Annotated in this window: 58 protein-coding genes and 1 riboswitch (1 of these 59 running past the window's edge); of the genes, 32 read left to right on the plus strand and 26 right to left on the minus strand. The window is 46.5% G+C overall.

What is annotated here, in order from left to right; translation table 11 throughout:
• The coding region (locus M988_RS23290) for an S-type pyocin domain-containing protein (protein WP_346211149.1) at window positions 1-222 on the plus strand (222 nt) is incomplete at its 5' end.
• A gap of 165 nt (window positions 223-387) precedes the next feature.
• Window positions 388-855: a DUF6392 family protein gene (locus M988_RS08820; protein WP_064573730.1), complete on the plus strand. Its 468-nt coding sequence runs from the start codon at window positions 388-390 to the stop codon at window positions 853-855.
• 227 nt (window positions 856-1,082) lie between these two features.
• On the opposite strand, the gene M988_RS08825 is transcribed toward M988_RS08820, so the two are convergent.
• On the minus strand, window positions 1,083-1,385 hold the full coding sequence (locus M988_RS08825) for a hypothetical protein (RefSeq protein WP_008813651.1): 303 nt from the start codon (window positions 1,383-1,385) through the stop codon (window positions 1,083-1,085).
• Between the two features lie 399 nt (window positions 1,386-1,784).
• Between M988_RS08825 and cho the strand changes: the two genes are divergently transcribed.
• Both cho and M988_RS22680 read left to right on the plus strand, forming a co-directional pair.
• Complete coding sequence (cho, locus tag M988_RS08830) at window positions 1,785-2,615, plus strand: excinuclease Cho (protein WP_102961612.1); 831 nt, start codon at window positions 1,785-1,787, stop codon at window positions 2,613-2,615.
• Between the two features lie 276 nt (window positions 2,616-2,891).
• Complete coding sequence (locus M988_RS22680; RefSeq protein WP_020303725.1) at window positions 2,892-3,323, plus strand: hypothetical protein; 432 nt, start codon at window positions 2,892-2,894, stop codon at window positions 3,321-3,323.
• A gap of 59 nt (window positions 3,324-3,382) precedes the next feature.
• Here the strand turns inward: M988_RS22680 and M988_RS08840 are convergent, their stop codons facing one another.
• A complete protein-coding gene (locus tag M988_RS08840) occupies window positions 3,383-6,637 on the minus strand; it encodes an autotransporter outer membrane beta-barrel domain-containing protein (RefSeq protein ID WP_064573817.1) in 3,255 nt (1,084 codons plus the stop codon).
• 379 nt (window positions 6,638-7,016) lie between these two features.
• On the opposite strand from M988_RS08840, the gene M988_RS22815 reads away from it, so the two are divergent.
• From M988_RS22815 to M988_RS08855, 4 genes are all read left to right on the plus strand, one after another.
• On the plus strand, window positions 7,017-7,160 hold the full coding sequence (locus tag M988_RS22815; RefSeq protein ID WP_156518165.1) for a hypothetical protein: 144 nt from the start codon (window positions 7,017-7,019) through the stop codon (window positions 7,158-7,160).
• 160 nt (window positions 7,161-7,320) lie between these two features.
• A complete protein-coding gene (gene rluB, locus M988_RS08845; protein WP_008813648.1) occupies window positions 7,321-8,274 on the plus strand; it encodes a 23S rRNA pseudouridine(2605) synthase RluB in 954 nt (317 codons plus the stop codon).
• 160 nt (window positions 8,275-8,434) lie between these two features.
• Window positions 8,435-9,172, plus strand: a complete 738-nt coding sequence (gene cobS / locus M988_RS08850; RefSeq protein WP_061059996.1) for an adenosylcobinamide-GDP ribazoletransferase — start codon at window positions 8,435-8,437, stop codon at window positions 9,170-9,172.
• A gap of 36 nt (window positions 9,173-9,208) precedes the next feature.
• On the plus strand, window positions 9,209-9,811 hold the full coding sequence (locus M988_RS08855; protein WP_039186537.1) for an adenosylcobalamin/alpha-ribazole phosphatase: 603 nt from the start codon (window positions 9,209-9,211) through the stop codon (window positions 9,809-9,811).
• Between the two features lie 53 nt (window positions 9,812-9,864).
• On the opposite strand, the gene cobO is transcribed toward M988_RS08855, so the two are convergent.
• Window positions 9,865-10,455, minus strand: coding sequence for a cob(I)yrinic acid a,c-diamide adenosyltransferase (gene cobO, locus M988_RS08860; RefSeq protein WP_064573734.1), 591 nt, complete (start codon window positions 10,453-10,455; stop codon window positions 9,865-9,867).
• A 69-nt stretch (window positions 10,456-10,524) separates the two neighbouring features.
• Window positions 10,525-11,286, minus strand: a complete 762-nt coding sequence (locus M988_RS08865) for a YciK family oxidoreductase (RefSeq protein WP_064573736.1) — start codon at window positions 11,284-11,286, stop codon at window positions 10,525-10,527.
• A gap of 287 nt (window positions 11,287-11,573) precedes the next feature.
• Here M988_RS08865 and sohB point away from each other — a divergent pair, with 287 nt between their 5' ends.
• Window positions 11,574-12,620, plus strand: a complete 1,047-nt coding sequence (sohB, locus tag M988_RS08870) for a protease SohB (RefSeq protein WP_064573738.1) — start codon at window positions 11,574-11,576, stop codon at window positions 12,618-12,620.
• Window positions 12,621-12,699: 79 nt separating this feature from the next.
• Here the strand turns inward: sohB and M988_RS08875 are convergent, their stop codons facing one another.
• Window positions 12,700-12,951 carry a YciN family protein gene (locus M988_RS08875; protein WP_004094879.1) on the minus strand — a complete coding sequence of 84 codons (252 nt, stop codon included), beginning with the start codon at window positions 12,949-12,951 and terminating at the stop codon, window positions 12,700-12,702.
• 435 nt (window positions 12,952-13,386) lie between these two features.
• Here M988_RS08875 and topA point away from each other — a divergent pair, with 435 nt between their 5' ends.
• On the plus strand, window positions 13,387-15,984 hold the full coding sequence (gene topA / locus M988_RS08880; RefSeq protein ID WP_008813642.1) for a type I DNA topoisomerase: 2,598 nt from the start codon (window positions 13,387-13,389) through the stop codon (window positions 15,982-15,984).
• Window positions 15,985-16,415: 431 nt separating this feature from the next.
• Complete coding sequence (gene cysB / locus M988_RS08885) at window positions 16,416-17,390, plus strand: HTH-type transcriptional regulator CysB (protein WP_004094881.1); 975 nt, start codon at window positions 16,416-16,418, stop codon at window positions 17,388-17,390.
• A gap of 70 nt (window positions 17,391-17,460) precedes the next feature.
• On the opposite strand, the gene pagP is transcribed toward cysB, so the two are convergent.
• Window positions 17,461-18,066: a lipid IV(A) palmitoyltransferase PagP gene (gene pagP, locus M988_RS08890; protein ID WP_008813641.1), complete on the minus strand. Its 606-nt coding sequence runs from the start codon at window positions 18,064-18,066 to the stop codon at window positions 17,461-17,463.
• Between the two features lie 753 nt (window positions 18,067-18,819).
• On the opposite strand from pagP, the gene M988_RS22365 reads away from it, so the two are divergent.
• Both M988_RS22365 and cspE (M988_RS08895) read left to right on the plus strand, forming a co-directional pair.
• Window positions 18,820-18,936, plus strand: a complete 117-nt coding sequence (locus tag M988_RS22365) for a DUF2627 domain-containing protein (RefSeq protein ID WP_071603098.1) — start codon at window positions 18,820-18,822, stop codon at window positions 18,934-18,936.
• A gap of 41 nt (window positions 18,937-18,977) precedes the next feature.
• Window positions 18,978-19,187: a transcription antiterminator/RNA stability regulator CspE gene (gene cspE / locus M988_RS08895; RefSeq protein ID WP_004094893.1), complete on the plus strand. Its 210-nt coding sequence runs from the start codon at window positions 18,978-18,980 to the stop codon at window positions 19,185-19,187.
• A 68-nt stretch (window positions 19,188-19,255) separates the two neighbouring features.
• Here cspE (M988_RS08895) and M988_RS08900 read toward each other — a convergent pair whose 3' ends face one another.
• Window positions 19,256-19,963, minus strand: a complete 708-nt coding sequence (locus M988_RS08900; RefSeq protein WP_064573743.1) for a purine nucleoside phosphorylase YfiH/LACC1 family protein — start codon at window positions 19,961-19,963, stop codon at window positions 19,256-19,258.
• A 170-nt stretch (window positions 19,964-20,133) separates the two neighbouring features.
• On the opposite strand from M988_RS08900, the gene rlmA reads away from it, so the two are divergent.
• Window positions 20,134-20,946 (plus strand): 23S rRNA (guanine(745)-N(1))-methyltransferase, encoded by an 813-nt coding sequence (gene rlmA, locus M988_RS08905; RefSeq protein WP_064573745.1) that lies wholly within the window; start codon window positions 20,134-20,136, stop codon window positions 20,944-20,946.
• Between the two features lie 51 nt (window positions 20,947-20,997).
• Here rlmA and mntP read toward each other — a convergent pair whose 3' ends face one another.
• From mntP to manX, 5 genes are all read right to left on the minus strand, one after another.
• Window positions 20,998-21,570, minus strand: a complete 573-nt coding sequence (gene mntP / locus M988_RS08910) for a manganese efflux pump MntP (protein WP_008813638.1) — start codon at window positions 21,568-21,570, stop codon at window positions 20,998-21,000.
• 7 nt (window positions 21,571-21,577) lie between these two features.
• A riboswitch (yybP-ykoY riboswitch) is annotated at window positions 21,578-21,788 on the minus strand.
• A 180-nt stretch (window positions 21,789-21,968) separates the two neighbouring features.
• The gene (locus M988_RS08915; protein ID WP_008813637.1) at window positions 21,969-22,427 is read right to left on the minus strand and encodes a DUF986 family protein; all 459 of its coding nucleotides are present in this window, start codon (window positions 22,425-22,427) and stop codon (window positions 21,969-21,971) included.
• Window positions 22,428-22,490: 63 nt separating this feature from the next.
• Window positions 22,491-23,354, minus strand: a complete 864-nt coding sequence (locus tag M988_RS08920) for a PTS mannose transporter subunit IID (protein ID WP_004094906.1) — start codon at window positions 23,352-23,354, stop codon at window positions 22,491-22,493.
• A 15-nt stretch (window positions 23,355-23,369) separates the two neighbouring features.
• Complete coding sequence (locus M988_RS08925) at window positions 23,370-24,167, minus strand: PTS mannose/fructose/sorbose transporter subunit IIC (protein ID WP_008813635.1); 798 nt, start codon at window positions 24,165-24,167, stop codon at window positions 23,370-23,372.
• A 65-nt stretch (window positions 24,168-24,232) separates the two neighbouring features.
• Window positions 24,233-25,192 (minus strand): PTS mannose transporter subunit IIAB, encoded by a 960-nt coding sequence (gene manX, locus M988_RS08930; RefSeq protein WP_008813634.1) that lies wholly within the window; start codon window positions 25,190-25,192, stop codon window positions 24,233-24,235.
• Between the two features lie 689 nt (window positions 25,193-25,881).
• On the opposite strand from manX, the gene M988_RS08935 reads away from it, so the two are divergent.
• Window positions 25,882-27,441 (plus strand): TerC family protein, encoded by a 1,560-nt coding sequence (locus M988_RS08935; protein WP_061059999.1) that lies wholly within the window; start codon window positions 25,882-25,884, stop codon window positions 27,439-27,441.
• Window positions 27,442-27,501: 60 nt separating this feature from the next.
• Here the strand turns inward: M988_RS08935 and M988_RS08940 are convergent, their stop codons facing one another.
• The 6 genes from M988_RS08940 to celB all read right to left on the minus strand — a co-directional run bounded on the left by M988_RS08940 (window position 27,502) and on the right by celB (window position 33,781).
• Window positions 27,502-29,073 carry an EAL domain-containing protein gene (locus M988_RS08940; RefSeq protein WP_039186563.1) on the minus strand — a complete coding sequence of 524 codons (1,572 nt, stop codon included), beginning with the start codon at window positions 29,071-29,073 and terminating at the stop codon, window positions 27,502-27,504.
• A gap of 332 nt (window positions 29,074-29,405) precedes the next feature.
• The gene (locus tag M988_RS08945) at window positions 29,406-29,717 is read right to left on the minus strand and encodes a PTS lactose/cellobiose transporter subunit IIA (protein WP_039186566.1); all 312 of its coding nucleotides are present in this window, start codon (window positions 29,715-29,717) and stop codon (window positions 29,406-29,408) included.
• Between the two features lies 1 nt (window position 29,718).
• Window positions 29,719-30,030 (minus strand): PTS sugar transporter subunit IIB, encoded by a 312-nt coding sequence (locus tag M988_RS08950; RefSeq protein ID WP_008813630.1) that lies wholly within the window; start codon window positions 30,028-30,030, stop codon window positions 29,719-29,721.
• A gap of 1 nt (window position 30,031) precedes the next feature.
• Window positions 30,032-31,507: a M17 family metallopeptidase gene (locus tag M988_RS08955; protein ID WP_064573752.1), complete on the minus strand. Its 1,476-nt coding sequence runs from the start codon at window positions 31,505-31,507 to the stop codon at window positions 30,032-30,034.
• Window positions 31,500-32,465, minus strand: a complete 966-nt coding sequence (locus M988_RS08960) for a glycosylasparaginase (RefSeq protein WP_064573754.1) — start codon at window positions 32,463-32,465, stop codon at window positions 31,500-31,502. The genes M988_RS08955 and M988_RS08960 overlap by 8 nt, the downstream gene beginning before the upstream one ends.
• Before the next feature lie 35 nt (window positions 32,466-32,500).
• Window positions 32,501-33,781, minus strand: coding sequence for a PTS cellobiose transporter subunit IIC (gene celB, locus M988_RS08965; RefSeq protein ID WP_039186573.1), 1,281 nt, complete (start codon window positions 33,779-33,781; stop codon window positions 32,501-32,503).
• 177 nt (window positions 33,782-33,958) lie between these two features.
• Between celB and M988_RS08970 the strand changes: the two genes are divergently transcribed.
• Window positions 33,959-34,840, plus strand: coding sequence for a hypothetical protein (locus M988_RS08970; RefSeq protein ID WP_064573756.1), 882 nt, complete (start codon window positions 33,959-33,961; stop codon window positions 34,838-34,840).
• Window positions 34,841-34,931: 91 nt separating this feature from the next.
• On the opposite strand, the gene sdaA is transcribed toward M988_RS08970, so the two are convergent.
• The 3 genes from sdaA to pabB form a co-directional block, all read right to left on the minus strand.
• A complete protein-coding gene (sdaA, locus tag M988_RS08975) occupies window positions 34,932-36,296 on the minus strand; it encodes an L-serine ammonia-lyase (RefSeq protein ID WP_008813625.1) in 1,365 nt (454 codons plus the stop codon).
• 689 nt (window positions 36,297-36,985) lie between these two features.
• The gene (locus M988_RS08980) at window positions 36,986-37,558 is read right to left on the minus strand and encodes a CoA pyrophosphatase (protein WP_064573758.1); all 573 of its coding nucleotides are present in this window, start codon (window positions 37,556-37,558) and stop codon (window positions 36,986-36,988) included.
• The gene (gene pabB / locus M988_RS08985) at window positions 37,555-38,946 is read right to left on the minus strand and encodes an aminodeoxychorismate synthase component 1 (RefSeq protein ID WP_064573762.1); all 1,392 of its coding nucleotides are present in this window, start codon (window positions 38,944-38,946) and stop codon (window positions 37,555-37,557) included. Before pabB ends, M988_RS08980 begins: the two co-directional genes overlap by 4 nt.
• 185 nt (window positions 38,947-39,131) lie before the next feature.
• Between pabB and M988_RS08990 the strand changes: the two genes are divergently transcribed.
• Complete coding sequence (locus tag M988_RS08990) at window positions 39,132-39,314, plus strand: YoaH family protein (protein WP_008813622.1); 183 nt, start codon at window positions 39,132-39,134, stop codon at window positions 39,312-39,314.
• 43 nt (window positions 39,315-39,357) lie between these two features.
• Here the strand turns inward: M988_RS08990 and purT are convergent, their stop codons facing one another.
• Window positions 39,358-40,536 carry a formate-dependent phosphoribosylglycinamide formyltransferase gene (purT, locus tag M988_RS08995; RefSeq protein WP_064573765.1) on the minus strand — a complete coding sequence of 393 codons (1,179 nt, stop codon included), beginning with the start codon at window positions 40,534-40,536 and terminating at the stop codon, window positions 39,358-39,360.
• Between the two features lie 427 nt (window positions 40,537-40,963).
• Between purT and cfa the strand changes: the two genes are divergently transcribed.
• From cfa to M988_RS09040, 9 genes are all read left to right on the plus strand, one after another.
• Window positions 40,964-42,115 (plus strand): cyclopropane fatty acyl phospholipid synthase, encoded by a 1,152-nt coding sequence (gene cfa, locus M988_RS09000; RefSeq protein WP_008813620.1) that lies wholly within the window; start codon window positions 40,964-40,966, stop codon window positions 42,113-42,115.
• A 689-nt stretch (window positions 42,116-42,804) separates the two neighbouring features.
• Window positions 42,805-43,014, plus strand: coding sequence for a transcription antiterminator/RNA stability regulator CspE (gene cspE, locus M988_RS09005; protein ID WP_004094959.1), 210 nt, complete (start codon window positions 42,805-42,807; stop codon window positions 43,012-43,014).
• A gap of 78 nt (window positions 43,015-43,092) precedes the next feature.
• Window positions 43,093-43,602, plus strand: coding sequence for a GNAT family N-acetyltransferase (locus tag M988_RS09010; RefSeq protein ID WP_039186583.1), 510 nt, complete (start codon window positions 43,093-43,095; stop codon window positions 43,600-43,602).
• Window positions 43,603-43,699: 97 nt separating this feature from the next.
• Entirely contained in the window at window positions 43,700-44,005 is a 306-nt protein-coding gene (locus M988_RS09015; protein WP_039186585.1) for a YebG family protein, read from the plus strand.
• Window positions 44,006-44,044: 39 nt separating this feature from the next.
• The gene (gene yqfB, locus M988_RS09020; RefSeq protein WP_008813617.1) at window positions 44,045-44,353 is read left to right on the plus strand and encodes a N(4)-acetylcytidine aminohydrolase; all 309 of its coding nucleotides are present in this window, start codon (window positions 44,045-44,047) and stop codon (window positions 44,351-44,353) included.
• 101 nt (window positions 44,354-44,454) lie between these two features.
• Window positions 44,455-44,814, plus strand: a complete 360-nt coding sequence (gene yebF, locus M988_RS09025) for a protein YebF (protein ID WP_004094971.1) — start codon at window positions 44,455-44,457, stop codon at window positions 44,812-44,814.
• A 661-nt stretch (window positions 44,815-45,475) separates the two neighbouring features.
• Window positions 45,476-46,333 carry an EAL domain-containing protein gene (locus M988_RS09030; RefSeq protein ID WP_224451662.1) on the plus strand — a complete coding sequence of 286 codons (858 nt, stop codon included), beginning with the start codon at window positions 45,476-45,478 and terminating at the stop codon, window positions 46,331-46,333.
• 138 nt (window positions 46,334-46,471) lie between these two features.
• Window positions 46,472-48,520 carry a S9 family peptidase gene (locus tag M988_RS09035; protein ID WP_064573767.1) on the plus strand — a complete coding sequence of 683 codons (2,049 nt, stop codon included), beginning with the start codon at window positions 46,472-46,474 and terminating at the stop codon, window positions 48,518-48,520.
• A gap of 88 nt (window positions 48,521-48,608) precedes the next feature.
• Window positions 48,609-49,412, plus strand: a complete 804-nt coding sequence (locus tag M988_RS09040) for an alpha/beta fold hydrolase (protein WP_064573774.1) — start codon at window positions 48,609-48,611, stop codon at window positions 49,410-49,412.
• 118 nt (window positions 49,413-49,530) lie between these two features.
• Here M988_RS09040 and ompC read toward each other — a convergent pair whose 3' ends face one another.
• Window positions 49,531-50,643: a porin OmpC gene (ompC, locus tag M988_RS09045; protein ID WP_004094994.1), complete on the minus strand. Its 1,113-nt coding sequence runs from the start codon at window positions 50,641-50,643 to the stop codon at window positions 49,531-49,533.
• Window positions 50,644-52,156: 1,513 nt separating this feature from the next.
• On the opposite strand from ompC, the gene copC reads away from it, so the two are divergent.
• From copC to M988_RS09060, 3 genes are read left to right on the plus strand one after another with little or no spacing between them, the layout of a single operon-like run.
• Window positions 52,157-52,534 (plus strand): copper homeostasis periplasmic binding protein CopC, encoded by a 378-nt coding sequence (gene copC, locus M988_RS09050; RefSeq protein WP_008813613.1) that lies wholly within the window; start codon window positions 52,157-52,159, stop codon window positions 52,532-52,534.
• Window positions 52,535-52,542: 8 nt separating this feature from the next.
• Entirely contained in the window at window positions 52,543-53,427 is an 885-nt protein-coding gene (gene copD / locus M988_RS09055; RefSeq protein WP_064573778.1) for a copper homeostasis membrane protein CopD, read from the plus strand.
• Window positions 53,428-53,472: 45 nt separating this feature from the next.
• Window positions 53,473-53,826: a YebY family protein gene (locus M988_RS09060; RefSeq protein ID WP_008813611.1), complete on the plus strand. Its 354-nt coding sequence runs from the start codon at window positions 53,473-53,475 to the stop codon at window positions 53,824-53,826.
• Window positions 53,827-53,935: 109 nt separating this feature from the next.
• On the opposite strand, the gene M988_RS09065 is transcribed toward M988_RS09060, so the two are convergent.
• Window positions 53,936-54,178, minus strand: coding sequence for a DUF4060 family protein (locus M988_RS09065; RefSeq protein ID WP_008813610.1), 243 nt, complete (start codon window positions 54,176-54,178; stop codon window positions 53,936-53,938).
• 306 nt (window positions 54,179-54,484) lie between these two features.
• Here M988_RS09065 and pfkB point away from each other — a divergent pair, with 306 nt between their 5' ends.
• The gene (pfkB, locus tag M988_RS09070) at window positions 54,485-55,441 is read left to right on the plus strand and encodes a 6-phosphofructokinase II (RefSeq protein WP_008813609.1); all 957 of its coding nucleotides are present in this window, start codon (window positions 54,485-54,487) and stop codon (window positions 55,439-55,441) included.
• Window positions 55,442-55,736: 295 nt separating this feature from the next.
• Here the strand turns inward: pfkB and M988_RS09075 are convergent, their stop codons facing one another.
• Window positions 55,737-55,961, minus strand: coding sequence for a YobH family protein (locus M988_RS09075; protein WP_039186601.1), 225 nt, complete (start codon window positions 55,959-55,961; stop codon window positions 55,737-55,739).
• A 339-nt stretch (window positions 55,962-56,300) separates the two neighbouring features.
• On the opposite strand from M988_RS09075, the gene M988_RS09080 reads away from it, so the two are divergent.
• Window positions 56,301-56,603: a type 1 fimbrial protein gene (locus M988_RS09080; RefSeq protein ID WP_008813607.1), complete on the plus strand. Its 303-nt coding sequence runs from the start codon at window positions 56,301-56,303 to the stop codon at window positions 56,601-56,603.
• Between the two features lie 186 nt (window positions 56,604-56,789).
• Entirely contained in the window at window positions 56,790-57,134 is a 345-nt protein-coding gene (locus M988_RS09085; RefSeq protein ID WP_020303730.1) for a hypothetical protein, read from the plus strand.
• 271 nt (window positions 57,135-57,405) lie between these two features.
• Here the strand turns inward: M988_RS09085 and M988_RS09090 are convergent, their stop codons facing one another.
• Window positions 57,406-57,671, minus strand: partial view of a YidB family protein gene (locus M988_RS09090; protein WP_064573779.1) — the 3' portion only. 130 nt of this gene lie beyond the right edge of the window; 266 of the gene's 396 nt are visible here — the last part of the coding sequence; its start codon lies off the right edge, out of view — the gene reads right to left on this strand; its stop codon occupies window positions 57,406-57,408.

Below are 57,671 nucleotides of genomic sequence, written 5' to 3' on the forward strand. Positions count from 1 at the left end.
TCGTCCATAACGGTACAGCCGATCCCTGAGAAGGTCGGAAGCGATATCGAGAGTTATCCCGCGCCGACTGAGGGGGATTTTGAGGATTACATTCTTGTTTTCCTCGGGACGGATATGCCTCCGATTTATATCTACCTGAGTACGCCACCGGTAGAGTTTTTGGAGGTAGAGCTATACAAAAGAAGTTCACCAGAAACTCAGCGAAACCTATGGCGGGCGTAATAAACCGGCACAAATCGACCTTGATTCACGTAACCTACGGGCGGCAGTGGATCGCAATCTTGACGCTATTAAACCGGCGTTAAAAGAGAATGACGCAACGTAGAGCCAGATAGAGGCGGCCAGAGTGAAAATGCACAAGCTGAACAGTGAAATGGGGCTGTATAAATGACTGTAAATATTGATGCTCTGATAAATAGTCTGGGGAAGTCTTATCAAGATATGCTTGAGAATGAGTTAATCCCTTATAAATCACCGCCAAAGGGATCTTCTGGTACGCCAACTATTAGCCTTGATATGGCTCAGGAAGGGGTGTTTCTTTCTTTCTGGCGAAAAGGGCGAATTCTAAAATCTATAACGCTCAGAATGCAGCATGAAACGGCAGTTTATTGGACGTTTCCTAATGATCTACCAACTCCGTTGCAAAAAAGCATGTCGCGGCAATGGGTGCATGAAAATATAGGCGAGCCATTAAGAAGCTCACCTCCTTATGTCGTCATGAAAAGATCGTTTGGCTGGACAGACCTTTATGAAGCTAAGGGCCGCGCTATTCCCACCAGTATGCAAGTCAATTATGACGTAATGGATAGAGTGAGGTCGGTAACGTTTATGCCAACATCAGAATTACGCTGGTAGGTTTACTTTGGTGCTCCAGTGGAGCGATAAAGCGATAAGGCTTGAGCACCAGCTAAAAATTTTTGTACTGGCAATCAGCGGTCGCGATAGCAACGCGAGTTCGCATGCTCGTTCTCTGTATCCACATAATAAACATCGAAAAAAGCGACTATGAATTATCAAAGTCGCAAATTTCAAACGGTTAACACTGATATATAACTTCAGGCTACATGAAGTATGTTACTCAGTTACATAACCCTAGGGCTTTGCTGGGTGAAAGTGCGGTGACCTGGGCGTTGGCGGGGGCGAAAAAGTGATGTTAACGCACCCACTAAGGAAACGCTCAGCACCACGAGGTTGAATAAGACAAATCCCGCCATCAGCAGGGCGACCATCATCACGGCGGAGATAATCAACGTCATCTGACGCATTCTGCCGGAGAGTCCCATCTGGCGTGATTTCAATGCTAGATACATTTTCCAGTATTGCATCTGCCCTTGTAAGGCGCTGCGCATACGCTGGGTGCGAGTTTGTGAATGATTGTTTGACATAGATATTGACTCCTAATGACTCGCTAACGGGGTTACCCTGTACATCGACCCGCTGGGTGTTTCATGAAATTGAGACTAAAGAGAATTCTTTCAAAACCCCAGCACATTTAGCCTACTTTACGCGGCTGACAAATCCTGACAGCAGAAAAACGTTCACCAAATCAGCACCAGAACAGGCTTTTCTGATATCATACCTGTTTTAATACACAGTATTTATGGTATGGGCTTCTATTAATCTGCATCGATAAGTTAAGTATGAGTTTTACCACTAAATTATTATGTATTTCTTAACGCTGCTGAGAAACTTAGCTGCCGGTTGGCTATCATCCTACGTTTAATGAGCTATCTATTGGAATGGCTCACTCATTATCGCCTGACAAGAGGAAGCAACCCGTGTCGATGCTGGATGAGGATATGTATCAGTACCCAGAACATCTGAAGCTAGAGCTAGCCGCACTGCCAGCAAAACCAGGTGTGTATATTTTTCACGGGACAAGCAAGACGATGCCTCTTTATATTGGTAAAAGCGTCAATATTCGCTCTCGAGTCATGTCGCATTTTAGAAATAAGAATGAGGCGAAATTGCTTCATTTAACCACCCATATTAAGCATATAGAAATGGCTGGTGAGCTTGGAGCGTTGCTCACCGAGGCTAGGTTGATAAAAGAGCAAAAGCCACTGTTCAATAAAAGACTAAGACACGCTAAACAACTCTGCTCGTTATCACTGCAGCCCAGAGGTGTTGAGATCGTTTATGCTGGAGATACTCACTTCAGCCACAAAGCGCAGCTATTTGGTTTATTTTCCAATAAATCATCAGCATTAGAGACATTGAGAGCCGTAGCCGATCAACAACGTCTATGCTACGGAGTCTTAGGGTTGGAGCGTTTGGCTCAAGGTCGCTCTTGTTTTCGTTATAGCCTCAAACGGTGTGCTGGAGCTTGTTGTGGAAAGGAATCGCTAGAAGAACATCAGTTGCGGTTGGAACAAGCGATGGAAAGCATTCGAGTCCAGTGCTGGCCCTATGACGGGAAAATTGCTGTGGAGGAGAGCTGTGATGGGTTTACTCAGTATCACATCATTAATAATTGGTTTTATCTAGGTTCAGTTGAAAACTTGCAAGAGGCTAAGTCAATGCATAGTACAGCTGCCTGCTTCGATCGAGACGGGTACAAGATATTATGTAAACCTTTACTCAGTGGTGCATTTAAGGTTATAGCATTGGATTGAGATACGTTTAAATGAGATCCGATAGCCTAATTAGGCGATAATATATGTGCATCGGGATTTCAAAATCGATGAAATCCTCAAGCACGTCATTACAAAAGGTAGGGGTAAAGAACCTTGTTATGCTCTAGACGAAACAGCCAAGCCGAGCTACTTTCTCAGCGTTTACCGATCAGCACGTTTGCGGCGTTGTGGGTTCAGCTCAGTGGGATATGCCTAGACAACTATAATCAGAAATCAGCCATTACACTCTTTGTATTTCAGAAGGAGAGGGCGTAAATGAGCAAAAATGGGCGTTTTTACCTAAAAGAAAAGTCTAGAAAATTAAATGAAAGTCTCAAGCCAGAGCCTCATCCTCTTATAGTTTTTGTAAAAAGCTGGGATTTTATCGGCAAGCTTTCGCTTAGCTCTATTTCATTAGGTTATATAATTTATAGCCTGTGTGATAATGCAGAGTTGCATCGAACTGCGATTGTCATTATGGGTATAACAATAGCATTATATCCATTTGCAAAAAAAATGACGGACGACGGGTTGCGGCATTCCGTTTCAAAAAAAAGTTTCGAAATTATTCATGGTACAGGGTCGAGGAACTTCGGCTTAATATATGCTTTTCTCGTTATGGTCGCAGCTATCCCATTAGGATGTGTCTACTTGCTTTATCATTTGATTAAGTATCGAAAATCGCTCAGCGTGGGGAAGCCATCGTAATGATAAGTGCAATACCACAGCCCCCTGAACGATAACAGGAGGCTGCGCGAAGTGATTTTTTACTTAAAGTTATATTTTATACCGACCATGAAAAGGCTATCATTATAGCCTTGGTCACCGACTTGAGCTGCGATATTCCCCCACAGATTAAGTGAGGTTTTTATCTGGCTCTCAACACCCACTTTTATTTCACCAATATTTTTCGTTCCTGTTTGTTCAATCTTTGTATCGCCCATTTTAGTGCCGAAACTTTTGGTATTGTGTAGCCAGTTGACCTCAATGAATGGTTCAAACTCATTTCCTTTGTTATCATCCATTTTATGATGACCTTTCATAAATGAGCGAATACCAAGGCGAGTTAGAAGGTTGCCATCCCCATAACTTGAGACAGGTGTTCCGTTAGACTCTGTGTGAGAGTCGGCGGTGACCCCCATCCAAACAATTTGAGCTTGTGGTTGAATAAACCAAGAATTAAGTGAACCGTGGCTACCTGTAAATTCGTTGAGTTTATAGGTGTATCCTGTCTCAACAGATGCCGTCCATCCTTTGGATTGGTAAGATTCTCCAGAGAGATCTTGGCCTTTTACCTTATTATTAAACCAGTTGTATAAAACCCAAGTATCGACATAAGCGCCTGTATTCTCTCCCTCATCCTGCTGCCAAGTACCATAGGCACCGAGAGAATAACCGCTGATAGAGCTATCAGCTCGATAGTTGGTAACCGACGAGCGAGTATTATTATGGCTATTTCCATATCCAGCCATAAGCCCCAGATGCCAGCGGTCACTTTCGTCTCTGCTCCATTGCGCAATATCGCCACCTAATTGCATAACATAGCGATTGGCTTGTGTTTGCAATTGGCCGCTTGAATCTCTCGATTGAGTATGTCCTGCGGCATGACGCATCCACATGCTTGTGACTTTCTGTTCGCCGGTGAAAACGTCGGTATAGTAGGTCTCGCCTAGGCGATCATGCAGCCGGAGAATAAATAGGGAATTGGCTGCGGCGATATTATGAGCGTACCCGCCAGCTTCTGGCCTAACAGTTGGTTTAGGCCTAGGCTGAGGGTTTGGCTCAGGCTCTGGGGTAGGCTTAGGATCTGGAACGGGTTCTGGATCTGGAATAGGTTCGGGATCTGGTTTTGGCTCAGGGATAGGGGCGGGTTTGAAATTAGTGAGATACCAGCTTTTCTCATCAGTACCATTACCGTGATTACCTCTTTGTAAGAAGTAATCATAACTGCCAGCAACAATTCGACTTCCTTGAACAAAATTACCATTTGATTCGCCAAGGACATTAATGAGCTCAATGCCTTTTTGTGTATAGTCGCCATTTCCCCCAACGTTTTTCACATAAACCGTTGTATTGCCATTGGTGTCACCAGCGATAGATAAGTGATCTGTCTGCGAGTTATCGTCACCGAGAACCGTGTTGAAATACAGTGAACCACCACCGTGATAATCACCATTCACTATTAACCTATTGCCAACCATTGACTGACGATTATTATCTAAACCGCCGATGAAGACATTGCCTGTGTTCTTGATTGAACCGTCTATCGTAAGTGCAGATATTTTAGGGGAATTTCCCTGATACAGACTGCCGACTATCAGATTTGCTCCTGAAAGAACGTCAGTGGCTCCCAACAGCCCTGTAGCAGAGAGTAGAGCATCTTTTTTGACGATGATATGCCCGCCTAAAGCCTTCGTTGAGTCTAAGTTCCCTGCAGATACAGTCGTAATGCCCGAAAATTTGCTGCTGTCTCCGCTAAGGGCTAGCTGCGCATTTCCTATTTTTTCAATGGTTCCCGAGCCGGTAAACTCTCCAGCAAAATAGCTATTATTATTCTGATTAATAATTAAGCTGGCATCCGTTACATTGGCGATGCCTCCAGCACCGGAAAGTGAAGACATGACGAGGTCATGTGAGTTTTGGTTGAGCATGCCGCCGTTTATGATATATGCCGTATTATTAACAAAGGCATCATCATTTTCTGAGCGCAGTTCTCCAGCTTCAACACGTGTCCCACCAAGGTAATTATTTTTACCGGACAAGATGACAGTACCCGTACCATTTTTTACAATGCCACCAGCACCAATTAAATTACCTTTTAATGACATAGACTTGTTTTCATCAGCCTCCAAAAATGAGACTGATAAAACGTTCATATCAACAGAGGTCGTTAGCTGATTGTCGCAATATTTGCAGCTATTTACCCGTAGGGTTCCGCCGTTGAGGTTGAAAGCATATTTTCCAAGCCCAGCTATGATCCCATCCTCTTCTGATGAAAGCACGCTGTTAGATATCGATATTGTCCCGCCGTGGTTTAAATTAACCGTCGCGTCAGATTTTTGATCGCTAGCGAGAAATAACCCTGACGTCGCAACTTCATAGCCGTCATCAGCTATATATGATTTTCCTTCGAAGTTGACTTCTCCGCCATCTTCAACGGTAAGAGTTGCCTTACCGACGCCCTGCAGAGAATCAGAAAAGTCGATATCATAAATTCGGCCTCCGACATTTGATGCTAAAGCCATCAGGCTCTGAACCACAATCTTACTATTCTTGCCATTAACCGTGATGTCTGTTGTGGAGAGTTTTGCCAGGTTATCGGCAATGTCGCTTTTCCGTAAGAAAGACGCAACAATTCTGCCCGCGGTGAAAGTACCACCGTTAGTTACATTTACTACAGCATGACCTAAGTAGCCTAAATAGGCATCGCCATTAACCATGGAATCATCGTAATAAGATGACTCTTCAATTTTCTTATTAATTAAAGATAGGCTACTACCTTCACCTGATATATTAAGTATACCCGTGTTAGCTGCATTTCCGCTGCCGATCCACATGACGTTATTTGATGCATCCCATGATGATTGAGATGTTGCACCAATATTGACGGTTGCACCGTCTAATATGTTGACCGCCCCAGTAACACTCTTATCACGTACAGTATATCTATCATAAACGGATGTATCGCCGATGCGTAGACCCAGAAAATTAATGTTTCCAGTGCTCGGGCCTACTATGTTTAATGTACCATCGGTGTTAGAAGAGAGCTCGGATGCTGTCGCACTGCCTACTTTAAATAAATTAATGTTTCCTGTGCTTTTTGATGACTCGTTAATAGTTAAAGTGCCTATTGCACCATCAAAGCCGACGGCTGAGATATCGCTATATTCTGAAGTACCTGATAGGTTTAAGTGTCCACTATTGCCATCGCCGCCGCCAATAATGTTACCATTATTTTTACCGCTCCACGTACCTGAAGATAGGGTGCTTGAATCATTGTAGTAGACTGCGTTCGCAGCCATTGAAGTTTTACTCGTAGCAGAGAAGAGTATGACGGCGGAGCCAATATAGAATAAGCATTTGTTATACATTATCGTAGCACAGTCCTTTGTGAATGGTTGTATCTCGCATCAAGTCTAATTTAAATAATGAGCAAAGAATACGGAATGTTCCTAAGGATCATCCTAAATTATTTGAACGTCGATAGATAATGAGTTTAATAACTCTATAGAGTTATTAAACGAGAGTATGCTTATTGAGAGTGGTATTTGTTATCAGCAATAAAAATAGATTTTATTTGGTTAACGATCCTAGAGATGATTAGCACACGAGCTGTAAACAATAATTTGAAAGTTATCTAAGAGCATTTTTTAGTGATACATTTTTTAATGATTAAGTACTGTGGTATTAATTCCGCTGTCAGCGAGTTTTCGGGATGCATTGGGGGAGTTGGCCGATGAGGCGTTGGAGGACCCGCCAGACTGCTTGCCAAAGGAAGCGCAATGCCAAGGCATTGGAGGAAAACGTTTAGCGCTGGAAAAATAGGCTCATTTATTCCGTTTTCGGCAGGATAAAAAAGTATAGAGCTCGGACATTCTGAGGTTTTCGTGTATAATGCCGCGTTAAAATTCAATTAACTTTTTGAATTTCAGATACATCCACAATACCCCACGACGCCTGTGAAGGCGACATTAGAGGTTGCTCAATGAGCGAAAAGTTACAGAAAGTTCTTGCTAATGCGGGTCATGGTTCACGCCGCGAAATCGAAGCCATGATCAAAGAAGGCCGTGTCAGCGTTGATGGTAAATTAGCAACGCTTGGTGACCGTGTTGAGGTTACTCCGGCGATGAAAATTCGTGTCGACGGACGCGTTGTTTCTATCCGTGAATCCACCGAATCTGTTTGCCGCGTTTTGGCTTATTACAAGCCAGAAGGCGAATTGTGTACCCGTCGCGATCCAGAAGGTCGTCCAACGGTGTTTGATCGTCTGCCGAAGCTGCGCGGTTCTCGCTGGATCGCGGTAGGCCGTTTGGATATCAATACGTCAGGTTTATTGCTGTTCACCACCGATGGTGAATTGGCAAACCGTTTGATGCACCCAAGCCGTGAAGTTGAACGCGAATATGCGGTTCGTGTTTTTGGTCAGGTTGACGATGAGAAAATTCGCCAACTGAGCCGTGGCGTACAGTTGGAAGACGGTCCCGCGTCATTTAAAACCATCAGTTTCCAAGGTGGAGAAGGGATTAACCAATGGTACAACGTGACGTTGACAGAAGGGCGTAACCGTGAAGTTCGTCGTCTGTGGGAAGCCGTTGGCGTTCAGGTTAGCCGTTTGATCCGCGTACGTTATGGTGATTTACCTCTGCCTAAAGGTTTGCCGCGTGGCGGCTGGGCTGAATTGCCACTAAACGATATCAACTATCTGCGTGAATTGGTTGAATTGGATGCCGAGACGGTGAGTAAATTGCCGGTCGAGCGTGAGCGTCGCCGTATGAAAGCAAACCAGATCCGTCGTGCAGTCAAGCGCCATGGTCAAGGCGGGAGCGCAGCAGCGGCTGCACCTAACCGCCGTTCTGGTTCTGCTAATAAAGGAACTTCTTCAACCCGAGGTTCTGCTGCCAATAAAGGCACGTCAAACAGGGGCGCTAAGCGCGGCTAACTATATCGTTTAGTCATTTGATGTCATCGAAACCGCAGCGTTGATTCGCTGCGGTTTTTTTATATCTGGCATCTGTCTAGAGACTGGTATTAATATAGATGACAATCAGAGAGTTAATACTCACGGTTTTGCTTTCGACTACATGGACTGACTTGCAACAATGAAACTATTTCTCGCCACATTGCAGTTTATGACCCGCATCCCCGTCCCCGCTCGCTGGACAGATAATCTAGACATGAATGACTACGCCAAGGGCGTGGTGTATTTCCCATTTGTGGGGCTGATCGTAGGGCTGCTGAGTGCGCTGGCCTTTGCTGTGATTTTACCGGTCTATGGCCCTTTACTGGCGGCGGTAGCGGCGGTGTTGGCGACGACGCTGGTGACTGGTGCCTTTCATCTCGACGGTTTAGCGGATACCTGCGACGGAATTTTCTCTGCGCGCCCACGTGAACGCATCCTTGAGATCATGCGCGATAGCCGCATTGGTTCAAATGGCGCGTTGGCGCTAATCTTTGTCATTGTGGCTCGTATATTGATTATCTATCAGCTCACGCAAACGGGGCATAACGTCTATACCTTGCTGGTGGCTGCTCCGGCGCTGAGCCGCGCCTTATTGCCGGTGTTAATGTATCAGCAGAAGTATGCGCGCGAAAATGGTATGGGAAATCTGTATATCGGTAAAATTGGTGGGCAACACTATGTTATTGCGTTGGCTATTGGTTTACTGATGACGCTCGGGTTTGCCAACTGGCACGGCGGACTAGCGGCGATCATCACCTATTTGTTTGCCTTACTCTATCGTGGCTTTATCAATAAGCGCATTGGTGGACAAACGGGTGATACTCTCGGTGCAGGCAATGAGCTATTTGGCTTAGTATTCTTGTTCGCCGTTATCTGAATATTGCTGGGGTTAAACTGGGTCTAAGGAGCAGGGATGGAGCTATATCTGGTACGTCATGGTCAGACTCAGGCTAATCTTGATGGAGTTTACTGCGGTAGTAGCGATCTTGCTCTAACCTCGTTGGGCGAACAACAGGCTAAAGCCGTTGAGGCTCAGCTGGCTTCACTGTCATTTGATGCCGTCTATACCAGTCGTTTACGACGTACTCAGCAAACTGCGCGCCATATCCTCGGCGCCGAGGCTGAGTTCGTACCGCATGCCGGTCTTGACGAGATGGCATTTGGTGAGTGGGAACTGCGCCACCATCGAGAGTTGCAGGAAAAAGACGCAGAAAACTATGCAGCATGGTGTGCCGACTGGCAACGAACCGTTCCACCGGGAGGTGAGGGGTTTCGCGATTTCTCGGCGCGCGTACGCCATGCGCTGGCGGAAATTCAGCAACGACATGCAAAACAGCGGGTGCTGATCGTCGCGCATCAAGGCGTGTTGTCGCTGATCTGTACTCAGTTGCTGCAACTTGAAGCGCGCGCAATGTGGCATTTTCGTATTGAACAGGGATGCCATAGTCGTATTGACTACCGCGATGGTTTTAGCGTGATTTATTGTTTAAACAATAGTGGAAAGGCGTCGAGTTAAATAGCCAATAGATACAAAAAGGAGGCCGCACATGACGACCTCTTTCAACCGGTTTACCAGTCGATTCCTTTCTGTGCTTTTATTCCAGACTCAAACGCGTGTTTTACCGGACGGACTTCGCTGACCGTATCGGCAAGCGCTTCCAGCTCGCGGTGGCAGCCTCTGCCGGTAATAATCACGGATTGATGCGCAGGACGCTGCTGCAACGCTGTCAGCACCTCTTCTAGCTCGATATAACCGTAGCTGACCATATAGGTCAGTTCATCCATGACTACCAAATCTAGTGTTTCATCCTTGAGCATTCGCTTCCCATGCTCCCATACAGCCACAGCAGCCGCGGTATCAGTTTCTTTGTTTTGCGTTTCCCAAGTAAAACCGGTAGCCATCACTTGAAACTCAACGCCGTGAGGTTCCAGTAAATTACGTTCGCCGTTTTCCCATGTGCCTTTAATAAACTGAATAACGCCAGCGCGATGTCCGTGTCCTACCGCACGTGCCACGGTGCCAAACGCCGCCGTGCTTTTGCCTTTGCCGTTGCCGGTGAAAATAATCACGATACCGCGAGTTTCTTGTGCGGCGGCAATGCGGGCATCCACTTTTTCTTTAATACGCTGTTGTCGCTGCTGGTGACGATCTTCAGACATGTTATCTCCTAACCCACTAATGTATGGCAATGCTGCGGTTTTGTAGTCAAAAAGGGTGCGGCGAATAGGTTATTCGGCAGGCCCCGGTTTTCGCCCCGGCTGGGCATCAAAACTCATACCGGTTTTGCGGCGGCTATCATCGCCCATGAGATAGAGATAGAGCGGCATAATATCTGCAGGCGTTTTTAACTTTTGTGGTTCTTCATCTGGGAACGCCGAAGCGCGCATACTGGTTCGCGTACCGCCTGGATTAATGCAGTTTACCCGTAGATGGGTATTTTTATATTCGTCGGCCAAAACCTGCATCATGCCTTCGGTAGCAAATTTTGAAATAGCATAAGCCCCCCATCCCGCGCGTCCGGTTCTGCCAACGCTTGAGCTAGTGAAAATCAGTGAGGCTGACGGCGATTTCAACAGCAGAGGCAACACGGCCTGAGTTAGCAGGAGTGAGGCATTAACATTGACCTGCATCACATCGCAGAACTCTTGGTAATCTTGTTCTGCCAGCGGGTTGATGGTGCCTAGCAGACCGGCGTTATTGAGTACGCCATCTAGGTGCGGATAAGCCGCAGCGAGCTCATCAGCAAGTTTTTGATAATCTGCGGGCGCGGCCGTTAATAGATCAAACTCCACGGTGGCGGCAGGCGCTAAACCGAGCTGGTGGATCTCCTGCTTAACTGCCTGCAGCTTACTTAACGTCCTGCCTAATAAGATGAGTTGAGCCCCATGACGGGCATAGGTGAGCGCCGCCTCTCGGCCAATCCCATCACCTGCGCCGGTAACGAGAATAATACGATTATGTAAGAGTTTAGGCTGGGGCTGATAGTGCATATTGTAATTCCTCACTCCGCGCCATATTGGGGTATAAATTGTTTATATACTGTAACGAATCTGCGACGATCTTGGACTATTGCAAGGCGTATGGTCAATGGTATTGTTCCTAGAGCAAGCATTACGTGCTGAATTTACAGGGTGTTTACGTTTAAGGTACTTGAAAATGGCGTACCTGCCAGTATGTTACATACTGAAAAAGCGTATTGCGGCTTAAGAGAATTTATCTCTCATCACGGTCGGCAGTGCGGATGGTTTAGTTTTAGTACTCAAACAAGGCGGTGAATGTGGAATGGTTATCCTTGTATGGCCTATTTTTGGCGAAGGTGATGACCTTTGTGATCGCAATCGGTGCGCTGATAGTGTTGTTTGTCAGCCTGCGACATAAAAAGGGAGCGAGCCGCGGTGAGTTGCAGCTAACAGACTTGGGTGAGCAGTATCGCGATATGCAGCGTAGCATGCAGGAGGCGCGGATGGACGATAGCTCGCTGAAAGCATGGTACAAGTTGCAGAAAAAGCAGGATAAAGAAAAAGCCAAACAGCGTAAGGCAGAAGCTAAGCAGGGGATTGCGGCTAAAGAAAAGCCTTGCCTTTATGTGCTCGATTTCAAAGGCAGCATGGATGCTCATGAAGTGAGTGCTTTGCGCGAAGAGATTAGCGCAGTCCTTGCGGTGGCTAAACAGGGCGATGAAGTATTATTGCGTCTTGAAAGCCCCGGCGGTGTCGTGCATGGCTATGGTTTAGCGGCATCCCAACTACAGCGTCTGCGTCAAGCTGGAGTTAGACTGACCGTTGCCGTAGACAAAGTCGCGGCCAGCGGTGGCTATATGATGGCGTGCGTTGCCGATCGCATCGTGGCTGCGCCTTTTGCCATCATTGGATCAATTGGCGTTGTGGCACAAATCCCAAACTTCAATCGCTGGCTGAAGAAAAATGATATCGATGTAGAACTGCATACCGCTGGCGAATTTAAGCGAACGCTCACGCTCTTAGGCGAAAATACCGAGCAGGGTCGGGAGAAATTCCGCGAAGAGTTGAATGAAACACACGCGTTATTTAAATCATTTGTTAGCCAACAGCGTCCTTCTCTGGATATTGATTCGGTAGCTACCGGCGAGCACTGGTATGGCATCCAAGCCAAAGATAAAGGTTTGGTGGATTCCGTTGGTACCAGTGATGATTTGCTGATTGCTGAGATGGAAAACCATGATGTGATCGGGGTGCGTTATACCCGTCGCAAACGGATGATGGAGCGCTTTACCAATAGCGCAGCAGAGAGTGCCGACCGCCTTATGCTCCGCTGGTGGCAGCGTAGTCAACGCCACGATATTTGATTTTCAATGCGATAAATCAAGAAATGAAAATGCCCCTTTATATGGGGCATTTTTTTGGAAAAATATCCTGAATGATTAATTAATCTTCTAAATGATATTTTTCTGATAATACGTGCGCGAGATGTTTAAACATATTAAACACGGCCGTTGTTTTGCGAGTTGGAATTCCATCCTCATCTAAGAAAAACTCACCGCGGAATACTAACACGTCGCCTTTTTGCTCGACTTCGGTCGCTTCCATACCCTGCATATAATCTTCGTGCTCTTTAATGATTTGGTTTGCTTCAGCCAGTAGAGCTTCACGTTTGATTGGGGTTGTTTCACCGAACATTTTTCGTTCTCCAACAAATGACGTTGTCTATTAATAAACCTGCCTAATATAGTACTGCGGACATGAGGGGTATCGCAAACTATCACCGCATTTTGATCTCTGTTTTGGCTGATAATTGGTAAAAAGCTCCATTCCGTGCTAATTAAGTTGCGTGATGTTCTCAATCGGGTAGAGTGAGGGCTTTTCTAGCCTTTGGCGGAGCGAATTATCGTTATGTTGAATAAAAGTTCCGCATGTCAGAGGGTTGCGAAATTGCTCATCCTACTTTAAGGGATGCAAATTGCAGCGGTGTTGAGCAGTTAAGCGCGATTTTTGAAAAAATGGCTTGATCTCAGCGCGGTCTGCCGCAATATAAAAAAGAATTTTATCAATCGCTACGGTAACGGCGAACAAAGGCTTCTGGAGACAGAAGGATTCATTCAGGTAAAGGTAATTATGGGTAAAGCTCTCGTAATAGTTGAGTCCCCGGCAAAAGCCAAAACGATAAATAAGTATCTGGGTAACGACTACGTGGTTAAATCCAGCGTTGGTCATATCCGCGATTTGCCGACTAGTGGTTCAGCCAGTAAAAAGGGCGCAGCCTCCGCCGAAAATAAAGCGAAGCCTAAAGTTAAAAAAAATGAGCGCGAAGCGCTGGTTAATCGTATGGGCGTTGATCCTTATCACGGATGGAAAGCGCACTACGAAATACTTCCAGGTAAAGAAAAGGTTGTTGCTGAGTTAAAAACATTGGCGGAAAAAGCCGACCATATCTATCTCGCAACCGACCTTGACCGCGAAGGGGAAGCTATCGCGTGGCATTTGCGTGAGGTGATTGGCGGTGACGAAAGTCGCTATAGCCGCGTGGTATTTAACGAAATCACTAAGAACGCGATCCAACAGGCATTTAATAAGCCGGGCGAGCTGAATATCGACCGCGTTAATGCACAGCAGGCGCGTCGCTTTATGGACCGTGTTGTTGGCTACATGGTTTCTCCACTGCTGTGGAAGAAAATCGCACGTGGCTTGTCTGCAGGGCGAGTGCAGTCTGTCGCGGTTCGTTTAGTGGTCGATCGTGAACGTGAAATCAAAGCGTTTGTTCCTGAAGAGTATTGGGAACTGCGTGCTGACTTGAACGATAAGAATGCAGTTGCCTTGCAGATGCAGGTGACTCATCACAACGATAAGCCATTCAAACCGGTCAACGGTGAGCAGACTCAAACAGCAGTCAAGGCACTGGAAAAAGCGCGTTATACGGTATTGGATCGTGAAGATAAACCGACCAGCAGCAAGCCTTCTGCACCGTTTATCACTTCTACGTTGCAGCAGGCTGCCAGTACGCGTCTGGGCTTCGGTGTGAAGAAAACCATGATGATGGCTCAGCGTCTGTATGAAGCGGGTCATATCACCTATATGCGTACCGACTCGACAAATCTGAGTCAGGATGCAGTGAACATGGTTCGCGAGTATATCGGGGAAAATTTCGGCGAGAAGTATATGCCGAAAGAGCCGAATACCTACGCAAGCAAAGACAACTCTCAGGAAGCGCATGAAGCCATTCGTCCGTCGGATGTGAACGTGCTGTCTGAGCAGTTAAAAGATATGGAAGCTGATGCGCAGAAGTTGTATCAGCTGATTTGGCGCCAGTTTGTTTCTTGCCAGATGACGCCTGCAAAATATGATTCCACCACGATTTCAGTGAAAGCGGGTGATTATACGCTGAAGGCAAAAGGGCGTACTTTGCGCTTTGATGGTTGGACTAAAGTTCTTCCGCAGTTGCGTAAAGGTGATGAAGATCGCACGCTGCCGTTCGTGGAAGTTGGCAGTGATTTAACGCTGCAACAACTGCTGCCAAGCCAACATTTTACCAAGCCGCCAGCGCGTTTTAGCGAAGCGTCTTTGGTTAAAGAGTTGGAGAAGCGTGGCATTGGACGTCCATCAACCTATGCGGCGATTATTTCAACCATTCAGGATCGTGGCTACGTGCGTGTTGATAACCGTCGTTTCTATGCTGAAAAAATGGGGGAGATCGTCACCGATCGTTTGGAAGAGAACTTCCGCGAGTTGATGAACTACGATTTCACCGCTCATATGGAAGATGGACTGGATCAGGTCGCGAATGCGAAAGAAGATTGGAAAAACGTGCTAGACGGTTTCTTCCAAGATTTTAGCAAGCAGCTTTCCGTGGCTGAAAAAGATCCCGAAGACGGCGGTATGCGCCCGAATCAAATGGTTCTGACCAGTATTGCTTGTCCGACCTGTGGACGCCAGATGGGGATTCGCACGGCAAGTACCGGTGTGTTCCTCGGCTGTTCCGGCTATGCGCTGCCGCCGAAAGAGCGCTGCAAGACCACCATTAATCTCGTTCCTGAGGCTGAAGTACTGAACGTGTTGGAAGGCGATGATGCCGAGACCAACGCACTACGTGCTAAGCGTCGCTGTGCGAAGTGCGGCACGGCGATGGATAGCTACCTCATTGACAACCAGCGTAAGCTGCATGTCTGTGGTAACAATCCGGCCTGCGACGGCTACGAGATTGAAGAGGGCGAGTTCCGCATCAAGGGCTATGACGGTCCGATCGTGGAGTGTGAAAAATGTGGTTCTGAGATGCACCTGAAGATGGGGCGTTTTGGTAAGTACATGGCTTGTACCAATGACGAGTGCAAGAACACCCGTAAAATCTTGCGTAACGGCGACGTTGCACCACCGAAGGAAGATCCGGTTCCTTTACCTGAACTTCCGTGTGAAAAGTCTGACGCTTACTTTGTTTTGCGAGATGGGGCTGCTGGCGTGTTCTTAGCGGCGAATACTTTCCCTAAATCACGTGAAACTCGTGCGCCATTGGTGGAAGAATTGGCCCGTTTTAAAGATCGCTTGCCTGAAAAGTTAAGCTATCTTGCAGATGCACCGCAAAAAGATCCTGAAGGTAATAAGACAATGGTGCGTTTCAGTCGTAAGACAAAACAGCAATATGTCTCTTCAGAGAAAGATGGAAAGGCGACGGGCTGGACTGCATTTTTTGTTGACGGAAAATGGGTCGAAACTAAGAAATAAGCTGTCGATTTTTTTCATTGAAATCACATCAAAACCGGTCAGAATGCTGACCGGTTTTTTTATGCAAAAATACTCAAAATGGCGCAAAATAGATCGCTAATAAATGAATAAGTATTCACTTTTTGATCGCATGCCTGTTGCTCTATCCTGCGAATGGGGAGGGAGCTGAATGTAAGTCGATTTTAATAGATTCCATAAATAATTCGTTATGATCTTGTTACCAGACCTATACAGATCGACGCAAAATGATATAGTGGTTATATAAAAGCAATTTAAATGATTGTTGAGTTATTAACCTTGCGGTCAATGTAGGGTAAAACGGGTTTAAATCGGCACAGAAAGCCCTTGGCTGAAGTGTTGGCCTATTTGCCAAGGGTGCCCCTATCCAGACTGCCATCGCGTCAAGTTTTAACCTAGGATGGTAATTAACCATGAAATTGCAGCAGCTTCGTTACATTGTGGAAGTTGTGAACCACAATCTGAATGTGTCTTCGACAGCAGAAGGGCTATACACCTCCCAGCCAGGCATCAGTAAGCAAGTCCGTATGTTGGAAGATGAACTGGGCATCCAGATTTTTTCTCGTAGCGGAAAGCATCTGACTCAGGTTACTCCTGCGGGGCAGGAGATTATCCGTATTGCTCGTGAAGTACTGTCCAAAGTGGATGCAATTAAAGCTGTAGCGGGTGAACATACCTACCCTGATAAAGGTTCACTGTATGTGGCGACGACGCACACACAGGCACGCTATGCATTACCGCCGGTGATTAAAGGATTCATAGAGCGTTATCCGCGCGTTTCTCTGCATATGCATCAAGGCTCGCCAACGCAGATTGCTGAAGCGGTTTCCAAGGGGAATGCCGATTTCGCTATCGCGACAGAAGCGCTGCATCTTTATGATGATTTGATCATGCTGCCTTGCTATCACTGGAATCGTGCGGTCGTTGTGAAGCCCGATCATCCGTTAGCAGGGAAAACCTCGATTACTATCGAAGAGCTGGCAGAATACCCGATAGTTACTTATACATTTGGTTTTACAGGTCGTTCTGAATTGGATACCGCATTTAATCGTGCGGGTTTGACGCCTAAGATTGTTTTCACTGCTACCGATGCGGATGTGATTAAAACCTACGTGCGCTTAGGTTTAGGTGTTGGGGTCATTGCGAATATGGCTGTCGATCCTGTGCAGGATCCCGATTTAGTGACCGTTGATACCAGCGATATCTTTACCTATAGCACGACGAAGATTGGATTCCGCCGTAGTACTTTCTTGCGCAGCTATATGTATGATTTCATTCAGCGCTTTGCGCCACATCTCACTCGAGATGTTGTAGATACAGCAGTAGCGCTGCGCTCTAATGAAGAGATTGAAGCGATGTTTAAAGATATCAAGCTGCCGATAAAGTAAGTGTTTTCTGATGAGAGAAGGAGCCAAAGGCTCCTTTTTTAATGGAGTCTTATTTAAAGAAAATTCTTAATTAGAATTGCCAACGCATCCATGTGAATAAAACATTCCCGTTATTGTAGGTTCCAGGGATATATGTCGTTTGCACAGAGAAACGGTTGTATTCAATGGAAACCAAAGGCAAGACAATTGGTATCGGAATATAGGAATAATCATCACGGGCGGTAATACTTGCGGTGTAGCCCGCACCGAAACGCCAACCATCACGATCGCCTGGTATCCACATCCACTCAAATCCGTAACCTACAATGGGCTCTATTTTGTTATGAGAATCTTTAAATGCCATGGCATAGAGAGAATGCCAGTTGTCATTTTCATCGTAACGATAGACGCCAAAGCCCGCGCCCCATGGACGTTCGTTGTATTTATCTGTTTTCTCTTTGTCATACATGGCGCGGTTATGCCAAGTATTAAGAGGCACGTAAAGCTCGTAGTTGTCTGCATCCCAAGTTTGCTTTACTTGGTCGGTGAATGTCCCCCAAAAACCTTTGCTTTGCGATGATGGTGCGGGGGAGGCCTGTGTTTTATTTGTTGTCGATGGTTCCTGAGCCAAAACGGCAAAGGATGCCAATAGAGATAGACAACCGATATAAGAACGGCCTGATTTTACTAGATTCATTATTATTCTCAGCGACATCAGTTATTGACTTGGATAAATCTGTACAGAGAGGCCCGATAAGAAGTTCACGCTATAGCGTGATTTTATAATTGTTTAAAAATTATATCATAAGATTGCACATTTTATTGAATGAACGATAAACGATATTAAATTACAGAATTTCCCTAATAGCGATAAAAGAGGAATGAGGCTCTCACAGACACAAGCGACTTTTGGTAGCTTAATGGTATTATCTGCTGCGTTGTAAAGAAAAAACTTTGACTACAGGATGTTAGCAAGTTAACTAATTCTTCTTATCGCTTCGAAGACGTGAAGTAAGAAGTCAAATAGGCTGAATTGAGAGATAAAAGATTATATCAATCGAGTGATACAGGCAAAAATGTAACAATTTTTTAGCAAATTCTGATTTTGCGGAGGTGGCAAGTTGTCCGTCTTCACATTATGCGAAACATATTCCATTTAAGTACTTATTATTAGTTATTTTCATCGTTAGAACAGGTGACTCCTCTGTCAGAATAGCGTAAAAAGGTAGTGACGGAGGAGATGGAGAACGGCATAAATCGGTGCACAAATAAGCGTTTTCATGCAGCAGAAAATTCTGCGAGTGGCAACTCTTTTTGGCACAAATTAGCTTAGTTTTCCGCCGACCGTTTTATTTCTGTGCGACGTGTCGTTCACTGGATAAAAATGGCTTGCCATTGAATACGTAGTGTGTGATAACGCATCTGGGTAAAACGAGGTACAGTTCTGTATATGTGTGGCATTTTCAGTAAAGAAGTTCTGAGTAAAGACCATAGCGTTGACTACCACTTCTCTGCCGATTCTTATCTTAGTGCCTCAAGCAGTAACGACTCTAGTTTGTCTATCTAACGCCCTAGGGCGGTTTAAACAATCCAAAGGAAATACTCAAGATGGCTAAGATCAAAGGTCAAGTAAAGTGGTTCAACGAAGCTAAAGGTTTCGGTTTCATCACCCCGGCTGACGGTAGCAAAGACGTGTTCGTACACTTCTCTGCAATCCAGGGTAACGGTTTCAAAACTCTGGCTGAAGGTCAGCACGTTGAGTTTGAAATCCAAGATGGCCAGAAAGGCCCATCTGCAGTTAACGTAACTGCAATCTAAGGCAGCGTCAGCTGTTAAAAACCCGCTTTATGCGGGTTTTTTTATGTCTAAAATCTCACAAAATACGATTAGGGCAAGATGATCAGTCCCGAGTATTGATTGCGCCCCTTAATCCCCGGATGTTCAGGTTCTTTTTCTCTGCGGTGCGCGTTACGGCGAAAACTGGTGTAACGGAAATAGTTTTTCGCTTCAGGTTGATTCTCAGGCGTACAGATCGTGCACTCAGATTGATTCTCAACGTTCGCGAATCCAAGCCCGTTCAGTTTGGCTTGCGCAATAGACACCAGGTCTAAATGGCGAAAGCGGGGTGAAATCAGCGAGGGGTCATAAGGTAATTCCTGCTGGAATCGTTCCACCAAAGGCTCGTCTACCTCATAGCAGCACGTGCCCGCGCTGGGACCGATTGCTGCAACCCAGTTTGCCACGTCGTCGTCTTGCGCAATACGCGCCGCAACCTGCTCTAAAACGCCGTCTAATAGCCCACGCCAGCCCGCATGAGCAACGGCGATGGCGGAGCCATCTTTGTGGCTGAAAATCACAGGCAAGCAGTCTGCGGTAAGAATCGTCAGCAATATGTTGGGCTCTCGCGTATAAAGCGCATCGCACTCTCCGCAGTGTTGAGCTGGAGTGTCAACGTCCACGACTCGAATGCCGTGCACCTGTTTTTTCTCTGGCATTGAAGCGCGAAACGGTGCCAGAGCGCTTGGCATCAGCGCTGTTTTATGCCCAAACCCATATCGGATGGCAGCGATGTCCTCTAACCGTGGATTCTCCATAGGTGTCCTTAACACATGGGTAAATACTGTGCTTTCAGCTTAGGGATAAATCGCAGTAGAGGAAAGAGGCGTTGAGGCAATTACTCTAGATAACAACGGCTGACTTGGTTGCATCCCAGACTAGCGTTATTTAGACTGTTGCGCTTTAACGTCCGTACTCGGGAAATCTAATGCCTTATCAGTGTCCTCTTTGCCAGCAGTCGCTGGAAAAAAACGATCATCAATGGCGTTGTGCCAATAATCACCAGTTTGATTGTGCGAAAGAGGGATATGTGAATTTGATGCCCGTTCAGTTCAAGCATTCCAAGCAGCCTGGTGATAGCGCGGAAATGATGCAGGCACGACGCGCGTTTCTTGATCAAAATTACTATCAGCCTTTGCGCAATGCCGTATGTGCTGCTCTTGATGCTCATATGCCCGCTCAGACGCATCGTATCCTTGATATTGGATGCGGAGAGGGGTATTACACCGCTGAAGTTGCTAAGCAGTTTAATCAGCGAAATATAGACGTATACGGACTGGATATCGCGAAGGTGGCAATTCGCTACGCGGCTAAGCGCTATCCAACGGTGTCTTTCTGCGTAGCCTCAAGTCATCGACTGCCGTATGCCGACGCATCAATGGACGCCGTTGTTCGCATATATGCGCCATGTAAGGCGGAAGAGCTGGCTCGGGTGATTGCACCAGAGGGGATATTAGTGACAGTGTCACCTGCGCCGCGTCATTTATACCAGTTGAAAGCGCAGGTTTATGACAGTGTGCAATTGCATGCGGAAAACGTGGAAGAGTTTGCGGGGTTTACGCTGATAGACGATCGGCAACTGTCCTACACCATGCAATTACCGGGTGAACAAGCGGCGAATCTGTTGCAGATGACTCCCTTTGCATGGAGAGCAACACCTGATGTCTCTGCTAGGTTGAAAAACTGCGCTGAGTTTGATTGCGAAACCGATTTTGCGATTCGGGTATATCAGCGTCTCTAGATGGTAAACTGATAAAAAAGCCCGCATATCGCGGGCTTACACATCAGATAATCAGAAAAACGGACCAATATGCTCGTACAGGATGGTGAAGCCAATCCCGATCAGTACTACACCACCTAAAATCTCAGCGCGTTTCCCGAGCAGCGGCCCAATAAATCGGCCAATCATCATACCGAGCGTCGCCATAATCATGGTGGCTAAACCAATGGCCATGGCAGTATGCAAAATATTGACCTGTAAGAAAGCAAGACCAACGCCAATCGCCATGGCATCCAAACTGGTGGCAATCGCTGTCGTTACCAATAGCCAAAAACCATGGCGTCTAACGGGCTCAGCGCCTTCGTCCTGATTACCTTTCCATCCTTCATAAACCATGCGACTACCCAGCACAAAGAGCAGGGCGAAAGCGACCCAATGATCCCATTCCATAATGAATTGGCTTGCGAGCAAACCGATGCCCCAGCCAATCAACGGTGTAATGGCTTCAACAACGCCAAAGATTAGGCCTGTGCGGATTGCTTCACGGAAACGAGGTTTATGCAGGGCGGCACCTTTACCAATTGACGCAGCAAAAGCGTCCATGGACATGCCAAAAGCGAGGATAACGGTTGCAGATAAATTCATGACAATGACTCGGCCGGGTGTTCCATATACACGTAACCCACCCCCAACCTTACGACGGAGCTACGTGTCTATGGTCTCGCCTGTCCGCACGTGTTTATAAAACAGGTGGGCTGCTCGCACCACGTTCTAAGCTAAGAACGAGTATGTTGACACGAGCGCGTTCTAAGGCTGAATACGGTTCAGACCGAACGCCGGCTACTCCCCAAATTGACGGCAGCGATCATACTCTATTTTGATTGCGAATAACAACGTCATATTTTTTACGGGAAACCAATGCTAATGATAATTATTATTATATATGAGGGAGGGGAGAGAAAAATGCAGTTGGAGCCAAGATAAAATTCGGTGCAAATAACTATTTAAATGCACCGAATTAATCTATACGGTGAAAAGATAGATTATTTATGTTCGACAAAAAACTTCAAAATCTGTTCTAAGTCGTCCATTTTTGCCACTTGAATCAACAATCTACGCTTTTCTAAATCGATAACCAGATAGCCATCTTCTGACATGTTCATATTTTTTATCCGGCTGTATAAAATAAATACGTTGCCATAATAAAAGCCGCTATCTTTAAATAGGATCTTTGGCCAACGAATATAAAAGACATAAATGGCAATAATAGCGAGCGTAAAGAGTAACCAGGTTGTGAAGTTTGAACCATTATTGGTGATATTTTGATAGGCGAGGATGGCTAATAATCCAACAAATATTCCACTATCGGCTTTATTACGACGCTTTAAATTAACCTGTAATAGCGTTTTCCCGTTACGCTTTGGCATGATGAATTCATCATAGGTGGCATAGAGCAGGAATAGCAGGATAAAAGCCAGCAGTGCGATATCAGTTAAAGACATGGATACTCCAGATACAAAATAAAAAAGCCGGATAGGGCGAACCCTATCCGGCTATTCCAGCGATTACAGACCGAGCAGACCGATCCAGTAACCGAAGATACCGATGAAGAAGAAACCGATAATGATCCACAGTGCGTTGACTTTCTTACGCAGCAGCCACATACAGCCGAATGTCAGCAGCAGTGGGATCAGGCCAGGCATCAACTGATCCAGAATAGTCTGGACAGTTGTCACCGTCGTATGACCGGTTTGGTCAGTGATGCGGGAGACGACAAGTGGAATGTTCACGTGCGTCCACTTGTTCACCAAGGCCCCCATAACAAACAGACCTAGGATCGATGCCCCCTCCGTCAGTTTCTGCAGGAAGCCACCGCCCATATCGCCAACGATATCGACACCTTTCTTATAGCCGTAAGCAACGCCATAGTAACGAACCAGCAGACGAACCAGGTTGAACAGTACGAAGAACAATACTGGACCCAGCAGGCTGCCCGTCATCGCAATACCCGCGCCTAACGCAGCGAATACAGGACGTACGGTACCCCAGAAGATAGGGTCACCCACACCGGCTAACGGACCCATCAGACCAACTTTGATACCGTTGATGGCACCATCGTCAATCGGAGCGCCGTTGGCACGCTGTTCTTCCATTGCAGCGGTTACGCCCAAAATCGGGGCCGCAACGTATGGATGGGTGTTAAAGAATTCTAGATGGCGTTTAATGGCCTGCTTGCGCTCATCTGTGTTTTCTGGATACAGACGACGGATAACCGGCACCATGGAAAAACAGAAACCCAGCGCTTGCATACGTTCAAAGTTCCATGAACCTTGAAACAGGTTAGAGCGCAGGAATACGCCACGCAGATCGCCTGCGGTGAGTTTCGTTTCAGTTTTTGGAGTTGCAACTGATGATGTTGTATCAACCATTTCTCTCACCCTTTCCTAGTCTAATTCGTTATCAAGGTCGTTATTACCGGCAGCAACCTGTACAACTTGAGATTTGTTGTATTTAGGGCTGAGCTGGATGTACAGAATTGCCATCATCAGACCCAGAACACCCAATGCAACCAAGTTGAAGTTGGTGAACGCAGCGGTAACGAAACCTAAATAGAAGAAAGGCATCAGGTAGCCAGCACGCATCATGTTGATAACCATCGCATAACCAACAACGACGATCATACCACCCGCGATAGCCAGACCAGAGGTCACGACTTCAGGGATAGCATTCAACATAGTGTGAACAGCATCAGTACCTACGGAGATAGCAACAACGACAGCAGGGATAGCAATACGCATCGCTTGCAGAATTAACGCAGAGCAGTGCAGTACGCTAATCGCACGCAGGTCGCCACGCTCAGCCGCGCCATCGGCCGCGTGCTGGAAGCCCACGGTGATAGTACGAACGATGATGGTCAGAACCTGTCCCGCAGCCGCCAGTGGAATTGCCAGTGCGATACCCGCACCTACGCTTTGTCCGCCGGCGATAACCAGAATGGTGGAGATGATGGAGGCCAGAGCCGCATCGGGTGCAACTGCTGCACCGATGTTCATCCAACCCAGAGCGATCATTTCCAGAGTACCACCGATGATAATACCGGTTTTCATATCACCCAGAACGATACCGATCAGGGTACAAGCAACCAGCGGACGGTGGAACTGGAATTCATCAAGGATGGAGCCCATCCCTGCAATACACGCAACAATAAATATCAGTACAATCTGAAGAGTTGTAATCTCCATTGCACTTCTCCTCTAACCAAAGAGCTGAGTTTAAAAACACGAATCGGCAAATGCGCGATTCAGCGTTAGTTCATTTTATTGATTAATTCCATCATCTTCAGACGACTATCGCTGGAAACTTTACGGACTTCCAATTCAATGCCGCGTGCATCCAATTTTTTGAACGCTTCGATGTCTTTTTCGTCTACGGATACTGCGTTGGTGATCTGGGTTTTACCTTGACGGAAAGCCATACCACCGATGTTTACAGACGTGATGTTCACGCCATTTTCAACTAAACGAACCACGTCAGTTGGATTAGTGAAAAGCAGCATGACACGGTCGCGACCGTAAGCCGGGTTGTTATAAACACGGATCATTTTCTCGACGTCAACCACGTGCGCGGTAACGCCTGGAGGAGCAACCTGCTTAAGCAGGGTAGAGCGCACATGGTCGGCAGCAACTTCATCGCTTACCACGATGATGCGGCTTACGTTAGTTTCTTTCGTCCAGCGAGTAGCAACTTGTCCATGGATTAGACGGTCATCGATACGAGCCAAGCCGATCTTCATGTGGTCTTCAGGGCTCATTGGAGCCTGAGGTGCTTTCGGCGCAGCCGGCTTAGGCTGTGGCTTGGCAGGTTCAGGTTCTTTGGCACGTAGGGCGCGAACGCCTTCACGGCCAGTTTCCAGCGCTAATGCAACCAACTCGTCAAAACTAGGGTCGTCGTCGCGAGCCATGAAAGTTTCGACCAGCATCGGAACGTTAACGCCGGTGATAACTTCATAGTTCTCTTTGTCCGTCACAATGCGGCTAGCCGCGTTGAAAGGACTTCCACCCCAAGTATCAACCAAGAAAATGACGCCTTTACTGGAATCCAGATGGGTCAGTCTCTCGTTGTACTTTTCAATCAACGTTTCAGCATTTTCACCGGGAACGAAATCGATGTAGGCAACGTTACTTTGTTCGCCTAGCAGCATTTCTGCGGTTTTGAGCAATTGCTCAGCCGCTGCCCCGTGAGTGCCGATGATAATAGCAATACTCACTCGCTACCTCCTCTCTACTTGCTAGCATGCTTTTACGGTGCGAAATAACTCACTTTCGTAGCATGGAATTAAGTCAAAAAACCGTTTGTAGATACGTCCTTGTGGAGTAACTGCTCGCCAAATAATTCTTGGATCTCACTGATGAATGCTAAGTCTCTTAAGTATCAATCAGTTAGCTTCATGAATCGATTCAGGCGATTAATCCCAAATCCCATTCAGCGCTATTTATTTTAGTCAGTAAAAAAATAATTTATGTGACGACCATCTGCTATTAGCACATGTAAAGTATCAGAAATCTTTAGATGCCTGATTTATGCGCAATAGTATTAATAGAGTATTGACAAAAAATGACAAAATGTGTGCGCCGAGACTCTTTTGGCGCGCTTTATTTCTTGCTAGCATTAACTTCCTTATCACAATCAGGAGTATTGGGTTAAACCCACTGTATGGACCGTCCCCGACGCCATTTAATTTTGTTCTCTTCCTCTTGTCACTCCCCTATGCCCGGTGATGTTTTGTTCCGTGGCTTATCTTCGCTGAATGCATACTTTCATCTTACCGCACGACTCCTATGCCGCCTCTGGAACTCAGCGCCATGGGCGATGTGTGCTGTAAAGCTGAAACGTGGCGCTCAGCAGGATTCGGTTACCGTTCAACAACTCTCTTTTCTCATTCACGCGGAATAAAACATGGAATTTTTACTCGATCCGTCAATCTGGGTGGGTTTGCTCACGCTGGTGGTTCTCGAAATTGTTCTGGGCATAGATAATCTGGTATTCATCGCGATTCTGGCAGACAAGCTACCGCCAAAGCAGCGCGATAAAGCCCGTATCATCGGTTTATCGTTAGCGCTGCTAATGCGTTTGGCGCTGTTGTCGGTGATTTCTTGGATGGTGACATTAACGCGCCCGTTATTTAGCGTAGGCGATTTTGTCTTTTCTGGACGAGATTTGATCCTGCTGGTCGGGGGGCTGTTCTTACTGTTCAAAGCCACCATGGAGTTACATGAGCGGTTGGAAGGGCATACCCATGAAGTGAATAACAAAGGGTATTCAAGCTTCTGGTCTGTGGTGGTGCAGATTGTCATTCTTGACGCCGTATTCTCACTCGATGCCGTTATTACGGCGGTGGGTATGGTTGATAGTCTGCCGGTGATGATGTGTGCGGTGGTTATCGCAATGGCCATAATGCTGTTGGCTTCTAAGCCGTTGACCAACTTTGTCAATGAGCATCCAACGGTTGTCGTGCTGTGCTTGAGTTTCTTACTGATGATCGGCCTGAGTTTGCTGGCTGAAGGTTTTGGCCTGCACATTCCGAAAGGCTATCTGTATGCCGCCATCGGGTTCTCGGTCCTTATCGAGATGTTCAACCAGATTGCGCGCAGGAACTACATCAAACATGAACGCCGTCGCCCGATGCGCCAGCGTACCGCCGAGGCAATCATCAATATGATGGGCGGTAGGAAGGACAAGCAGAATGGGCACCGCGGTGAAGATGTGGTGGTGGCTAAAGAAGAAGAAACCTTTGCTGCCGAAGAGCGCTATATGATCAGTGGCGTGTTAACGCTGGCATCCCGCTCTTTGCGTACTATCATGACGCCGCGTAATGAAATTACGTGGGTTGATTGCCGACGCTCGCCGCAGGAGATCCGCAGCCAGCTGTTGGAAACGCCGCACAGCTTATTTCCCGTGTGCGACGGTGAGCTGGATCAATTGGTGGGAATTGTGCGGGCGAAAGACCTGCTGGTCGCATTGGATGAGGGTGTTTCCGTGGCCGAATTTGCCGCCCGAAGCGCGCCGATTGTGGTATTGGAAAGTTTGGATGTTATCAATGTACTCGGCGTGTTACGTCAGGCCAAAGGTAGGCTGGTGATCGTTAGCGACGAGTTTGGTATGGTTCAGGGGGTGGTCACACCGCTTGATGTCCTAGAAGCAATCGCCGGTGAATTCCCCGATGAAGATGAAACTCCAGACGTCGTGGTACAGGAAAATGGCTGGTTGGTGAAGGGGGGGACGGATCTGCACACCTTGGAACAAATGCTGGGCTGGGATGGCTTAGTGAGCGAGTCTTCGTCTGATTGCGCTTCGGTCGCGGGGCTGTTATTGGCTCATTTTGATCAGATGCCGCAGGCTGGTGAAGTCGTTGAGCTGCACGGTTTACGCTTCCAAGTGATGGAGGTGAAGGACTACCGTATTGAGCTGATTCACATTGAGCGAATCGCGCAGCCTTCAGAGTTCGGTGATGAATAATCGTCAGAGCTAGTCGAGTCAAATGTTTACCCCTCGGTTCGGGGGGTAAACATCGATAAGCTATTGCACGGTATCTTTATGTCTGGCTTGATGGCGCATCAGCCACTGGGGAAACTCCGCGATTGGCATTGGGCGAGCAAAGAAGTAACCCTGCATTGCGCACACGCCTAATTTACGCAAATAATCTGCCTGCAGTTGGGTTTCTACGCCTTCAACAATCATCTTCAGTTTGAGCTCCTTACCTAACGCAACGATGCTGTCTAAGACTTTGGCATTAATCGCATCTGTACCGATGGTGGCGCAGAAAGTTTTGTCGATTTTTAATACGTCAGGATGCAGATTTTGCAGATAACTGAGTGAGCTATGCCCTGTACCAAAATCATCTAGCGCTAAAGACGCACCTAGCGCGCGCAGTTCGTGTAGCTGTTCATAATCAGCCTGTTGAAGCTCGGTGCGTTCAGTCAGTTCCAACATCAGCTTAGGTTGAGGATTGGATTGATACCAAAGGCTTTTTAAATCCTTCGTAATTTGCCCCTGAGAAAAATGTTCGGCAGCGATGTTGATACTGATGTAAAAATCGGGTGTCTGTGGGAACAAAAGCTGATTTTGTTCAAGCGTATAGAGAAGGTGTCGCGTTAAAGACTGCACCAGACCGTGTTGCTCTGCCAACGGAATGAAAATGTCCGGGGAAATCCATCCCTGACGCTCATCATGCCAACGTAGCAGGATCTCAACGCCATCACATTCGCCGCTCTGAGTTTGGATGATGGGTTGGCAGAATAGTTGAAATTGCTTGCGTTGAATGGCTGAAGAGATGTGATAGGCCAAATTCATCCGGTTAGCAGAAACGATGAATACAATAATCCCCGCAAGCAAAAATACCAGCAATGACAGAGGGATGTGCTGCGGCAGCGAGCGCAAAGCCAACTTCCAGTCTGGATCTGAAAACACGCCAACGGAATAGGCGTAGTGGCTAGAAGCCTGCGACACGCTAGGTTTATCGGTGATCTCAGCGGTGCGCAGAATGTTATTATGCCCATAAATTAAGGTGTTTCCGTCAACGTTGAGCGCCATGTAATCAACATAGGGCTTTTGTGGCTCAAGGATGAAGTTAGACAGCATAGCAATATGGAAAACGTGGATCATGCCGCTTGAGGGATCGGTGCGGGTGGGAACCCAATAGATAAGCGTCGGACTGCCGCGCTTAACCAGCAGTGCCGCTTTTAGCATCAAATTGTGGCCAGGTTTTGCAAAAGGGGGAAACATGGTGCCCAGCGAATAATCTCGGTGACCAAACAGGCTGGAGCAGAAAATAAGCCCCTCTTTGACTAACAAAATTGCCCGTACAGTTTGTAATTGAACAGACATATTCAACAAGCGTGGCTGTGCCTGTGGGCAAGTGCTATTGATCAGCTCATTATGCGTAGTAGAAATGTCATTGGCTGAACTGAGCAAATGATCGATTTGCTTTACGGCAGAAAGAGCAGCTTTATGCTGTGCTGAATGAACGGTATCAAGCTCTTGGCTATAGCGCCCCCCCATAGAAATCGTAAAAGCAAATAGTCCTGCTCCAGCGGCAAGGAATAAACGATAGATACGATACTTTTTAACTGCCACTTTCGAAAAGCGCATCAGGCATCCCTTAACAGGAAAATCCTAGCCAACATACCGTCAATGAATGGTTCACTCTTTGCGTAAGTGTAGCTATTGAAAAGAAAATGTGCGTGGATAGTAACGTAAATATGAATGAAAAATCGATATTGTGAAATGAATAAAAAACGTTGGCTGAGTAAAAGTGAGATTAATTAAGAATTATCCAGCCCAAGCCTGTTGTTTTATATACAGACTTAGAGAAAATTCTCACTAATTATAATTTATGATTATGTGTTTTATTTTGCGATGTGAATAAAATATGTATTCACGGAAAAGAAAACCATCCTTGATGACAAGGATGGTTTTGGAGACTAATGCGCTATCTGTTGATGTAATGCGATAATCTCGCGCCCTAACTCCATCAACATAATGGCATTCATCAGATGATCTTGTGCGTGTACCATGACCAGATGCACAGGAATTTTTCCAGTGCCTTCATCCATTTCAATGAGCTTCGTTTGCACATGGTGAGCTGACGATAAGGCTTCCTGCGCCTGCTGCATGTAGGTTTCTGCCTGAGCGAAATCCTTATCTTCACGAGCACACCGGATCGCCTGAAAAACCAAACTGCGCGCATAGCCCGAGTTCGCAATCAGCTCCATGACTTCATTTTCAAGATCCATCTTAAGCTCCTTCAATGAGAGCAAGCGCTTGATCTAAAACTTTGTCGCCTTTCATGGTGCCATAGGCCATCATGTCAATGCAGGCGATTTGTTTACCCTGTTCCTGCGCGATTTTTTCGCACTCGGGCAGTTTGTAGCGGATCTGAGGGCCGAGTAGGGCAACGTCAAATTCAGCGGCACAGGTTTTATAATCGCGAACGGACTTGGCACAAATCTCGACATCAATACCGCGGCTTTTCGCTGCTTCTTGCATCTTCTTGACCATCAAACTGGTAGACATACCTAAATCGCACACCAACAGAATCTTTTTCATGTTATTTCTCCAAATCGTTTAGCAAGTGCTGCATTAAAAGGGGGATTGGACGTCCAGAAGCCACGCTGCGGCTCTGTTCACGCCACAACGCGGTTCCGCTGATATCTAGGTGCGCCCAAGGTATATCGTCTGGGCAGAAACGGCTCAGAAAATAGGCTGCCGACGTGCTGATGGCGGCATTATTGGTTGGCGTATTGCACACGTCGGCAATGGCGCTTTCTACCTGCGGTGCGAAACGAGCGTCGAGGGGCAATGACCAGACTTCATCGCGAACTTCTCGCCCTGCCTGAGTCAGCTTGTGGCTCAGTTCTTGGTTCTGGCTCCATAAGCCGGTAAGGTCATATCCGAGCGCTTTCACTACGGCACCGGTGAGTGTGGCCATATCGATAATGTACTGTGGCTGCTGATCGTCTAAGGTGAGTTTACTGGCATAGGCGATGGCATCGGCCAGCACCAGACGGCCTTCAGCATCGGTATTGTTGATCTCAACGTTCAAGCCAGAATAACTTGTGACAACGTCACCTGGTCGCATGGCGTCGGGGCCAATCATGTTTTCTGCCAGTGCCAATACACCAATCAGACGCACTGGTAACTTCAGCTCGGCGGCGGCGATAAGCAAACCAAAGACGTTGGCGGCGCCGCACATGTCGTATTTCATGGTATACATGCCGTCACCGCCTTTCAGCCATAGTCCGCCGGTATCGAACGTAATGCCTTTACCCACATAGGCACTAAATGGCCCTTGATCGCGTCCTTCATAGCGCAAAATCATCAGCCGGGGCGGATTGCTAGCACCTTTACCCACGGCGTGCAGCAAGCCTAAACCCTGTAACTTGATCTGATTTTCTTCCAGAATTTCGCAGCGGAGAGAGCGATAAGGCGCAATCAGTTTTTCTATTTCCGTAACGACAAATTCGGGAGTACAGCGATCGCTCGGTAAATCAGCAATTCGACGCGCCGCCATCATTCCGACGGATGTTGCCTTTGCCTCCCGCAGCAATTTTTCCAACGAGGTTTGATGTTGTGGCTGGCACCAGAGCGTGAGTTGCGTAATACGTTGGTTTTGTATCGTCGTGCTTTTTAAACCCAAATCACTCAACTGATAATCAAGATTAAGTAAGAAGATCAAAAGAGAAGTGAGTTGTGCGCGGTCAGTTTGGCTTTCAGTATCCCACAGGCTACAGTCAACGGTGAGCGCAGAACAGTGGGTTTTGCGCAGTAGAGGACGCAGCGCCGCTTGCAGTTTGTGGCTCGGGTAATCGAACCCATGGTCGGTTGGCAGCAAGGTAACACGACCAAAAGGGTGACAACCGTAAGAGCAGTCTGCCACGGAGGTGGATGCGTCTTTCTGCAATGCGCATAGTAGTTCGACGTGGAGCCCTGCCTGAGCCAGTAAAATACTGCTAGGAAATGAAATCAAATGGCTATCAGCGTCTGCGGATACTGAATAGTCGCTGGTTACCTGAGACTTAATCATATTGAGGTTCTCCGATAGGGGCACGGATGCGCGCGGCATAATCAGCCATCCATTGTTCATCAGCAGGGGCGTAGTGGGTGTGATCGTCCCGGCGCTCGGCTAAATAAACGGTGGCTGGCAAGTCGCTTGTAGCGACGACGAATGAAAATGTTTGGATATTCGTGGATACGCCAAATTCTCCGAGGCGGTTCATACACACGACGGACAAATCGCCAACGCGGCCAAAGCGTGCCATCAGTTTGTCTTCCAATTCGCCGATAACGGAATCAGCAGCGTCTTGTGGCGACATGCCGCCTTCCATACGACGGACGATTTCGTAGCTGGTGCAGCCCTTCATCAGATCCTCACCAACGCCGGTGGCGGTGGCAGCACCGATTTGACTGTCACAATAGAATCCAGAACCAATGATCGGAGAATCGCCCAAGCGGCCGCGACGTTTCATAAACAGTCCGCTGGTGGACGTCGCCACGCTCATGGATCCGCGCTTATCCAAACCGATCATGCCTACGGTATCGTGGCCATCATAGGGGCTCAGACCACGATCGATAGTCTCATGACAGCGTTTACGATAATGCTGCAGGGCGCGTTCGGTTAGCATGGTTTTCTCAGGAAAACCTTGGCTAAGCGCCCATTCACGGGCGCCTACACCGACGAGTAAACTGTTAAAGCGCTCGCGGCTCAGAGCGTGAGCCACGCGAATCGGATTAGCAATGTCAACCAAATTGCCGACCGCGCCAAAGGCTAACGTATCGCCATCCATGAAGGCCGCATCTAGCTCGACTTCGCCATTCTCATTGGGTAAACCGCCGTAGCCAACGGATTTGTAGAATGGGAAGTCCTCCACTTCAGCAACGGCGTTAACCACCGCCTTAGCTGATTTTTCTCCATTCTTTAACGTTTCGCTGGCGCTGATGATGCCTTCGAGCGCCATGCGCCATGTTGCGATCATTCCCCACATGTAAAGCTCCTTATCCTGTGTATGGCGAGCACAAATTAGGCTTTTTCAGCCGTGCAATATTGCTTATCTAAAATGCGTAAGAAGGGCAGATACAACATTGCACCAATCAGGAGGTTTACAATTTGCATCAGACTGCCGCTGAGATGGCCGGTGACGATAAAACCGCTAATGACAGGCGGCAGCGTCCAAGGAATGAATACGCCGGTGGTGACCGCCACCATGCCGATTTTCATGGCAATGTATTGCACCGTCACTAGCACCAAAGGCACCAGATTAAAAGGGATTAACATGATCGGGTTCATGATGATAGGTAAGCCAAACAGAATAGGCTCATTGATATTGAAAACGGATGCTCCAGCCCCTAAACGAGCCACTTCGCGCATGCTTTTGCTGCGTGCGAAGAACAGCATAGCAATAACCAAAGACAGCGTGGCACCAGCGCCGCCCATCCAGATCATATCGAAAAACTGTTCGGTAATAATGTGTGGCGGCGTCACGCCGGCCTGAATGGCGGCAATGTTATCGGTCTGATTTTCCATCCAAAGTGGGCGAATGATGCCGTTCACCATGGAACCGGAGTTAATGCCGACCGACCACAGAATAGTAATCGATAGCACGGTTAGCAGTGCCCCTACGTAAGAGGTACCAAAATGGCGTACCGGCGTGGCGACTACCTGATAGATGAATTGATGAATGGTTTCATAACGGGTGTGCTCGAAGATAATGCGGATTGCAAGTACGAGTACAATGACGATGAGCGCGGGGATCAAGGCGGCGAAAGATTCCTGCACAGCAGGAGGAACGCCTTCCGGCATTTTGATGACCAGCTTTTTGCGCTTTAAGAAGCAAAACAGCTCGGTCCACAGCAAGGAGCCAATCATCGCGACAAACAGGCCTTTGCTCCCGATCCATTCAGTGGGGACGACGGTGAGGTTGCCAAGTGCTTCAACTTTGATGAACGGCGTTAGAATGAGGAAAGATACCAGTGCCAAAATGCCAGAGGATACACGGTCTTCTTCATAGTGTTCAGCTAAGCGATAGGCAACCAGAAAACTGATAAACAGTGACATGGTGGAGAAAACAGCGTTGAACGGGATCTCAACGATATTGCTCCAAGTGGAGCCAAACATGCCGCTCATAAACTGCTGATAGCTTTGGCTTGGAAACGACGAAATGATCAGTAGCACCGAGCCGACAATAATAAACGGCATGAATGAAACATAGGCTCCACGTATAGCGCACAGATGACGCTGTTGCGCAGCTTTGGCTGCCAGCGGCATAAGTTTTGCCTCTAGAAATCCTAAAACGTTGCTCATAGTGAACTCCGCAAAATTGGTTTTTATGATGAAGTAACGGAAAGAAGAGGTTCTTTATGCGGCGATTATGTGTGAATAGCGTAACGATAAAGTTGCGTTAGTTCACAATGTGACGGTTATGGCAAACAAGTCTCACATGATTGGATATCATGAGTGGAGTTTTCAACGGGGGATGTAATGGAAATAAAACTACATGCAAATGCAACGACTACGCCGCGCATCCGTCGCTATATTCAGCAGTCCGATAAGAGCGACCGTGTATTGGCACAGGAGCTTGGCATCTCTGTCGCTACGGTACGTCGCTGGCGTCAGAGGCAAGACGTGGCCGATCAGCACACCGCACCAAAAAACGTGCACAAGGTATTGAGACCAGAGCAAAGTCTGCTGATCAACTGGCTGAGACAAAAGCTCATGATGCCGCTTGATGAATTGCTAATATTCGTCAATGCGGGAATGCAGCAAAGTGTTTCGCGAGCGGGTTTAGATCGTTATTTACGCCGCGGCGAGTTGGCGCATATGAATGTGCTAGAGGCCAGAGAACTACGTGGTAAAAAAGCGCTTAAAGCGGGGATTAAGCCGGGAAAATTACGGTTGTTTTATCAGCGAGTGAGTCTGTTACCCGAGGATGGCGGCGAGCATCATGTTTTGTGGGCACAAGAGGAGGTCAGTGGTTGGATTGCAGCACGCGCCTTTGCCGGTGCCTCGCCTATGCTGGTGGTACATTGGCTAACGTCGCTGATGGCGGAAGTGCCTGCTGCTATACAATCTATTGAGACTGAAAATAAAAAGCTTTTCGGAAACGAATTGTCGCCCGATCATCCATTACAGAAATGGAGTGCTGAGCAGGGCTTACCTCTGACATTACGGGCTGAAGATACCACCGATATCACTCTAAGATTAGAGTGTGCGTTGAGCGAATTAATCCCTGCGCTTGTCGCGATGGATTTAGATAGTTATTTGCAACAGATAAGTGTTCAGTACAACCAACAGTGGCCGCAGAAGAAATTAGGCAACATGACGCCTGAAATGTTTTGGGCAAGGCAGGGGGATTCTTATTAACGTACGGCGGAGGCTTCAGTATTTTGTATATTAGAGGTGTGACACCCGAGAATCTCATGGTGAAGTGAGAGACTCGGGCTTAAGAACTTACTTAATCACACTGAACTTTAATGGCCAAACCACCGCGAGAGGTTTCGCGGTATTTCGCATTCATGTCTTTACCGGTTTCATACATCGTTTCGATGACTTTATCCAGAGAAACACGTGGCTCAGAGGTTCGCTGTAATGCCATGCGCGATGCGTTGATCGCTTTAACCGATGCAATGGCGTTACGTTCGATGCAAGGAACCTGAACCTGACCCGCAACAGGGTCACAGGTCAGCCCCAAGTTGTGTTCCATTCCGATTTCAGCGGCGACACATACTTGCTCTGGGCTACCGCCAAGCAGCTCGGTCAGGCCTGCAGCGGCCATTGAGCAGGCAACGCCCACTTCCCCCTGACAACCGACTTCGGCACCTGAGATTGACGCGTTCATTTTGTACAGTGCACCCACTGCGCCGGAAGCTAAGAAGTAACGCACAAACACTTCTGGCGTAACAGGTTCAATAAAGTGGTTATAGTAGGCCAATACCGCAGGAACGATCCCGCAGGCACCATTGGTTGGCGCTGTAACGACGCGCCCGCCAGCGGCGTTTTCCTCGTTAACCGCCAAGGCAAACATATTTACCCAGTCGATAACGGTCATTGGATCTTTGTCATATTTGTCGGTCGTAACCAACATACGGCGTAGGGCTGAGGCACGACGCGGCACGCGTAATGGCCCCGGCAATAGACCTTCGGTGTTTAAACCACGATCGATGCAGGCCTGCATGGTTGCCCATACGTCACCAAAGTAAGCATAGATCTCTTCTTTGGTATGCAGAGCCAATTCATTCTTCATGACTAACCCGCTGATAGACAAGCCGGTTTCTTTGCAATGATCCAGCAGTTCTTGGGCTGAATGGAACGGATAAGGTACGGTAACGCCGCCAGCCTGATCTTTGCCGAAGTGTTCTTCGTCAACGATAAAGCCACCGCCGATAGAGTAATAGGTTTTGCTGTAGATCACCTTGTCACCGGCAAACGCATGAATTTGCATGCCGTTTTCGTGCAGGGACAGGTTGTCGCTGCGGAAATTCATTCCGCCTTCACGTGGGAAATCAACCTCATGCTGGCCATTAGCCAACAGCAGGCGCTGACGTTGCTCGACGTCGCGAATAAAGCCCGGGATTGCGTCAATATCAACGGTGTCAGGCATATTGCCCGCCAAACCCATGATGATCGCAATGTCAGTATGATGGCCTTTCCCCGTCAGGGAAAGAGAGCCATAAACATCGACGGAAATGCGCGTGACAGAAGGTAGCAACCCTTTATCAATCAGATCGTCGACAAACTGTTTGCCGGCTTTCATCGGGCCCACGGTATGTGAACTAGAAGGGCCGATACCGATCTTAAACATGTCGAAAACGCTAATCACGTTGGGACTCCTTAGTAGACATTGTTCTCATAAGAACACCGAGTGCTCCGTGAGATGCTGTCTTTATATAAAAGTTATTATACCCGTTATAGGGTACAGACTGCGGATAACGGATTTGCCACCGTTGGTCCGTGGTTTTTTCTGGTGCTTTTGCTCTAACGTCCAATGCTTTTGCTGCCGTGGAAGCAGGTTCACATTATAAAAATTAATGTAACATTTCGCATCATGGTCACGTCATGATAAAAACGCGCCAACAATAGCCGAACTTTATGGGTGACGCACGTCCAATCCTTCATTTTATCTATCTCAAACGCAAAAAAATCGATTAACCCTACATCGGGTAAGGATTGGGCGCGTATTTATGCGACAAATACGTCCTATTTTCACTGGGCCTTAAGCAAAATCAGACCGGGTATGATGAAAAAAATCTCGCTCTGTACATCTCGCATTTCATAGTGACTTATCAATGATATTGCGGCATATGCCAGATAAATCAAGCGACGACGGGCGAATTTACCCGTATTTACCAAAGGTTATTGTATTTACTTTAGCCGATCACAGAAAAAAGAGAGTGACTGGGATCGAGGAATACCTAATCAGTCCGAATGGATGAGGGAAATTTAGCTTTGGATTAGTTTTTTTGATGAAAATAAGAGGCGAAGAATTCGATTGTCACCAGAGATAATAGACTAACAATGAACCTGCTGAGCGAGCCGACGAATGATGGCTGCCGTCATTCCCCAAACAAAAAAACGCTCATACCACGAGAGATAAACTCGGTGGTTGTGGCCACGTCGGTGAATGTCTAGCGGGTGGTAGCGTGAGAGTGCGAGAGCCTCATGAAGTGGCATTTCAAATACCGCAGCAACTTCGTCCTCGCTGGCGATTGGTGTGATGTCGGCTGGCAGCAGGCCGACGATAGGGGTCACGTGAAAACCGGTTATGCTATCCACCGCGGGAAGCTGCCCAAGGATATGAACAGATTCTGGCGGCAGTGCGATTTCTTCATGAGCCTCACGCAGGGCGGTGTAAATCAGTGAACCGTCGGTGATGTCGGCTGCGCCGCCAGGGAAGGCGACTTGACCAGCATGTTTGCGTAGATGGCTAGATCGCTGAGTTAATAGCAGCGTGGGCCGTGGGCGATTGACTATCGGGATGAGCACCGCTGCTTGACGTAGGTTATGCCCTTCATGGGTCGGTAAAGGCGACTGAAGCTGAAAGCGTGTCACAAATTCAGCGAGCTCAGGGCTAAGCTGCATCATGACAATATCTCCATATCACCAAGTATCGGCAAGATTTTCCCTACCTTGTCAAAGGCTTCCTGATACTCCGCGTCAACCTGACTGTCGGCCACAATACCACCGCCAGCCCAGCAATGTATTTGGCCGTTTTCGGCTAATAACGTGCGAATGGTGATGCTTGTATCCATATTGCCACAGCAACTGATATAGCCAATGCTGCCACAGTAGGCATTACGCCGGTGAGGCTCGAGTTCCTCGATGATTTGCATGGCACGAATTTTTGGTGCACCGGTGATAGAGCCACCAGGGAAGCAGGCGCGTAATAAATCAGTCGCGTTGAGCGTTTCTGGCAACGTAGCCGTGATAGTGCTAACCAAATGGTGCACGGCGGGAAAAGGCTCAACCACAAACAGTTCAGGCACCCGCACGCTGCCGGCTAGTGCGACTCTGCCAACGTCGTTTCGCATCAAATCGACAATCATCAAATTTTCAGCCTGATCTTTCTTGGAATCAGCCAGCTTCTGCGCTTGGATTTTATCGGCCTGTGGATCGGCTAAGCGAGGCAGGGTACCTTTGATGGGGCGTGTTGAAATCTGCTTTTGTTCCAATTGCAAAAAACGCTCGGGAGAAACGCTTAGAATCGCACTGTTCGGCAGGCGGATAAAGGCGGAGAAGGGGGCGCGATTTTGCGCATTTAAGCGTAAAAAGGCTTGCCACTCGTCGCCCTGATAGCGAGCACTAAAACGCTGAGTGAGGTTAATTTGATAACAATCACCGGCGTGCAGGTAGTCGTGAATTTGGGCAAAACGTTGGTCATATTCGGCTTTGGTGAGATTAGCCTGCCAGCCAGACGTCAGTTGAAAATGTTGAGGTGGCTGAGTTGTCTGGCGGCTCAGCCAGTCAAGCCGAGACTGTGCATCACCATGAGCCAGCAGCGTTAAACGCTTGAGTTGATGATCGGCAACTAACGCCCAGTCATAAATGCCTACCGCCATATCCGGCGTAGTGAGATCGGCGAGAGCTAACGCAGGCAACGTTTCAAAACGGCGTCCGAGATCGTATCCCCATAGGCCAACGGCACCACCACAAAACGGTGTGTCTTCTTGCTCACTCATCTTTGGGAGCAGTCGCTGTAGTTCTTCTTGCACGAGAGAGAGGGGATCCCGCGTGCTGTAACGCACTTCACCCTGTTCTGCGACGGCGGTTTGTTCACCGCGCGTGGTTAATGTCAGAATCGGCTGGGCAACCAGAATATCAAAACGGTTATGCGGATGGCTTGCCCCACCAGAATAAAGCAACATCGCCCACGGTTGCTGCGCAAGTGGCGCAAAATAATGCAGAATGGCATCCGGGGTATACTTTAAATCAATGCGTGACAGCGAAGCAGACGATGAGGTAGTGGCATTCATGAACGATAGATCACTTTTATTTGTTATGCAGGTTTTGCCTGTTCAAGCATATATAAGGCGATCATAAGCCTACCACAAATCAGCGGCAAGATTAGGTGTTAAATGGCCATGCAATGTCTAGGCTTGTGGCGGGATTACCGCTATACTCACGCCCCCGTATTAACATTCAGCAGCAGGAGTTATTGATGAACAGCGGAATGCCAGCGTTATCACATACAGAACAGCAAGTGGCTGCCGATCGCATTCATAGACTGATGGAGCAAGGTATGAGCAGCGGTGAAGCCATCGCTCAGGTCGCCGCGGAAATTCGCGCCAACCATACCGGTGCACATATTCAAGTCTCGTTTGATGACGAAGACGAAGATTAATCAGTCAGAAAGCGGCGCGGACTCCTTTCCGCGCCCCTATGTTTTATCCCTTCACTACAACGCTATTGCTGACCTGTTTAGCGAGCGCAATGGCTTTCTCAACGGTTTCATCATAGGCCAGCGCGACCCCTAAACGACGTGTGCCGTCAATTTCAGGTTTGCCGAATAATCTCAGCTGTGTCTGCGATTGCAGTGCATTGCGTGTGTTGTCAAAAACGACATCATTGCTGTGCAGTCGGGGCAGGATCACCGAAGAGGCGCTTGGACCAAATTGGCGGATTGTGCCGATAGGTAAACCGAGGAAAGCGCGCACATGCAGCGCAAATTCTGATAAATCTTGAGAAATCAGTGTAACCATACCGGTATCGTGCGGGCGAGGTGACACTTCGCTGAAAATGACGTCATCACCGCAAACAAAAAGCTCAACCCCAAACAGACCATAACCACCTAACGCGGTGACCACTTTACCGGCAATGTCGTGTGCTTTTGCCAACGCGATATCGCTCATGGCCTGTGGCTGCCAAGATTCGCGATAGTCACCGTCTTGCTGGCGATGTCCAATGGGCGCGCAGAAGTGTAAGCCGTCGCAGGCATTGATCGTCAGCAGCGTAATTTCAAAATCGAACTTTACTAAGCCTTCAACAATAACTTTGCCTTCGCCGGAACGGCCTCCGGATTGTGCATACTGCCACGCCTGTGCCATGTTGTCGGCACTGCGGATCAGGCTTTGTCCTTTACCTGATGAGCTCATCACTGGTTTGATAATGCAGGGGAAACCGACTTCCTGTGCAGCCTCATTGAACTCGTTTTCTGTATCGGCAAAACGATAGCGGGATGTAGGCAATTGAAGTGTCTCAGCGGCAAGACGACGTATACCTTCGCGATTCATGGTGAGTTGAGTGGCTCGAGCACAAGGAACGACTTTTTGACCATCGCGTTCAAGCTCTACCAGCATCGACGTCGCAATCGCTTCAATTTCCGGCACGATAAAGTCAGGCCGTTCGCGTTCAATCACCGCCTTCAGTGCCTGGCCGTCAAGCATGTTAACCACGTGACTGCGATGTGCAACCTGCATAGCCGGTGCATCGGGATAGCGGTCAACGGCGATGACCTCGATACCCAAACGCTGGCATTCGATAGCTACTTCTTTGCCTAATTCCCCTGAGCCCAACAGCATGACGCGGGTAGCATGTGGGCGCAGCGCGGTTCCAATTGACAACATAATGATCATCCTAAGTTCGAGCCAAAAAGTCAGGCGCAGTATATACGAAAACGTTTGCGTATTGGCATCCGATTCTATTTAGCCACTGAAAAAAGAACAACAAATGCTTTTTGTTAGATTAGGCGGCGTTTTTTGCGGCAGATAAGTGGACTAAAAGCACATAGCTGACTAATTATTGTTGGGTGTCATTAGTTTGCAATTCAGATTAATGACAAGGAATACAGTGATAAGGCGCAAAAATATATTTTTCAGCGCGAAAGCCTTTAGGCTCGTTGAAAGTTTATTGTTTATTTGTATGATAATTATATTGTATGATGATTGCAGCCTTAGGTGGGGCGGGATCCCCTCCCTGTGTTGAATTTTGGTAGATTGAAAACAGTTATGGCCGCGCAGCAGGAGGGTTAGTGCGGTATAGGGGATGTAAGCAATGAGTTCGACATGTGTTATTGATTCAGAAATAAAAGCAGATAACTGGTACCGAATCGCTGAGGAAATGCTTAGCCAAGCGGGGATCACGATTAACGGCAATCAACCACAGGATATCCGAGTCAAAAATCCCGAGTTTTTTCATCGCGTGTTACAAGAGGGATCTTTGGGGCTGGGCGAAAGCTATATGGATGGCTGGTGGGAATGTGACCGCCTAGATATATTTTTCCAACGTATTTTAGCCGCCGAGCTTGATACACATTTGCCTAAACATTTCAGTGATATTGTGCGTATTGCCTCAGCGCGTATCTTTAATTATCAAACTCGCAAACGGGCATGGATCGTAGGCAAAGAGCACTACGATTTAGGCAACGATCTATTTTCTCGTATGCTTGATCCCTATATGCAGTACTCCTGCGCCTATTGGAAAGATGCCGAAACGCTTGAACAAGCTCAGCAAGCCAAGCTGCGGATGATCTGCGAAAAACTTCAGCTCAAACCGGGGATGAAGTTGCTGGATATTGGCTGTGGGTGGGGCGGATTAGCACAGTTCGCCGCGCAAGAATACGGTGTTTCTGTACAGGGCGTAACCATTTCTGCTGAGCAGCAGAAAATGGCTCAAGACCGTTGTGCGGGGCTTGATGTCAAAATATTGCTACAAGATTACCGTGATTTGGATGAGCAGTTTGATCGCATCGTATCGGTAGGGATGTTTGAGCATGTTGGACCTAAAAACTACCGTACCTATTTCGAAGTGGTTGCTAAAAATCTGAAACCAGATGGGTTATTTTTGTTGCATACCATCGGTTCCAACCAAACCGACCTCAATGTTGATCCATGGATTAATAAGTATATCTTCCCGAATGGATGCTTACCTTCAGTGGCACATATTGCTTCGAAAAGCGAAGATCTGTTTGTTTTGGAAGACTGGCACAATTTTGGCTGTGATTATGATCGCACGCTAATGGCATGGTATGACGCATTCCAGCAAAGCTGGCCAGAGATTAAAGATAACTACAGCGATCGTTTTTATCGCATGTTTACCTATTATTTGAATGCCTGCGCTGGTGCGTTTCGTGCGCGAAACATCCAGCTATGGCAGGTGTTGCTAAGTCCGAAAGGGGTGGAGGGCGGAATTCGCGTTCCTCGCTAACATGCCTTTTAACGTGAGTTAAAAAACCGCAGCGTGGCTGCGGTTTTTTGCTTGTAACACAAGGTGGAATAAAATGTTCATAGATTCTAGATAGCATCGTTGATGTTTACTCCTTGAGCACTTCATCTTAAAAACAAACCTATCGTAATTGACTCTTCCTCACCTTTTCTGGATACCATCATAATAGCATGGGGTTATATTGTCTTATTTCACACCGGTAGTCGCGTCCTGATTCAGCCTATTTTCTCAACAGTGAAGTTGTATTTGTGACACGTGTCTCGGTTTTATTTGCTAATGTTTTTGCTTAGACATAAAAAATAATGTAAGACATGCGGTTTTATTTTATTCTATTGATTAATAATGTTTTATTTAAATTTTCAGATGATTGCATAAGCTAATATTTAGCAATTAAAAGAAAAAGAGAAGATATAATCTGAAGCATTTAAGCTTTGCTCGCTTTCGTTATGAAATATTTGCGCTGAGCATAAAACTATGCGTTAATAGCGTCGCCTGAAAACTCTGCGCACTGGTCTTAGATTTGACCTACCCAATGCTTAGATTTATATTTTCACTTATTTTTTGATGGGTGTTTAATTATTTCTCAGCAAAGTCAGGTCTTGTCAGTTACGCGGGATAATAGGTCTACCATGCCCTTTAAGGGCAAGCAATTTTAAGTAAAGGAAAGTTCAATGAGCAAGAAAACTGGTCACGTTAAATGGTTTAACGAAAGCAAAGGATTTGGCTTCATCACTCCTGCTGATGGTTCCAAAGATGTATTCGTCCATTTCTCTGCCATCAAGAGTGACGGCTTCAAAACTCTGGCTGAAGGCCAGCAGGTAGAATTCGCCATTCAGGACAGCCCACGTGGCCCGTCTGCGGCTGATGTTATTGCGCTGTAATTAAGCTGATATTATCATGCTGACAAAACCCGCCGAGTGCGGGTTTTTTGCATTTTAGCCTCAGAATGGATCCAAGCAATGACTAATGAAAATATTACCTTTCAGTTCGCAGAGCCCCAGCACCTTGCCGCGCTGGCTGAGGTTGAACGTTTAGCCGCTGAACAATTTCCCGCTGATAGACTTCCTGAATCGTTGCGCCACACAACGGTCTCTGCAGAGCGGTTAGAGATAGCTCAGCGCGCGCAGAATTTGTGGGTAGCCCTGCGCAATGAGAAACCGATTGGTTTTGTCATGCTTGAAACTCATGGAAAGTTTGCGCTTTTAGCTGAAGTGAGTGTACTACCAACATTTAGCCAACGTGGTATTGGACACTATTTAGTGGATCATGCTTTGGTTGCCGCTCGCCAGCGCGGGTTCAGCGGAGTAGGGTTGACCACTTTTCTTGATCTACCTTGGAACGCACCTTTTTACCAAAAAGTTGGCTTCACGTTAGTCGGTGATGAACAGTTCCCCGTTTTAGAACAATTTCTGCATGAAGAGCGCAGCGCTGGCTTAGTGCAGAGGGTTGCGATGTATTATTACTTTTAGATTTAATCCTCGGCGTTATTCCTCGCGCTCATCAATTTTGCAGTAGAAGATAAAAATACATATACTGATTTTATATACAGTATGGTTGGAGTGATTTATGTCCGTTGAAATTCAGTACGTCGTCGTTCGTGATGGAGTTGAAAAAATGACCTTTGCCAGTAAGAAAGAAGCTGATGCCTACGATAAGATGCTCGATCTGGCTGACAATTTGGGCGAATGGCTGAAAATGTCACCTTTGGATATTGAGGATGACACGATAGAAACGCTGAGCTTTTATCTAGCCGAGCATAAAGACTCACTCTCTCAGCTGCTGCGTGGAGGCTCATTGGCGTCGATAAAGAGCACTGAAGAAAACAAAAAATCCGAAAAAAAGGTTAAAGTTGCGATTGATAACGCAGCCTAGTGTTTTAGTTCACATATTATTTACTTCTCTGGATCTAGAATGAAACGTGAGATAACATTTTATAGCCGTTTTGAATCTGACATCTTGTCAGGCAAGAAAACTATCACCATTCGCGACAGTAGCGAATCTCATTTTGAGAAAGGAGAGTTGCTCAGCGTCAGTCGTAATGAAGATGGACAATATTTTTGCACGATTGAGGTTGATAGCGTCACTCCAGTACTGATGAACGAGCTGACAGAGGTTCATGCGGCACAAGAGAATATGACACTGGGCGAGCTGAAGCAGGTGATCAGCGAGATTTACCCAGGACTGAATGAATTGTATGTGATTAGTTTTCACATGCGATAGCACGCTGTGTCGCGTTCGGCACACAGAGCGTGCGTTCATACGATGGAGTAGTCGGCAGCGGTGAGGAAGAGCTCCGCGCTAAAGCTTAAAGAGGATCTAAGATGAACAAAATTGCGTTAAGTGTGACTGGACTGGTATTTGCCTTTTCTGCCGGAGTCGCTCAGGCTCAACAGAGTGAGCAGAGAGTGGTGACGATCGCAAATTGTGAGCAAACCACGGCGACTCAGTTGTCTACTATGGTGAAAAACGATTTCTTGCAAAACCGCCTGCCACGCTGGGCCGATGATAAAAATCTGTTAGGCACCAGCACCCCAGTCGTGTGGGTTAATCAGGATCAGGTCACTCAAAATGGAAACGATTGGCAGCTTTTGTTGACGGTTCGCGGTACTAAGATTGATAAGACCTATACCGTAAAAGTTGATTGCAAAGCAGGCAAGCTCGAATATTCGCATCCGCAATAAATTTGTCGGTTCATCATTGGAAACCTCTTTATTAATAGATAAAGAGGTTTTTTATATTCTAGCAAGACGGTAAAACCCCACAGGTACTATGTATTAACCTCGCGATATATCTGCGCAATCATTAAATTCCTTTGTTATTGCTCTAACGCTGAAACTTTAAAATAGAAAGCATAAAGAAACATTTTTGACTGGTAAACTGCTATAAATAACAAATCTTGGTCTAAAAATTTACGTTATTGTGAAATCTAAGTCTGAAAATTTTATTTATCAGGATAAAAGTGCTAAATTCATGGTTTCTTTCTTCAAGAAATATCATGTAAAATAGTTTTGTCATAAAACCTATCTTTTTGAAAAGTAAAAACTATTTGGCCAATTCTTGACGATTTTATACGCCATATGTTGGTTGTTAATGGTTTTTACATGTTAGCGCATTCTCAGAAATGGCCTATTTAAGTGTTCGATGTGATGGTTGATAGTGGCTTTAGCCCGCTAATTTTTCAACTTAATGCTGATAGTTGTTAGCAGTAATCAATACTTATTTTATGATTTTGTTTAAGTGTTTTGAGATTAGAGAGAACTAATCTGAATGCAGTTAAATCAAGCATCACTTTATTAATAATTAGATAACAAAATGAATAATAAGCACTATAATGTTTTGGGAATGCCAGCCCCAAATGTTTCTCCTTTGGAATTAGAGATTGCGTTGCAAGCCGCGTTGCAATCCGCCTTCACAGAGCATGAGTTTTATTTAGATTACCAACCACAGTGTAATATTAAAGGCACATTGCTCGGCGCAGAAGCATTAGTGCGTTGGCACCATCCACAACAAGGCATCCTGCAGCCCTCAGATTTCTTAGACTCACTTGAGCGCTTTGGTTTGATGCAGACATTAAACCTTTGGCTGATCGATCAGGTATGCCAGTTGTTGCAGCATTTGCATCAGGCAGTTTCATCTGATTTGGCCTTGTCGTTTAATTTGCCGCTCGCTCAGCTTTACACTCAGGGTTTTATCGATCAGCTCGCTGTTTATATCGAACGTTATGCAATACCCGCAGATAAGTTAGTTATTGAGCTGTTGGGCAATAACGAACTTTTTAGTGACGAGATAATTCTTGCGGAATTAGAACGATTACGCGCATTGGGCGTCGGTTTATCCATTGATCATTTTGGTGAAAACTATCAGTTATTGGCACTGCTAAAAGATCTCCCGCTGACACAGATAAAAATACCAGGGGAGTTAATTCAGGCCCTTGCCAAACCTGAGGCGAGCCAACTGGTTGAACATCTGATCTTGATCGCCAAGGCGCTGAATATGAATATTGTGGCCGAACATGTTGAAACTGCTGAGCAGTTTAAGCAGTTGGAAGAATTGGGATGTCCGGCGCTTCAAGGCTTTTATCTGTTTAGCCCAATGAGTGAAAAAAAGTTTTTAATTGTGAGTAAACAACTCACCGAGATCCGCAGGTCGTATACTGATGTTGATAAGGAAGCGTTTTGTCCTATCGACAACAAGCGTTAAACTTTCCGCCCCGCACATCGGCGATGGTGTCATATCCGTCGGACAAGTAGGGTGCATGAATATTCTTGGTCATTCATTCGTCAGGAATTAGCGCTATCGAGTTACGAAGTATCAGATCACAGGCGGTAAGTGTACACAATGAATAAAGCACCGGTTGCAGCAAAACATCCGCACGTCATGGAAATCCATGGCGACACTCGAACCGACAATTACTATTGGCTGCGCGACGATGAACGCAGTGATGATGCGGTTCTTAGCTATCTTAAAGCTGAAAATGCTTATACTGAAGCCTGTATGCGCGGCGAAGAAGCACTCCGTCAGCAGTTATTTAGTGAAATGGTTGAGCGCATTCCGCAAGAAGATGAATCGGTGCCTTATCAGCGAAATGGCTATCGGTATCAGTCTCGTTATAAGCCAGAACAGGAATATGCGCTTTACGTGCGCCAGAAGGTTGATACTGGTGAGAACGCGGAATGGGATCTGCTCGTTGATAGTAATGAACGCGCGCAGGGGCATGATTTCTACGCCTTGGGTGGACTTGAGGTTAGCCCTGATAATCAACTAATGGCAATCGCCGAAGATTTTCTTTCGCGCCGCCAGTATGACATTCGCATTAAGCGTTTAGGCGATCAGGGCTGGTACGATGAAGTGCTGGAAAATACCGCTGGTCATTTTGAATGGACGAATGATTCAGCCTCGCTTTACTACGTGCGTAAACATCCACAGACGTTGCTGCCATATCAGGTATATCGCCATCGTCTGGGGACTTCTGTGGCGGACGATCAGCTCATCTATGAAGAAACGGATGACACGTTTTATGTGGGTTTGGAAAAAACGATCTCTAACAAATATATCCTGATCCATATTTCTAGCACGACCACGTCTGAAATATTAATGCTGGATGCGGATGATACCGATGCAACGCCGCAGACGTTCCTCACTCGCCGTCGCGACCATGAATATAGCCTCGACCATTATCGTGATACGTTTTATATCCGCTCGAACAAAGAGGGTAAAAACTTTGGTCTCTATCAGTCGGCTTCTATCGATGAGAAAGCTTGGCAGCCGATTATCTGCGCGCGTGATGATGTCATGCTTGAAGGCTTCAGTCTTTTCAAAGATTGGCTGGTGGTGGAGGAGCGTGAGCAGGGATTAACCCATCTACGTCAGATCCACTGGCAGTCTGGCGAGGAAAAACACATTCGTTTTGACGATCCCACTTATATGACGTGGCTGTCGTTTAATCCAGAGCCGGATACCGCACTGCTGCGCTATGGTTATTCATCGATGACTACGCCAAGTTCTGTTTTCCAGATTGATTTGGATAGCGGTGAGCGAACTTTGCTGAAGCAACAAGAAGTGAAGAACTTCGATTCGGGCGCATACCGCAGCGAACGATTATGGGTTTCCGCTCATGATGGGGTCCAGATACCAGTTTCCATCGTTTATCGTCAGGATATGTTTAAGGCTGGACAAAATCCGGTGTTGGTTTACGGCTATGGCTCTTATGGTAGTAGCATGGATCCGGCGTTTAGCATCAGTCGTTTGAGCCTGTTAGATCGTGGTTTTGTCTTTGCGCTAGCGCATATTCGTGGCGGTGCCGATCTCGGTCAACAATGGTACGAGGACGGTAAACTGCTTCATAAGCAAAATACGTTCAGCGATTTTATCAGCGTAACGCAGCATTTGGTTGATGAGCAGTACGCCAATCCTAAGCAAGTATATGCCATGGGCGGTAGCGCCGGTGGTTTACTGATGGGAGCGGTGGTGAATCAGGCTCCTCAGCTCTATCACGGGATAGTGGCTCAGGTGCCTTTTGTCGATGTTGTCACGACGATGTTGGATGAATCTATCCCCCTGACAACCGGTGAGTATGACGAATGGGGTAACCCAAATGATGCTGAATACTATCACTATATCAAGCAGTACAGCCCTTACGATCAGGTGAAAGCCCAAGATTATCCGCATATGCTGGTGACCACTGGGCTCCATGATTCCCAAGTACAATATTGGGAACCCGCTAAGTGGGTGGCAAAACTGCGTGATATGAAGACGGATAATAATCAGTTGCTGTTGTATACCGATATGGATGCAGGGCACGGTGGTAAATCAGGGCGCTTCAAAGCTTATGAGGATATTGCCTTGGAGTATGCTTTTATGCTGGCCTTAGCCGGTATTCATCAGTAAATTTTAATGCCTATGCTTTCGAGCGTAATATCGCCTCAAGCATGGGCTTTTTTATTGAAAATTTTTCTCTATTCGCAAGGATCCTCTGATGCCTTTTCTCTCAATAAATGACCGTCAAATACACTATATCGATCGCGGTGAAGGCTTGACGTTGCTGCTGGGTCATAGCTACATGTTTGATTCAAACATGTGGGCGCCTCAAATCGAGGCGTTAAGCCAGCACTTTCGCGTTATTGCACCTGATTTATGGGGACACGGGAAGTCAGACCCGCTGCCGCAATCGCGGCATTCTCTGAAGGATTTAGCTTGCGATCACCTCGCGCTCATTGATGCACTAGGCATCAACGAATTTGCGATCGTAGGGCTTTCCGTTGGGGGAATGTGGGGGGTAGAACTCGCGGCGATGGTTCCCGAACGTGTGCGAGCCTTGGTGTTAATGGATACTTTTGTTGGGCTAGAGCCTGAAGTGACATTCAAAAAATATGATGCGATGCTTAATGCGATCGAGGCGGCTGGAAAAGTGCCTGCTGCGTTAGTTGAACAAATTGCCCCCATGTTTTTCCGCCGTGACCCCTTGCCGCATTTAGTCGAAGCATTAGCCGCGCATTTAAGTGATATGTCTGAATCGGCTTTACGCCAAAGTATTGTGCCACTAGGGCGTATGATATTTGGCCGCGGCGATAACTGCCCGCTGCTTGAAGAGCTGGAAATGCCCGCATTGGTGATTACGGGTGAGCAAGATGCACCAAGACCACCGCTAGAAGGCTATCTGATGGCTGAATTGCTGAATTGCAAACAACTGATCGTCCCACAGGCAGGGCATATTTGTACGCTTGAACAGCCAGAGTGGGTCAACCAAGCCTTGCTGAATTTCCTAGCACCGTTGAAATGATGGGGCGTGATGATAGAGCAGTAAAACGCGGCTGATTTGATGCCTTTGCGAGATAAAAGAAGGGGCCTTTAGGCCCCTTGTTGCATTCACATACTGTCTAGATTCGTTAATTACCGAATTAGAACTGGTAAACAATACCCAGTGCAACGATGTCATCGGTGTTGATGCCAGCGTTGTTGGTGAAGCGGTTGTCATCCAGCAGGTTGATTTTGTAATCAACGTAGGTAGACATGTTTTTGTTGAAGTAGTAAGTCGCACCAACATCAACATATTTCATCAGATCTTGGTCGCCATAGCCGTTACCGAGGTCTTTACCTTTTGACTGCAGGTAAGCAACGGATGGACGCAGACCGAAGTCGAACTGGTACTGTGCTACGATTTCAACGTTCTGAGATTTGTTAGCAAAGCCATAAACTGCATCTGGACCGCTTGCAGAGAAATCACCGAAACGGTTAGCGTTATACGCCTGAGTATACATAGCTGCTAAGTATACGTTGTTAGCGTCATATTTCAGACCACCGGTGTAGATGTCTGCTTTATCGCCATGGCCAAATTTCATGCGGTTCTGATCGTTGGTACGGTCAGATGAAGAGTAAGCCGCCGCTGCGCTTACGCCCCAGCCCAGATCGTAGGACAGAGACATACCGTAACCGTCGCCGTTCTGACCTTGAACGTCACGGCCATTGTTGGATTCGGTTGGGCTATCGTTTTTACCCTGGTACTGCAGAGCGAAGTTCAGACCGTCGACCAGACCGAAGAAGTCGGTATTACGGTAGGTCAGCATGCCGTTACCACGCTGGAACATAAAGTTGTCAGCACCGTAGGTATCGCCACCGAATTCTGGCAGCACGTCAGTCCATGCGCCGACATCATAGATCACACCGTAGTTACGGCCGTAATCCAGAGAGCCGAAATCGGCAAATTTCAAACCAGCGAAGCCAACACGGGTAAAGTTGTTGTTATCTTGGCTTTCAGTATGGTTCAGGTTGGCTTGGTATTCCCACTGGCCATAGCCGGTCAGTTGGTCGCTAATCTGAGTTTCACCTTTGAAGCCGAAACGCACGTAGGACTGATCGCCGTCAGAACCGTTGTTATCGGAGAAGTAGTGCAGACCATCTAATTTACCAAACAGATCCAGCTTGTTGCCGTCTTTGTTGTAGATCTCTGCAGCGTTAGCTGCGCCTGCAACTAAAAGTGCAGGGATGATTACTGCCAGCAGATTACGTTTCACTATGATATTCCTTCTTAGTTTTTTGACCGGCCAAGGTCAGATATATGTGCCACTGCTTATTTATGTTTTTTTACACTTGCTGTGTGAACTTAAGTGCGTTCCATCAGTCAAAGTTCACGCTACAAGCATAGCCTAATAATATGTTTAATGCGCTACAAATAAAAAGTGCAAATACGACGTTTATTTATATTTTATAGTAATTAAATGTATTAAAATGTAAATGAGGCTGAGGTTAATATACAAATTCGCTGGCGAATAAACTGTTTTTTCCTTTTAAAAAGATATCGTTAAGTGACGACTCATATGCTTGATGTTGACTGGAAAATGATAATTTGCCAGCGACCACACAAATTGCAAATTGAAGTGAAAATTATGATGTATAATTAAATCTCATCATTGTTACTGCATTTTTTTACTGTGTCTTAAGATTCTTTTTAAGCCGAACTCCTATTAGAGTTCGGTTTTTTTTTATCTTTTATATTTTTAAATTCATTTAAAAACAATAACTTAGTTATTGTTTTTGTGAGGGTGTCTCAATGGAAAATATATTGGTGAGGCTGTTTGTCATGGTCTATAATTAATAATTGCTTGTCTAAAAATGCTGTTTTTAAGTTTGTTTTTGATTATTCGTGCGTAACCTTAGGTATAGGTTTTTTCTGTTTCCTCTTCAAACTTGTATTTTATGTATTCGTTTGTTTTAAAAATAACGCTTTTGATTATTCATGCTAAATCATAAATGAAGAGCACGTATTGTTAAGAAATCACAGTCTCTATATAAAAATAAACCAATTTGTTCATTGTTTAGCCCATGTCAATCTGAGGCGGGCAACATGAAATAGAGTGGATTTTTTTCGGTGGGAATATGGTCAGGATGGCGTTCTATTATTCAACTGCTACGGAGTATTTTCACTGGAATAAGCCTAGAGACAGAAATCGCTCAGAGTGAAAGTGAGTTAAGCTGAATCAATTGACTAGATAATTCCGAAGGAAAGATTTGAACAACAAAAAACCCGCCGTAGCGGGTTTAAGATACGAGATACGTTTACTTATTACTCACCATCGGGATGTGCGCGTTTTGCTCTCTTCTCTGCGCGTTTCTCTGCAGGGCTCTTCAACGGTTTCTTCTTCGCATTCTTTTTGCTATCCATTCCCTTACTCATTTTGGCCTCTCTTAACCGTAGTTAGGTTGGTATGCCTGTTAACTAAAGCTCTCTGAGACCAAACTTGCAAGCACCATTTTGTATAGATAGTTCAATTGTATGATTTTTAAGGTGTTATTGATCTGGTTTATTTCGCAGTGAAAGCATTAATGCTAAGGCAACGTCGAGTTACTAGCAAAACGTAAATAGTAAGTTGTCATTTTGTAGCAGATAGCATGGTAATGAATTGAGTGAAAATGTAAGATTAAAATCAATATGCTAGCGTATTTTGGGTGTTCAAACGAAATGCGTGGGCTCAGTGGTACCGATTGGATTTATCTTCACCTGCCTCTAACAAAAGGAACGCAACCGCCATGAAATTGATCAAATCAACCCAAATACATCTTTCAGGACTCTGCGCCGCGCTGTTGTTGAGCGTATCACCTCAGGTTTTTGCACATGCTCATCTTACCGAGCAAACCCCAGCGGCAAAAAGCGTGGTGAGTGCACCCTCCGAACTGACTTTGGTGTTTAGCGAGGGAATTGAACCCAGTTTCAGCAAAGTAACGGTGGTTGGCCCTGAAAAGAAAAACATCACAACCGGTAAGCTGTTGGTGACAGGCGCCGATAAAACACATGTGTCACTGCCACTCTCCCAGCCGTTGGAGCAGGGCGAATACAATGTTAACTGGAATGTGGTTTCCGTCGATGGACATAAAACTAAAGGCGAATACACCTTCTCTGTGAAATAAGGCCAATCATGAGTATTGCGGCTCTTTATGTGTTATGCCGCTGGATTCATTTTGCCAGTGCATTACAGATATTTGGCCTAGCGCTGTATGTTGGGTGGATCGCTCCACCCAAATTGCGCAACGGCTTGGAAAAGCAGCTTAATCCATTGCGTGGCGTGTGTTTAACGCTTTGTGCATTAAGCTCTTGGCTGATAGTGGCATTGCAAGCGGGACTGATGGGGGATGGGTGGGGCGATGCCTTCCAACCTATGATTTGGCTTGCAGTGATGCAGACAACCTTTGGTGAGGCGTGGCTGTTCCAACTGATATTCTCTTCACTACTCGTGGCTGTACTTTGCCTCCCAGCAGTTATGCGTCGTGGAATGCTCATCATATTGGCATTCGCATTGCTTGTTACCTTAGCGCGAACAGGGCATGCCTCGGCAGAGCAAGGCGTTCTCGGTATCGTCCATCGACTGAACAACGGTGTTCACTTACTCAGTGCAGGATTCTGGTTTGGGGGCTTAGTTCCGTTTGGGTTATGCATTAAAGAATTACAGCGCCAGACCGCGGCGAAAAATTTCGCTATGGATGCTGTGATCCGTTACTCACGCTGGGGACACTTGGCTGTGGCATTCGTTATCGCAACGGGGATGGCGAATACTATTTTGATATTAGGTCATTGGCCGTTGGACTTTAATTCTCTCTATGAGCGTTGGCTGTGGGGGAAAGTCTTGCTGGTGGCCGCGATGGTGGCTATTGCACTGTATAATCGTTATCGCGTGGTGCGCTCTATTGGCAGCAATCGACAACAAGCTTTTATACTGCTGGCGCGTAATGCGGCGGTAGAGTGGGTATTGGCGTTGCTGGTGTTGGCTGCGGTAAGTTTTTTCGCCACACAACCGCCAATTTAGATAGGATAGTCTCAGGTTAAGATTGAAATATTGTGGAATTCTGCGATGAAAAAACGTGTTGTATTGACAGGAATATTGGCGATTTGGGGCTGTACCGTATCAGGCAGTGCTTTGGCTGCTCGCACAGTGGAAACCGTGAGCAAGGCTCAGTTTGGTAAACAATGGGCTTTTGTCAAAGAAGAAGTGCAATTGCAATGTACTAAAGATCACGCGTTGTTTGTGATCAACGCCAGTACGTTGGCGCAGTATCCGCTCGATGAGAAAGCGGCAGAATTGGTCAAAACAAAAAAAATGGCTGCTCAGCCGCTAGAAACTATTCTGTTAGACGACCCAGATAATGCGGGGCATAAAATGAGCGTGGCTCCTTTCATTGAGCGTGCGCAGCAACTTTGTCAGTAGATACTGTGGCTCATCTGAACCAAATGAAGCGGCAACGAAGCCGCTTCTTTTTGTTTATGGGAACGGAATGATGTTAGGTGGCACCTGCCAGCGTGCCACTGAGTGTGATTTATGCTGCGGCTGGCATACCGCATAGTTTGGTTAAACTTCGAGCGCCAACCATGACGGTGGCAACGTAGGATTGACGGCGGGTCACAACTTCCACCGCGATGAGTTTATCTCGATATTTAATATGGTAAGTAGAAGGCCATCCTTGACGGGCAAGGCCATAGGCTTTGGCATGCTGATCGATCGCTGCATGCGCGACAACGAGGTGAGAGAAGTTTGTATCGCCTTTAATGATTCGCTTCATAGAGGCTCCGTAATACATAAATCCATCAAATTATTAGTCTGTCAGTACTAAGCTGACCTCTTTGTTATAGCACCAATATCAATAACATTGCAGCATGACTTTTTTATGACACGATCCGGATCGGTTTTAACGAAGCAAAGTGCTTATTTATTGAACAGCTATTTTGTATATCTCTCGCAAATTGTCATCGCTGGGACGAAAAAGATCTTTTAGGGTGATCCCAAAGATCCTTTTATGAATTAGCACAACGAAATTGGTGGTAAGGATGCTAGTCTGGTACTAGGCATCACATAAAAAGGATATGTTATGACACCAATATTCACGTTGACGCTAGCGCCTTCCTTAGACACTTCCACAACCACTGCTAAGCTGTATCCCGATGGCAAATTGCGATGTTCTGAACCTATCTATGAACCCGGCGGCGGCGGTATTAATGTGGCGCGCGCTATTGCTCATCTTGGTGGAAAAGCCTGCGCTATTTTTCCTGCAGGAGGTCCAACCGGACAGCATTTGGCTGAGCTATTACAACAAGAACGTGTAGAGATCCAAACCGTAAAAACTCAGGCATGGACTCGACAAAATATGCATGTTCACACTGAAGTGACGTGTGAGCAGTATCGTTTTGTGATGCCGGGTGCCAAATTAACTACGCAGGAGTTTGAGCAATTGCGTGAATGCGTGTTAGCGCTTCCACATGGCAGTATTCTAGTCATCAGCGGTAGTCTACCTGAAGGTGTTACGGTGGCCGAATTACAGTCACTCATACGCTTAGCGCAAACGAAAGGCATTGAGTGCGTGCTAGATAGTTCGGGGCAGGCGCTGATAGCGGGGCTCGAAGTTGGCGGTCTGTTGCTGGTTAAGCCTAATCAGAAAGAACTTTCTGAGCTTAGCGGTAAAGATTTGCTTGAGGAGCCAAGTTCAGTGTTAGAAGCGGCTCAGTCGATTGTCGCTGCCGGTAAGTCAAAATATGTTGTGGTTTCTCTTGGGGCTCAAGGCGCGCTAGCGGTGGCGCAGAACCACTGGGTTCAGGTGGTTCCACCGCCGGTAAAAATGCGGAGTACCGTAGGGGCGGGCGACAGTATGGTGGGGGCAATGGTGCTGAAGTTATCACAGCAGGCCGACTTACTGGATATTGCGCGCTATGGGGTAGCAGCAGGCAGTGCTGCTACGCTCAATAAAGGAACTCGCTTATGTCAGCAGCACGATGTTAATGCTCTGTACGGCTATCTTTGCCAGCAACAGACACCGCTTAACGATGTGTAGCTTGCCAATTCATACTACCCATCATTGAGATGGGTAGAAAACTTAGTCCATCACCGTTTTATATAAGATGAGCAATGTACCTATTGCACCTTCAAATGTTGATCTCATGACAAAACCAGACATCAATAAGAACAGACCACATCCCACTATCATCCAAAAATAAAATTGCTTAATCATGACTTCTACATCCTCTAATGCAGTCATGATCTTAACATATTCATATTATGAATGTTTAAAAGTGGATGCATTTTTACTTACGTATTGGTTGACGTTATACAGAGGGCTATGTTGTTTGTTAATCAACGATGTTGCTAACTTTCTTAAAAATAGGGCATTCAGCTACCCCCATTACGCCATTTGATGAGTGCAGATAATCTGCTGCTACGATAGAGCGCGCTGTTAAGTATTTACACTTCAAACCAAGACCAGCAACAGTTTTATGGCTGCCGATAAGGATGCCATAGCCAGATAAAAATAGCGTTACATAGGTGAGTACAAATACTGCCAGAATGGTTTTCAAACCGAAGTCCCCTGAGCTTTAGAAAAGTTGTAATAAACATAGCAAGTATCTGATGGGGGGCGTCTATAGCCTAATTCTTAATGTGCAGCGGTCAGAAATTGCCCAATAGTACGACGTTGTAGAGCTGGTACCTTGCACTGTAATTTGTTGTTTTTGAAAGTTTATTCAAAATTTTTTGGTAAAAGCTAAAAATTATTTTTATAAAATTTCATTTTTTTAAATAAAGTGACATTTAAAACTATTAAAATAGTCATCTACGAAGTATTTAGCTGATGTAAATCAAGTTTATCTTTCCCTTTAGTAAGTACTCTCAAAGTGAATAATAAATGGAGGTTACATATGCTTAGGAATAGAGCATGGGTTGCAGCGATGGTATTTGCTCTGGCGCTTAATTCATCGGTAAGTGCCAACAAGGGCACCATACGTTTCGTTGGCGTTCTCGTTGAGTCTGGGTGTGAAATCACCCCTACAGTCAAAGGTTTTCATTCGTCATGTTATCAGGATGGCGACTATCAAAATCGCGCATATGAAGCGCTAAAATCGGGAGATCAGGTTGTTTTACCCTCCAACGTGGCTAATGTGCGGCTACAACCTATAGTGGGTCATCCAAACTTGGGACATTTAGTGATTAGCTATCATTAACTATTCTGCCGGTTGGGTGCTGCCAGACTCTTCTATTTTGGTAGCACTCACCTCAATTGCTTTAAGATTTTTCTCCTTGAGCCGCTATTGTAAAGTCCGGATAGTGCGTGAATGCGATCACACTAACGGCAAAACGCAGATTATTCACACCGTGTATGATCGCTGCCAATAAAGGGGAATCATTCAATGAAAAAAATATTAACTGCTGCGTTATTAATAGCGCTGGCCGGGTGTAGTAGTCCCGAATCAATAACTGCGAATAAACACCAAGTCATGGATTTAAAGATAAGCCGAGCAGCCGGTATTTATTCTCAGTGCCTAAATAAAAAGTGGTCTCATATTAATCCGGCTACCCGTTATTATAACAATAATAACACACACACGATTGCCAGTTACTTAGACGGGCAGGGTGAGATGGCTTCGGCCAAAATTCAAACTATCAGCGATAACCAATCTGACGTGGAGATTTTCTTGACATCGCGCGGCAACAGCCAACAAGCCTTGCTGGAAGCGGCGAAATCCTGCGTATAACGAGCGCGATTGAATGCCTATGTTTTAGCTGAGAGCCCATTGTTCAACGACGTTATAGATAATTAAAAGCATCAATAGCGCAACACATGACATCATGAGTCTGCTGCATAAATAATGGCGTTTTGACCAAAAGACCCAAAGTGAAAGTGTCCCTAATAATAGGGTTATTGGATAAAAGATAAAAAGACTTGCCCAAATAATGACTAATCCATCGTGGAGCATAATGACGGTTCTCGAGTGCCTTGCCACCTAAGCGACAAGGCTTAGCGAATTAGCTGAAGAATTTACCCTTAAGTATATCTAAGCCTGCGTTGACCAGCGAATTTCCCTGTGGAATTTCACCATTAGGTGATAAGCCATCGATCAGCTTAGGTAAATATGTTGCAAGCAGTTGCGATGCACTCTCAGCATTAATGCCGAGTGAGCTTGCAAGGGCAGTAATAGATTCAATGCTAAATACATTCTGAACCTGTTCGCCGGAAATCGGTTGGTTATTACCTGTACCGATCCAAGATTCAATAATGCTTCCTAGGCTTT

Origin of the sequence: Hafnia paralvei ATCC 29927, from assembly GCF_001655005.1 — a bacterium.
Taxonomy (GTDB): domain Bacteria; phylum Pseudomonadota; class Gammaproteobacteria; order Enterobacterales; family Enterobacteriaceae; genus Hafnia; species Hafnia paralvei.

Excerpts from the sequence above, each read along its gene's own strand:
- M988_RS08820 (WP_064573730.1), top strand. The coding sequence starts at position 388 with ATGACTGTAAATATTGATGCTCTGATAAATAGTCTGGGGAAGTCTTAT.
- M988_RS08825 (WP_008813651.1), bottom strand. The coding sequence starts at position 1,385 with ATGTCAAACAATCATTCACAAACTCGCACCCAGCGTATGCGCAGCGCC.
- cho (WP_102961612.1), top strand. The coding sequence starts at position 1,785 with ATGCTGGATGAGGATATGTATCAGTACCCAGAACATCTGAAGCTAGAG.
- M988_RS22680 (WP_020303725.1), top strand. The coding sequence starts at position 2,892 with ATGAGCAAAAATGGGCGTTTTTACCTAAAAGAAAAGTCTAGAAAATTA.
- M988_RS08840 (WP_064573817.1), bottom strand. The coding sequence starts at position 6,637 with ATGGCTGCGAACGCAGTCTACTACAATGATTCAAGCACCCTATCTTCA.
- rluB (WP_008813648.1), top strand. The coding sequence starts at position 7,321 with ATGAGCGAAAAGTTACAGAAAGTTCTTGCTAATGCGGGTCATGGTTCA.
- cobS (WP_061059996.1), top strand. The coding sequence starts at position 8,435 with ATGAAACTATTTCTCGCCACATTGCAGTTTATGACCCGCATCCCCGTC.
- M988_RS08855 (WP_039186537.1), top strand. The coding sequence starts at position 9,209 with ATGGAGCTATATCTGGTACGTCATGGTCAGACTCAGGCTAATCTTGAT.
- cobO (WP_064573734.1), bottom strand. The coding sequence starts at position 10,455 with ATGTCTGAAGATCGTCACCAGCAGCGACAACAGCGTATTAAAGAAAAA.
- M988_RS08865 (WP_064573736.1), bottom strand. The coding sequence starts at position 11,286 with ATGCACTATCAGCCCCAGCCTAAACTCTTACATAATCGTATTATTCTC.
- M988_RS08875 (WP_004094879.1), bottom strand. The coding sequence starts at position 12,951 with ATGTTCGGTGAAACAACCCCAATCAAACGTGAAGCTCTACTGGCTGAA.
- topA (WP_008813642.1), top strand. The coding sequence starts at position 13,387 with ATGGGTAAAGCTCTCGTAATAGTTGAGTCCCCGGCAAAAGCCAAAACG.
- cysB (WP_004094881.1), top strand. The coding sequence starts at position 16,416 with ATGAAATTGCAGCAGCTTCGTTACATTGTGGAAGTTGTGAACCACAAT.
- pagP (WP_008813641.1), bottom strand. The coding sequence starts at position 18,066 with ATGAATCTAGTAAAATCAGGCCGTTCTTATATCGGTTGTCTATCTCTA.
- M988_RS22365 (WP_071603098.1), top strand. The coding sequence starts at position 18,820 with ATGTGTGGCATTTTCAGTAAAGAAGTTCTGAGTAAAGACCATAGCGTT.
- cspE (WP_004094893.1), top strand. The coding sequence starts at position 18,978 with ATGGCTAAGATCAAAGGTCAAGTAAAGTGGTTCAACGAAGCTAAAGGT.
- M988_RS08900 (WP_064573743.1), bottom strand. The coding sequence starts at position 19,963 with ATGGAGAATCCACGGTTAGAGGACATCGCTGCCATCCGATATGGGTTT.
- rlmA (WP_064573745.1), top strand. The coding sequence starts at position 20,134 with ATGCCTTATCAGTGTCCTCTTTGCCAGCAGTCGCTGGAAAAAAACGAT.
- mntP (WP_008813638.1), bottom strand. The coding sequence starts at position 21,570 with ATGAATTTATCTGCAACCGTTATCCTCGCTTTTGGCATGTCCATGGAC.
- M988_RS08915 (WP_008813637.1), bottom strand. The coding sequence starts at position 22,427 with ATGTCTTTAACTGATATCGCACTGCTGGCTTTTATCCTGCTATTCCTG.
- M988_RS08920 (WP_004094906.1), bottom strand. The coding sequence starts at position 23,354 with ATGGTTGATACAACATCATCAGTTGCAACTCCAAAAACTGAAACGAAA.
- M988_RS08925 (WP_008813635.1), bottom strand. The coding sequence starts at position 24,167 with ATGGAGATTACAACTCTTCAGATTGTACTGATATTTATTGTTGCGTGT.
- M988_RS08935 (WP_061059999.1), top strand. The coding sequence starts at position 25,882 with ATGGAATTTTTACTCGATCCGTCAATCTGGGTGGGTTTGCTCACGCTG.
- M988_RS08940 (WP_039186563.1), bottom strand. The coding sequence starts at position 29,073 with ATGCGCTTTTCGAAAGTGGCAGTTAAAAAGTATCGTATCTATCGTTTA.
- M988_RS08945 (WP_039186566.1), bottom strand. The coding sequence starts at position 29,717 with ATGGATCTTGAAAATGAAGTCATGGAGCTGATTGCGAACTCGGGCTAT.
- M988_RS08950 (WP_008813630.1), bottom strand. The coding sequence starts at position 30,030 with ATGAAAAAGATTCTGTTGGTGTGCGATTTAGGTATGTCTACCAGTTTG.
- M988_RS08955 (WP_064573752.1), bottom strand. The coding sequence starts at position 31,507 with ATGATTAAGTCTCAGGTAACCAGCGACTATTCAGTATCCGCAGACGCT.
- M988_RS08960 (WP_064573754.1), bottom strand. The coding sequence starts at position 32,465 with ATGTGGGGAATGATCGCAACATGGCGCATGGCGCTCGAAGGCATCATC.
- celB (WP_039186573.1), bottom strand. The coding sequence starts at position 33,781 with ATGAGCAACGTTTTAGGATTTCTAGAGGCAAAACTTATGCCGCTGGCA.
- M988_RS08970 (WP_064573756.1), top strand. The coding sequence starts at position 33,959 with ATGGAAATAAAACTACATGCAAATGCAACGACTACGCCGCGCATCCGT.
- M988_RS08980 (WP_064573758.1), bottom strand. The coding sequence starts at position 37,558 with ATGATGCAGCTTAGCCCTGAGCTCGCTGAATTTGTGACACGCTTTCAG.
- pabB (WP_064573762.1), bottom strand. The coding sequence starts at position 38,946 with ATGAATGCCACTACCTCATCGTCTGCTTCGCTGTCACGCATTGATTTA.
- M988_RS08990 (WP_008813622.1), top strand. The coding sequence starts at position 39,132 with ATGAACAGCGGAATGCCAGCGTTATCACATACAGAACAGCAAGTGGCT.
- purT (WP_064573765.1), bottom strand. The coding sequence starts at position 40,536 with ATGTTGTCAATTGGAACCGCGCTGCGCCCACATGCTACCCGCGTCATG.
- cfa (WP_008813620.1), top strand. The coding sequence starts at position 40,964 with ATGAGTTCGACATGTGTTATTGATTCAGAAATAAAAGCAGATAACTGG.
- cspE (WP_004094959.1), top strand. The coding sequence starts at position 42,805 with ATGAGCAAGAAAACTGGTCACGTTAAATGGTTTAACGAAAGCAAAGGA.
- M988_RS09010 (WP_039186583.1), top strand. The coding sequence starts at position 43,093 with ATGACTAATGAAAATATTACCTTTCAGTTCGCAGAGCCCCAGCACCTT.
- M988_RS09015 (WP_039186585.1), top strand. The coding sequence starts at position 43,700 with ATGTCCGTTGAAATTCAGTACGTCGTCGTTCGTGATGGAGTTGAAAAA.
- yqfB (WP_008813617.1), top strand. The coding sequence starts at position 44,045 with ATGAAACGTGAGATAACATTTTATAGCCGTTTTGAATCTGACATCTTG.
- yebF (WP_004094971.1), top strand. The coding sequence starts at position 44,455 with ATGAACAAAATTGCGTTAAGTGTGACTGGACTGGTATTTGCCTTTTCT.
- M988_RS09030 (WP_224451662.1), top strand. The coding sequence starts at position 45,476 with ATGCCAGCCCCAAATGTTTCTCCTTTGGAATTAGAGATTGCGTTGCAA.
- M988_RS09035 (WP_064573767.1), top strand. The coding sequence starts at position 46,472 with ATGAATAAAGCACCGGTTGCAGCAAAACATCCGCACGTCATGGAAATC.
- M988_RS09040 (WP_064573774.1), top strand. The coding sequence starts at position 48,609 with ATGCCTTTTCTCTCAATAAATGACCGTCAAATACACTATATCGATCGC.
- copC (WP_008813613.1), top strand. The coding sequence starts at position 52,157 with ATGAAATTGATCAAATCAACCCAAATACATCTTTCAGGACTCTGCGCC.
- copD (WP_064573778.1), top strand. The coding sequence starts at position 52,543 with ATGAGTATTGCGGCTCTTTATGTGTTATGCCGCTGGATTCATTTTGCC.
- M988_RS09060 (WP_008813611.1), top strand. The coding sequence starts at position 53,473 with ATGAAAAAACGTGTTGTATTGACAGGAATATTGGCGATTTGGGGCTGT.
- M988_RS09065 (WP_008813610.1), bottom strand. The coding sequence starts at position 54,178 with ATGAAGCGAATCATTAAAGGCGATACAAACTTCTCTCACCTCGTTGTC.
- pfkB (WP_008813609.1), top strand. The coding sequence starts at position 54,485 with ATGACACCAATATTCACGTTGACGCTAGCGCCTTCCTTAGACACTTCC.
- M988_RS09080 (WP_008813607.1), top strand. The coding sequence starts at position 56,301 with ATGCTTAGGAATAGAGCATGGGTTGCAGCGATGGTATTTGCTCTGGCG.
- M988_RS09085 (WP_020303730.1), top strand. The coding sequence starts at position 56,790 with ATGAAAAAAATATTAACTGCTGCGTTATTAATAGCGCTGGCCGGGTGT.